We start from the raw sequence: 57,671 nt of genomic DNA on the forward strand, positions 1-57,671 counted from the left end.
CCAGAACTATATTCTGAGCCATAAAAACGAACAGTACAACTTCCTCCTTCAACATCTATTTCTAAAGAATTACCATCTTGAAAAGCAACACCATAATTACTACTATGCCAGAAACTAGTTGCTGCTTGTGTTCTTAATTTACCATCAGAACTTGTTGTAGAGGTTACAGGATCCCATTGAACTCCTGTATTTGAGAAAGTTGATTCATCGCCCAAATTATAGGTAATAGTTGTTTGCCCATTTGCCATAAATCGAAAAAATAGCAAGGCAAACATTGCGAAAAAGGAAAGTTTTTTCATAGTTTGTGTTTACTTAAAGTTTATATATAGTCTTGTAATCGTTAACTAAAGCAACGTAGGTTATACTGTTTTGGGAGGTCTTTTTTAATAAAAACAACCAATTACAAAATTGAATTAATTAAATACCAAATAATGTAATCGATTATATAAGTTTATAAAATTAAAAGGCATAAATAAAAACGAAGGTTAATATTATGTTTAGTAATCAATTATTTAACAGGAAATATGTGAAAATTTTCATAGTTACTTTAAATTTATTGATATTCAAAAAGTTTCAAATTATTTTTTAATTATCTTAAAGGTCTTAGTGTTGTTTTTAATTTGAAGCTGAACAAAATAAATGCCTTTAGTATATTGACTTAAATCTATAACTGTTTTATTATTCGGTGTGTTTTGTGTTGATATTGATTTATTCATTATGTTTTTTCCATAAACGGTGTACAACGAAAACTTAGCTTCATAATAGTTTTCTAATGAAAATTCAATGCTTAATGCATCTTTTACTATAGTTGGATAATATTTAACCTTTGAGAAAATTGCATCTTCTATTCCAAGATTGTCACAACTAGAAGACATTTCACCAGAGCTTGTAACTTGTAATGTGGCTCCAGCACCACAATTTACATTTGGAATATTTGTAGAGACATCACTAACAGGAATTACACTATAAGTATATGTAGGTTGAGGGACTGTACCAATATTAGATACTCCATTGCTACAATTATCAAATTCTAAAGTAACTGTGCCACCATAACTTTGATACACTGTGCCAATGTTTGCAAAATCTGAATTTTCAACATAGCATGATAAATTGTTTAATCCACCACTAAATCCAAGAGCTCTCGAACTAGAAACATTCGTATTGTAATAACAGTTCAGTATATGAAGTTGAGAATTACGTGCTCTTGGCATTCTTTCTTTACAACCTTCGGCCCAATAACAGTTTTGAAAAGTAACACTATAATGTCCGTCTGCTGGAGCTTGAGAGTCGCTTGAGCCCACCAAATTTGAGAACCTATGATCATTTGAGCCACCCGGACCACCTGGAACAGCCGGTTTTAGATAAGTGAACTTACACCATGAAACTGTGATATTATCTGAATTTCCTTTTATATCGAAATTACCATCTACTCCATCTTGGAATTCACAATGATCTACCCATAGGTTAGTGCAACCATCGGCTGTTAAATTATCGCGACCGTCAACATCATAGGCCCCAGCTCCTTCGAAAATTAAGTTTCTTATGATGACATTATTAGATCCGTTCTTTAAATTTAAAATACCAGAACCCGATTGTGTTTGTGAATTGTTTACGAGTCTGGCACCTGGTAACCCTATTATAGTTTTATTTGTAACTACCTCACTAATATTTTGACCTGATGCAATATTTATTGTACCTGAGACTAAAATGACCTGAGGGGTAGATAGTTTAATTTTAGCCTTGAAATCTGAATAGGTACTAACTGTAACTGGAGTAACGTTTCCACCACCTGTAGTTGCTTGACCATAACCCTCAGGAGTAGATAGATAATAATTTTGACCATAATTTATGGAAGTAAAAAATAGGGCGAGAATTAATAGGATTGATTTTTTCATTAGAATCATTTTAATATCAGATAAATCATAAACCTTGGGTAATGTAATCGATTACAAATATATGTAAAAATGTATTAACTGCTAATAAATTCACAAAAGGTGAAAACTTTTTGCGTTTGAATTATAATCATTTTAATGTTAAATTTTTCACTAAATAAAAAAAATATTAACAAAAATTTGTGTATTTAAAAATTTACGATAAATTTGTGCAATCGATTACATTTTAAATAATTTATAAACTAACTCTATAATTCATGTGTAATAATCTAACTGGTTTTTTGTTTTTCCATTCAATTGAACGGAAAACAAATGGATTTTCATCCATAAAATCTATGTCGTTAATGCTGTTTTCGTTATTTGTTTTTGGTAGTACAATTTCATTTGCTCAGAACAACACTATAAGTGGTACGGTAACTGCGGAAGATATGGGTTCACCTATTCCTGGTGTGTCTGTATTTGTAAAAGGAACTTCCATCGGTACTTCTACTGATTTTGATGGTAACTATTCATTAAATATTTCCGGACCGAATGTTGTTTTGACATTTTCATATATTGGATATGCAACTCAAGAAATAAAAGTTGATGGTAAATCAAGACTAAACGTTGTGCTAATACCAAGCACAGAATCGTTGGAAGAAGTGGTTGTTATTGGTTATGGAACATCACGTAAATCTGATTTAACAGGCTCCGTAGTTTCTATAGGTGGTGAGAATTTAAAAGAACAAGGTATTTCTAATGTAGCTGAAACATTAACAGGGCGTTTGGCTGGTGTTCAAGTATTATCTAGTGAAGGCTCACCCGACTCCGATATTCAAATTAGAGTACGTGGTTCAGGATCTTTAACGCAAGATAGCTCACCACTAATTATTGTTGATGGTTTTCCTGTTAATAGCTTAAGTGATATCTCCCCTACAGATATAGAAAGTCTTACCGTTTTAAAAGATGCTTCATCAACTGCGATTTATGGTTCTCGAGGAGCAAATGGGGTTGTTATTGTTACTACAAAAAGTGGTAAGGAAGGAAAAATTTCAGTCAATTTTAATACCTTCTATGGTGTGAAACAAATTGCTAATACTATAGATGTTCTTAGTCCTCAGGATTATGTTAAATGGCAATACGAATACGCTCTACTTGACGAACAGCCACAAAGTTACGAACAATATTTTGGACTCTATCAAGATTATGATCAGTATGTTGGTATGAAAGGAAATAACTGGCAAAAGCAAATCTACGGTAGAACAGGTGAGGTAAATAGTCGAGACTTAGCTATAAGAGGTGGTTCTGAAAAAATTAATTTTAATTTTAACTATGCGCTTTATGATGAAAAAGCCATTATGATTGGTTCAGACTTTAAGAGAAGTAATCTATCATTGGCACTCAAAAGTAAAGTCAGCGATAAAATAGATTTATCATTTACAATCCGTTATTCCGATACTGAAGTGAATGGAGGTGGTGCTAATGAACAAGATGAAGTTTCATCTGCAGATGCTCGACTTAGACATAGTGTTGGTTATTCTCCGATACCACTTCCGGGATTAACAACAACAAACACAGATGAAGCGCTTTCGAGTTATTTAGTAAATCCGTTTGTTGCTGTAGACGATAATCAACGAAAAAAATTAGGTGAAAACTTTAATATGTTAGGAAGTTTTTCTTGGAAAATAGTGGATAATCTTCAGTTTAAAACTGATTTAGGATTAAATAAAAGGAATGACTTAGATTATCGCTTTTATGGAAGATCTACTTACTACGCAAACAACAGGCCAGCAGCCGAAAACCAAGGTTTGCCAGCACTACTTATTAAAGACAGAAAAAGAGAAAGTTTTAGAAACGCTAATACGCTGAACTATGATTTTAAAAACATTATGGGTGAAGACCATGGTCTTAAACTTTTATTAGGACAAGAAATTATTGTTTCGAAAGACAATAGAATTACAAGCGAAATCCAAGGTTTTCCAAGAGATTTTGCTTTTGGCACCACCATTAATCTGACGACTCAAGGTGTACCTTTATCTGTCGACAATTTTTACAGTCCAGAAGATAAATTGTTATCGTTTTTTGGTCGCGTTAACTACGATTATAAAAATCGCTATTTATTTACTGCAACGTATCGTATTGATGGCTCTAGTAAATTCTTAGGAGATAATCGTTGGGGCTATTTTCCTTCTGCCGCTGCGGCATGGAAAATATCAGAAGAAGAATTTCTTGCTGATACAAATTGGTTAAATTTATTGAAGTTGAGATTAAGTTATGGTCAAGCAGGTAATAATAATATTCCCGCAGGGCAGACGGTTCAAAACTTTGAATCATCAACGACTTCCTATTTAAATGATATTGATAACTATTGGTCTGCTGCAAATATTTTGGCTAATCCCGATTTAAAGTGGGAAACAACAGTTTCTCAAAACCTTGGTTTAGATTATAGTTTATTCGGTGGGAGTGTAAGCGGGGCTTTTGATGTATATAAGAATGTTACCCAAGATTTATTAATTAGATTTCCAACACCAGGAACGGGTTATGATAGTCAATATAGAAACATGGGGGAAATTCAAAATACTGGTTTTGAGGCTTCTTTAAATATTGGGGCAATAGAAAAGGAGAATTATGGATTAAATATCTCTTTCAATATAGGTGTTAATAAAAATCGTATTAATTCACTTGGTGTAATGGAGGATTTTGGAACAAACACAAATTGGGCATCTACTCAAATAGGAAATGATTATTTTATTAAAGTCGGACAGCCAATTGGTTTAATGTACGGATACCAAAGTAATGGACGATATGAAGTGTCTGATTTTAATTATGATTCAAACACTGGAGAATATACTTTAATAGATGGTGTCGCAGACAACAGTGCCGTTATCGGTAACGTGATGCCGGGCTCTATGAAATTAAGAGATATTAGCGGTCCTGAAGGAGTACCTGACGGTATTGTAGATGTAAATGACCAAAAAGTAATCGGTAATGCAAATCCCAAGCATACAGGAGGTATGGTTTTGAGTGCCCGTGCTTATGGTTTTGATCTTTCTGCTGCATTTAACTGGAGTGTTGGAAATGATATCTACAATGCTAATAAAATTGAGTTTAATACGTCAAACCAAAACGGACAGTACAGAAATCTAAGTACTGATATGAGTGATGGTACAAGATGGACAAATTTAGATCCTTCTACTGGACAGCTGGTTACGGATCCTGCACAGTTAGAAGCACTCAATGCTAATACGACAACATGGTCTCCTTTTATGCAGAACTTTGTCTTTAGTGATTGGGCAGTTGAAGATGGTTCTTTTTTGAGATTAAATACACTAACTCTTGGCTACTCTCTTCCTGATTCAGCTCTATCTGATTTCGGTATTTCTAAATTAAGATTATATGTAACAGCGAATAATGTTTTCATTATTACTAATTATTCCGGATTAGACCCAGAGGTTTCTACAAGAAGAAAAACGCCTCTTACTCCAGGTGTGGATTATTCTCCATACCCAAGAAGTAGACAAGTCATTTTTGGATTAAACCTAAATTTTTAAATTAAACATTTTTTAAAAGATGAAAAAAATAATAATAATTTCAGGAATTATAATAGCTGGAATATTAAACTCATGTCAAGAGTTTGAGGAAGATTTTTTAGACGCGCCAGCACAGTCAACTCTAGATGAGTCAATTATATTTTCCACACCGGGCTTAGCTAAAGGAGCCGTTGATGGTATAATGGAACCGTTTGGTCAAACCAATTCTTATAGAGGACGTTTTATTCCTTTCTATGGATTTAATTCGGATACAGAATGGAACTACAGTTCTGATGAACCTGGTAGTTCTCAAGGTGAACTTATGATTTATGATGCTAAGCCAAATAATTCTCAAATGAATTCATCAAATAATGCTTGGGCAATGATGTTTCTAGGTGTTGAACGTGCAAATATTTGTATTAGAGGATTACGGAATTTTGGAAATCCACTACCTGGTACCGAACTTGGACAATTATTAGGGGAAGCACTAACTTTAAGAGCTATTTACTATGCAGACTTAATGAAAGCTTGGGGTGATGTTCCTGCTCGTTTTGAGCCTATAAATTCAGAAACTATATATATCGAAAAATCTAATAGAGATATAATTTATAAACAAATCATTGCAGATTTGGGAGAAGCATCGACGTTAGTGGCATGGCCAAATGAAACTTCTGCTACAAATTCTGTGGAACGCATTAACAAAGCTTTTGTGAAAAGTCTCAGAGCGCGTTTAGCTATGGTTGCTAGTGGTTTTCAACAATATCCTGATGGTGTTAGAAGAAGTACTGATCCCGAACTTTCAGTTCAAAACATGTACACTTTAGCATTAAATGAAGCTACAGATGTCATTGGAAGTGGTAGTGCTTCATTAGAACCTTCATTTGAAATGTTTTGGAAAAACTATAATAAAGAGGTCTTAGCAGCAGGTAAAGAGTCTCTATGGGAAATTCCTTTTTCGGCTGGTCGTGGTAGAGTGTTATTCTCTTTTGCTGTAAGACATCGTGGAGTAGATCAGCATACGGGTCAGGCTAGAGGAGGTATTGCTGGTCCCTTGCCAACGGTGTTTTATGATTTTGATGAAGAGGATAGTCGTAGAGATGTGTCTTGTGTTCCTTATCAATGGGGTAATCCAATTGAAGGTGTTGCGAAGCAAGAATTAGTAAACTTAGACACTTGGTATTTTGGGAAATATCGTTATGAATGGATGGATCGTTATGTAACCTCAACCAACGATGATGGTGTAAATAAGATTTATATGCGCTATGCAGAGGTGCTTTTAATAGCTGCCGAAGCTGCAAATGAATTACAAGGGGCAGGTGCTGCTGCACCATATCTAAAACAAATTCGTATGAGAGCTTTTCCTTCTGAACTTCATACAGAAAAGGTAGATAATTATGTAAATGCTTTAACTAGTACAGAAGATATGTTCGATGCAATTGTAGATGAGTACTTATATGAATTTACTGGTGAGATGATACGTAAACAAAACTTAATTCGATGGAACTTACTTGGTGCTAATCTTGAAGAAGCTAAGGTTAAGATGTTTAATTTAAAGAATCGTACGGGTGAATATGCCAATGTACCTTCAACTTTATATTATAAATATGAAGATGATGGAGAAACTCTTGAGGTATATGGATTAAATAGGAATGAAGACGTAGATCAAGGAGCAGAATATTCAGCCTTTGGTTGGGATAATTTAGAAGATGATATAATAAATTCTCTATATAAGCAAGGTGTAAATCCAGACAATAGACAATTTTGGCCAATATGGCAAGTCTTTATTGATGGAAGTAACGGTCTATTGGTGAACGATTACGGTTATTAAAAAATAATTAATTAGAAATAAATTATTATGAAAACAAAACATATTCTAAAATCTATAATCATGGTCTTACTAATTACATTTACAGGATGTGAAGGTAAAGATGAGCTTATAGAAGAACTTCAGATCTCTAGAGAATTTGCTCCCGTTGAGCTTACTTCAATCATTAGAAATCAAACTATTGTTGAATTAAATTGGACTAAAGACAACAATGTGGATGCTTATTTGGTAGAGGTTAGCCAAGACGTAAATTTTTCTAGCATTGAAGAGTCGTTAAGCGTAGCATCCAATCAACTACCTGTACAAATACAGTTAATTGGTGAAACCTTGTATTACATAAGAGTACAAGCTATTAGTTCTCGAGGTTTAGAAAATTCTACATATGCAACTACAACTGCAAATACTTTAACAGAACAGTTGTTTTTATCCATAGAACCAGGTGATATTTTGGCTACAGAAGCTACATTAAGATGGGTGCCTAATAGTGAAGTGACTCAGCTTATTGTTAATCCTGGGAATATAGTTCAAGATATAACTGCACAAGAAGCAACAGATGGTATTGCTATAGTAACTGGATTAACAGGAGAAACAGAATACACAGCACAGTTGTTGAACAATTCCAACATAAGAGGTGTTCAAGTTTTTACAACAGGTATTGATATAGGTGATGGTATTTTAGTAACTCCAACTGATGATTTATTTCAAATGGTTGCGGACGCTAGTCCAAATGATATTTTGGTTCTAGATGCTGGTGATTACACCTCACAGACTAATGATGTAAATGGAGGTGTATTGGTTATAGATAAACCGTTAACGATTAGAGGGCTGTATAGTTTTGATAAACCCATCTTAAAGGTTGGCTTTTCAATTGTTGATGGAGCTACGGATGTTAGCCTTATAGATTTAGACCTTACAGGTGATATTCCTTTAGATTTGACAGATACCGTCAGATATTCTGCTGCTGGTAATTATAACTCATTATTATTAAGTGGCTGTAATGTTCATGACTATAACAGGTCTTTTATTGCAGGAAATGAAACAGATGCCATTGTACAGTCCGTAACTGTTGAAAATTGTGTAGTTACAAATATTCTTACAAGTGGAGGTGACTTTTTTGACTTTAGAAATTCAGATGTATTAAGTGTTAATTTTAGAACAAGCACATTTAATAATTGCGCGCCTGGTCGAGATTTTTTTAGAATAGATGCTGCGGGTACTTCAAATAGTACTGGGTTAACAACTAATATACTGTTAGAGAATTGCACATTATATGCGTGTTCTAATTCATCGAGTAGAAGATTGTTTTATGTAAGATTTGATGCTAATGATATTATAGCTCGGAATAATTTAATCACGGATACTACAATCGAAGGTTATTCAGATAACAGTGCTACCGATGAAACGATTACATTTCAAAATAATAATTATTTTAATGCACCAACACTTTTTGATTCAACGGTTTCGAGATATGACAATTCAACAAGTTATACAACTTTAGATCCTGAATTTTCTAATGCAGAAGGTGGGGATTTTACAGTTTTAAATCAATCATTAATAGATAATAATGTTGGTGACCCACGTTGGTTGCAGTAGTATATAAAACAGGTTAGTCTTTGTGAAGGAGTTATGTTTGAAGGAGCATTTCTCCTTTTCAATTTTAAATTAAATAGGGCAATAAAATATGATTAAGGAAACGTATTTAATATTCTTATTAAGCGTACTATTTTGCAGTTTAAGTTTTGCACAACAATTAGCTTTTCCGACCGCTGAAGGTTTTGGGAAATTTACAACTGGTGGTAGAGGTGGTTTTATTTATAAAGTCACCAATTTAAATGACGAAGGTGATGGAAGTTTAAGAAAAGGTATACTAAAAAAAGGACCTAGAATTATAGTTTTTGAAATATCTGGGACAATAGAACTCAAATCAAAATTAGATATTAATAGAGGTGATTTGAGCATCTTAGGACAAACGGCTCCTAATGATGGTATTACTATAAAGGGGTATCCTGTAACTATAAAATCAGACAACGTTATTTTACGTTACCTAAGATTTAGAATGGGTGACATTAATAATATAGAAGGTGATGCGTTAGGCTGCCGAAATACCGAAAATGTGATTATAGATCACTGTTCAATAAGCTGGGGTACAGATGAAAATGCGTCTTTTTATGATAATAAAAACTTTACTTTACAATGGTGTATCATATCTGAAGCGTTAAATAGGTCTGTTCATAAAAAAGGTGCACATGGTTATGGTGGTATTTGGGGAGGGGTTAGAGCTTCTTTTCATCATAATTTACTTGTAAGTAACAATAGTAGAAATCCAAGGTTTAGTGGCTCTAAAACAACAGAAAATTCTGTAAATGAGTTCGTGGATTTTAGAAATAATGTAATTTATAATTGGGGTGAAAATAGTATCTATGGTGGCGAAAAAGGGGTATATAATTTAATTAATAACTATTTTAAATCAGGACCAGCAACCACATCATCAAAACTTAATAGAATTGTTAGTCCATCAGAACCTTACGGCAAATTTTATGTGGATGGTAATTTTGTTTATAATGATAAAGACGTTACTCAAAATAACTGGAATGGTGGTGTACAGTGTGAAAACCCAGAATTTACTAAACTGAATCAACCTATTAATATTTCTGATAATATCAATACTTCAAGTGCTAATGAAGCGTATCTCGCAGTTTTAAACCACGTGGGGTTAAGTATAAAAAGAGATGCTGTTGATAAAAGGGTTTTAAAATCGGTTGTAGAGGGCAGTGTTACTTATAAACAAGGTATTATAGATTCACAGGAAAATGTCGGCGGATGGCCTATCTTGAGGACTAAAAAGGCAGGGAAGGATACTGATAATGATGGTATTCCTAACAAATGGGAAAGAAAACTTAAATTAGATTGCAAAGTAAAAGATGCTCATTTAAGTACGTTGGATAAAAATTATTCAAATATTGAGATATATGCTAATTTATTAATAGAGTCTAAATAATAAATTTTTTAAATTTTTAAAGTATATTAATTGGCCTATAATTAACAAAATCTTGTAATTTAGCACTGTTTTTATCAAAAACTTACTATCGAAAATGAGGGTGATTTATAAATTAAATAAGTAGTTTTACGAGTTTCCTTATTGTACTTATTACTAATGAAAAAAAAGACAACTATTTATGACATTGCTGAAAAACTGGAATTAACAGCAGCAACTGTCTCAAGAGCATTAAATAATAATCCTAAAATAAGCGAAAAAACACGCAAACTGGTTCAAGAGACTGCTATTGAAATGAACTACGAGCAAAACACATTAGCTCGTGCACTTAAAAGCGGAAAAAGTTTCAATGTTGGTGTTATTGTTCCTCGTATGGATAGTAATTTTTTTGCTTCTGTTATTCGAGGTATAGAAGAAGAATTGTATCCAAAGGGTTATCATGTTATAGTTTGCCAAACACATGACCAAGAAAATTTGGAAACAGGAAATATTGTTTCTTTATTAAATGCTCAAGTAGATGGTATTTTAATGTCTATTTCAAATTCAAAAACTAAAAATAAAGTCTTCAATAAATTATCCGAGAAAAGAGTTCCACTGATATTCTTTGACCGAAAAAGAGATATTCCGGATGTAAGTTCGGTTACCATAGATGATTTTAACGGATCTTATCAAGCTACTAAGCATTTAATAGAGCAAGGGTGTAAGCGTATTGCACATTTATCAAATGATCGTTCGTTAGAGATTTTTAAAAATCGTTATTTAGGTTATAAGCAGGCAATAATTGATAGCGGTTTAGAATTCGATGAAAGCTTAGTTGTTGAGACCATTAGTAAAGTAGATGAAGGAAGAAGAGTGGCCAAACAACTATTAGATATGGAAACACCACCAGATGCCATATTTTCTTCTAGTGATTTCACAGCACTAGGGGCTATTCAAGAAATTAAAGAACAGGGGCTTGCAATCCCTGAAGACATTAGTGTCGTTGGTTTCAGTAATGAGCCGTTTACGAGGTTTATGGAGCTCTCTATTACGTCTGTAGATCAGTCTCCAATAGAAATGGGTAGAAAGGCTGCAAAAGTATTCTTACAAGAGGTAAATAGTAAGTCAAAAACTAAACAGCCACAACGAATCATATTACAACCAGAATTGATTATTCGTAAATCTTCATCAAAACGAATAAAATAAAAGTGGTTTAAATTTTATCATTTGATTTAAAGTGAAACACCGCGTTTCCAAGGAATAAAATCGTCTTGGTTTAATAAGCTTGCCTTAGATTTTATGGTACCACTAGCTACATTTATAATATAGCTAAGCATGACTTCTGCCATTTCTTCAATAGTTTTTTCTCCATTAATAATATCACCTGTATCCACATCAATTATATCGTTCATTTTTGCAGCTAGCTCAGAGTTTGAAGAGACTTTGATTACAGGTGTTATTGGGTTTCCTGTAGGTGTGCCCAAACCTGTTGTGAATAATACAATGTTGGCTCCAGAACCTACCATAGCTGTTGTGCTTTCTACATCATTTCCTGGTGTGCATAATAAGTTTAAGCCTGGTTTAGTGACATACTCACCATAATCCAAAACATCCACAATAGGAGAAGTACCGCCTTTTTTAGCTGCGCCAGCGGATTTCATGGCATCTGTAATTAATCCGTCTTTTATATTCCCAGGTGAAGGATTCATATCAAAACCAGAGCCAGCATCTACTACAGATTTTTCAAAAGCCTGCATTAATTCTAAAAAACGTTTTGCAGACGTTTCGTTTACACAACGATTAACTAATTCCTGCTCTACACCGCATAACTCTGGAAATTCTGATAAAATGGCGGTGCCACCCAGAGCCACTAACATATCAGAGGTGTAACCTAATGTTGGATTGGCAGAAATACCCGAAAATCCATCAGAGCCTCCACATTCTAAACCAACTTTAAGCTTTGATAAAGGCGCTGGTAGTCGTTCTATTTTGTTAGCTTCTCTAATCGCTTCAAATGAATTTTTAATAATTGCTGTTAGCATCTCATCAACAGTTCCCATTTGTTGCTGTTCGTACATCAAGATAGGCTTTTTGTTATTGGGACTTATGGCCTTTAAGGCATTATTAAAAATATCAATTTGTAAATTCTGACAGCCTAAACTCAAGACTGTCGCTCCAGCTACATTTGGGTTTTTTACATAACCAGCTAATAATTTTGCTAAACTTTCTGAGTCTTGACGAATACCTCCACAACCTCCAGGATGTGTAATGAATTTAACGTCTATGTTTTCAAATACCTTAGTGGATTGTTCTTGTTGTATTGCTACGTCAAATCCATTATTCACCAATGAACGTAATAGCATTTGATGACTGTTAACTTTTTGAGTTAATAGTTCCTTTTCAAAAATCTCTTTCAAGGTTTCAATATTCCTGTTTTCACAGAATACTAAAGGGAAAAATAACCACACATTTGCTGTGCCAACTTGCCCATCTTGTCTGTGATAACCCATAAAGGTTTTGTCTTTCCATTTTTCTACATTAGGAACCGTCCAACCAATAGTTTCGGTTTTATGACTGACTTTTGCACTTTGATGTTTTACATTTTCTGTGGTTAAAACCCCACCCGTAGGAATAATTAAGCTAGCTTTTCCTACTAAAACCCCATACATGATGATTTTATCGTCAATTTTAAATGTGTTTAGAGCAATTTTATGCTTTGCTTTAACTTCTGACACAATTGTGATATCTTGATTTTCAAACGAAATAATTTCACCAATTTTTAAGTTAACTAAAGCAACTGCGACATTATCTGAAGGATGTACTTTTATTATTTTTTTTTGCATACTAATAATTAGTTGTTAGTTAAAAAGAGATATTTAATACTTTTTACTAAAGTTTTCAAAACCGTATTCAATACCATTTGTGTCTATTTCTGCTAGAGCAAAGGCTATTGCAGTAGATAAGTTTTTAATCCTAGTTAGGTCATCATCCCAATAGTCTTGGTTTGCTAAAACAAGATTAGCTATGACGTTGTAATCCTCATTTTGCCATATATTACTAAAGTTAGTCACTATATCGTCATTATCTTTAATTGGTAAATCTTTACCGTTCCATGTACCTTTGTAAAATCGAATTAAACATGCAAATGAAAAGGTTAAATTAGTAGGTAATTTTCCGTTTTTTGCTTCAAATTCTAATAAACTTGGTAGTACACGTACTTTAAATTTTGAAATAGAATTTAATGCTATATCTGCTAATTTATGCTTGATAAACGGATTTCTAAAACGGTCTAAGATTTCTTCAGCAAAACTATCTAATTCGCTTCTGTTCATTGGAAGAACCTCATTAATCTCTTCAAATATTGTCTTATTTACAAAAGCTCCTGTAAAGGCATTATCGATTGTTTCTTTAACAGTTTCATTTCCATAAAGGAATGAAAATGGTACCATAGAGGTATGTGCTCCATTCAAAATTCGTACTTTTCTAGTACGATATGGTTGCATATCATCAACAATTTTAACGTCTAAATTGGTTTTATGGAATGGTAATTTTTTCTTTAAATCTTCACCTCCTTCTATGACCCAAAGTAGAAACACTTCAGCAGCCACAATTAAATTATCTTTATAATCTAATTGGGCGTTATAAGTTTCAATATCGTCTCTTGGATAACCTGGCACAATTCTATCTACTAAGGTACTGTGGAAAGAACAACTTGTATTTAACCATTCGGTAAATGCGCTGTCTAGTTTCCAAAGGGTTACATACTTTAGAATAGTTTCCTTTAAGGTTTCAGAATTATGATTAATTAATTCACACGGAATTATTGTTAAACCTTTATTTAGAGCTCCATTAAAATGAATAAAACGCTTATGTAATAACAGGGTTAATTTAGCAGGAAATGAACTTGGTGGTTGCATATCCATAGTGTCACTTTCAACGTAAGCAATGCCGGCTTCTGTTGTATTAGATATTATGAATTGTAGTTCTTCCTCTTTTGCTAAATGTAAGTATTGCTGAAAATCTGAATAAGGATTAATACCTTTTACAATGTTGGTAATTAATTCTGTTTTCTGTATTTCTTCACCTTTTTGAATACCTTTTAAAAACAGAGTGTACAATCCATCTTGATCATTCAACATCTTTATCATACCTTTATCAATAGGTTGTACAACAGCAATGCCAGCATTAAAATCTGCTGATTTATTTAATTGCTGAATGGTGTAGTCTACAAAAGCTCTCAAGAAATTTCCTTCTCCAAACTGCACCACCTTAATTGGTAGTGTTTTTTCAAGACCTAAATTTTTTCTATTTAAAGCTAGTTTCGTTTTTCTCAATTCTGTCATGTTATTTTATAATTATAAACCAAAAAGTCTTGGTAAGAACATTGAAATTTCTGGTATAAAAGATATTAGCATTAATACGGCTACCATAATGGCCAAAAAGGGCAACAACGATCTTATAACTTTTGTAACTGAAACGTTGGCGACACCACTACCTACAAATAGTAGAGTCCCTACTGGAGGTGTACAAATACCAATACAAAGGTTAAGTACAATTACGATTCCAAAATGAACAGGGTCCATTCCTAATGTTGTTACAACAGGTAAGAATATTGGTGTAAATATTAAAACTGCTGGAGTCATATCCATGAAGGTTCCGACTATTAATAGGATTATGTTAATAGCTAAAAAGATGGCAAACTTGTTGCTTAGTGAATCTAATAAAAATGAGCTTATCATTTCTGGAATACCTTCAAAAGAAAACAACCAAGACATTGCCATAGATGTACAGATTAAAAACATTACTACAGCTGTAGTTTTTGCACTAGTTAGTAATATTTTAGGCATATCTTTTATTTTCATATCACCATAGATTAATGATAATATTGCTGCATATAAAACAGCAATTACAGACGCTTCTGTTGCTGTAAATATGCCAGCTACAATTCCACCAACAACAATTATAAGTAAGGATAAACTGAAAAATGCTTTTCTGAAATACGTCCAAATTTCAAAAAGAGTTGCACGTTGTCCTCTTGCATAACCTTTATTAATAGCAATAAATGCGACATATCCCATAATTGCCAAACCTAAAAGTATTCCTGGTAAATAACCAGCAATAAATAAAGCTGCTACAGAGGCGGTTCCTCCACTAGCTAAAGCATAAACTATTAAAATGTTACTTGGCGGAATTAATAAGCCCGTTGTTGATGAAGTAATGTTTACAGAGGCACTTAAAGCTCTAGGATAGCCTTCTTCTTCCATTCTGTCGGTCATAATTGAACCAATTGCAGAAGCAGCAGCAACGGCAGAACCAGAAATTGCACCAAAAAGCATGGATGCTAAAACATTTACATAAGCCAATCCGCCAGGAAGACTTGCTACTAAGGATTTCGCGAAATTAATAAGTCGATTTGCAATGCCTCCTTGTTTCATAATTTCACCTGCTAGCACAAAAAATGGAATTGCTAATAAGGCAAAACTGTCAATACCAGTCGTCATGCGCTGCGCAATTGTTGTTAATCCTGGCATTTTATCAATATTCAACAACAAGCTTATTGTTGTTGAAATTCCGATGCTATATGCAACAGGTACTTTTAATAACAAAAGCGTAAAGAAACTGACAAATAAAACGATTATACTAATAATTTCTAAACTCATAATTGACTATTACTTTTATTAGAACAAACACCAGATATGTGATAAATAGAAAAGCAGATAATTAGAAAACCACTAAAAGGCAATACGGCATAAACATAGCCTAGAGGAATTCTTAAAGTACCAGATAATTGTTCTAAGTGCAATGTGGTGTAAACCAAATTAGCCCCACCAATAACCATGACGATAAGTGCAAAAAGAAAGATGCATACTTCTATGAATATTGACGTTTTTCTTTTATTGGAAATAGACATTTTTTCGTATAAAAAGTCCATTGATAAATGTTCTTTTTTAGCGTTGAGATAGGCAGCACCTATAATGGTCATCCAGATTAAAGAAAATCGTGCAAATTCTTCGGTCCATGTAAAAGATCTACCTAAAAGATATCTGGAAAACACTTGAAACAAAACATCTAAGACTAGCAATGCAAAAATGATAATCAAAAACCATTCAAGGATTTTGTTAACCTTATTAAAAATAAATTCAGATTTACTCATATTTAGTTATTCTTAATATCGTTAACAATATTCGCCATTTCGGGATATTTTTCTACAAATTTTTCAACTACAGATTTTGATTTTTCTGCAAATAGTGATTTTTCTGGAATTATTATTTCAACACCCCAATCTTTAGCAACTTTCATAGATTCTTCAACAGATTCTCGCCAGAACTTTTTTTGTGCTTGCGCAGATTCGTCTGCGGCTTCTTGAACCCAAACTCTTTGTTCTACAGATAATTTGTCCCAATATTTAGTTCCTATTAAAAGCACATCTGGAACAGAAGAATGCTCATCTAACGTATAGTACTTACTAATTTCATAGTGGTTGGATGAGACAAAAGAAGGTGGGTTATTTTCTGCTCCATCTACAACGCCTTGTTGAATAGCTGTATATAGTTCCCCATACGCCAAAGGGGTGGCATCTCCTCCCATAGTATTGACCATGTTAATTGCCATTTGATTGTTTTGCACCCTAATTTTTAGACCTTTTAAATCTTGTGGTGTTCTTATGGCCTTTTTACTAGTATAGAAACTTCTACTCCCTGCATCATAATAACATAATCCTCGAAGCCAAAATTTAGAGCCTTTCTCTAAAATTGATTTTCCTATTGAACCTTCTAAAACACTAAATTGATGTTCTTTATTTCTGAATAAATAGGGTATGCCCATAACATTGTATTCAGGGACAAAATTAGATAGAGTGGCTGCACTCACCTTTGTTGCAGCTACACTTCCGATTTGCAATAATTCTAATAATTCTCTTTCTGATCCTAATTGTCCATCAGGAAAAATCTTAACCTTTAAAGAACCACTAGACTTTTTTTCTAAAGCCTTTTGAAACTCTAACATACCCTTATGTACAGGATGTGTTTGCGGCAAAGTATGTCCTAAATAGAGCACTTCAGGTCCCTCAATTTTTTCGCAAGAGACTAATGAGGTGAAAAGAATTACTAAAAGAATTATTTTAAGTCGCATAGCTCATCTTTTTATTATATAAAATTAAAATAGTTTTTAGCGTTGTTGTAACTAATATCTGCTACCATTTTACCAATCCATTCTATTTCTTCTTTTGGTAGTTCTCCTCTTTTTACTTCGTCTCCTAAAAGATTACATAAAACGCGTCTAAAATATTCGTGACGTGGAAATGATAAAAAACTACGAGAATCGGTCAGCATACCAATAAAACAGCTAATTAAACCCATGTTCGACAACGCATTTAATTGTTTGGTCATGCCATCTTTTTGATCTAAAAACCACCAACCAGAACCGAACTGAACCTTACCTTTTATGCTTCCATCATTAAAGTTCCCAATCATGGTAGCCATAACTTCATTATCTGCTGGGTTGAGGTTGTAAATAATGGTTTTGGTTAATTTATCTTTACTATCTAATTTATTTAAAAACGCTGAAAGTTTTTCTGCCTGCGAATAATCTCCTATTGAATCCCAACCTGTATCAGGACCTAATATGGTATGCATACGTTTATTATTATTTCGTAATGCACCTAAATGAAATTGTTGTACCCAACCAAATTCGTGATACGTCTCAGATAGAAATAGTAGGATTGATGTTTCAAATTTTAGAATTTCTAGATTTGATAATGTTTCGTAATTTCTTTTCTTTTTGAAAATAGACTCAACATCACTTTCAGTAAATGCAACGAATGAAATTTGGTTTAATCCATGATCGCAAAGTCTGCATCCATTTTTATGGAAGTAGTCTATTCTGCTTCGTAATGCGTCTTTTAAATCTCTATAGGTTTCAATGTTAATATCTGCCGCTTTACCTAAACTATTGATGTAATCATTATAGTTTTCATTTACAATTAAAATAGCGTTATCTGGCCTAAACGCGGTACTAACTTTTACTTCAAAATCACTTTTTGCTAAAGCTTGGTGATGCTCTAGACTATCAATAGGATCTTCAGTTGTACAGACCAATTCTGCGTTAACTTTGCGCAATAAATTTCTACAGCTATACTCAGTACTGCTTAGCTTTTCGGCCGTAGAATCATATATTTTTTTAGCTGATTTTTCATTCAATAAGCTATTAACGTCGAAATAGCGCGCTAATTCTAGATGTGTCCAGTGATACAATGGATTCCGCATAGTATAAGGTACCGTTTTTGCCCATTGGATAAACTTTTCTTTATCTGATGCGTCTCCTGTAATAAATCGTTCATTGATGCCTAAAGTACGCATAGCTCGCCATTTGTAATGATCACCGTTAATCCAAACCTTGGTTAAGTTATTATAAACCTTGTCTTCAAGAATTTCTTGAGGTGGTAAATGATTATGATAATCTATTATAGGCTGTTGTTTTGAATAGTTATGATATAACTCTTCAGCGTATTTATTTTCAAGTAGAAAATTATCGTTAATAAAATTTTTACTCATTAGTTTTTACATTAATCCTCGTTAGAAGGTTTTCCTATGGTAGCTAAAATACCACCATCTACATATACTATTTGGCCACTCACAAAATTACTGGCTTTTGAAGCTAAGAATATAGCTGTCCCTTGCAAATCTTCTGGATTTCCCCAACGACCTGCAGGAGTTCTACTGATTATAAAGTCATTAAAAGGATGGCCATCGACTCGTATTGGCTCCGTTTGCGTTGTAGCAAAATAACCTGGACCGATACCATTAACTTGTATATTATGTTTAGACCATTCCGTTGCCATATTTTTGGTTAACATTTTTAGGCCTCCTTTGGCAGCAGCATATGCTCCTACAGTATTTCTTCCCAGTTCACTCATCATGGAGCAAATGTTTATAATTTTCCCTTCTTTTCTGCTTATCATACCTTTTACGATATGTTTAGACATTATAAATGGGCTTACCAAATCTACTTTTAAAACCTGCTCAAAATCTTTAACTTCCATATCTTCGAGAGGCGTTCTTTTGATGATTCCAGCATTATTAACTAGAATATCAATGTGCCCAACTTCATTTTCAATTTTCTTGATGTTATCAATCACTTGAGTTTCATCTGTTACATCAAATAAATAACCAAAGACTTTCAGTCCTTCTGCTTTATACTCAGTAACTGCTTTATTTAGTTTTTCCTTAGAAGATGCGCCGTTAATAATTAAAGTAGCACCAGCTTTCCCTAAACCCATTGCCATAGACATTCCTAAGCCATGCGTTCCTCCCGTAATCAAGGCTACTTTACCTGATAAATCAAACAAATTTATTGACATAATTGTTTATCTTAATTCGTTTATTTTACAAACATCCATATCTCCATAATCTAAATTTTCGCCTGCCATTCCCCAAATAAATGAATAGTTAGAAGTTCCTGAACCTGAATGAATTGACCATGGTGGTGAAATTACTGCTTCTCCATTAGCCATCCAAATATGACGTGTTTCTTGAGGTTGTCCCATAAAATGACAAACGGCTTGGTCTTCTGGTACTTCAAAATAAAAATAAACTTCCATACGTCTGTCGTGCACGTGTGCTGGCATCGTGTTCCAGCTACTACCTGTTTTAATGGTCGTCATACCCATTTGTAATTGGCAAACATCCACGACGCTGTTAACGATGTATTTTCTTAATGTTCTAGCATTTGCCGTTTCTGGTGCACCTAATTCAATTACCTCTACATCATTACTTCCGATTTTTTTGGTTGGAAATGCTTTATGCGCAGGTGTTGAATTTAAGTAAAATTGTGCTGGATTATTACTGCTTTTACTTGAAAAAATAACTACTTGGTTGCCTAGACCGACGTAAAGTGCTTCTTTGTGGTCTAATTCGTAAATTGAACCATCGACGGTTACGGTTCCTTTTCCTCCAATATTTATAATCCCTAATTCTCTTCTAGCGAGAAAAAAATCGGCTTTAAGGGGATCAATTGTCTCTAATGCTATAGACTTTTTAACAGGAACTACTCCTGCTACCATAAATCTATCATAATGAGAGTAAGTCCAAATTAGTTCATCTGTTTTCATAACGTTTTGAATTAGAAATTCATCACGTAATTCTTGAGTGTTCAATGTTTTTACTGAAGTAGGACTAGAAGCGTATCTTGTATTAAATTTTGACATAAAAATTGTTTATTGTAATCGATTACACAAATATATATAATTTATTTTAAAATGAGATAATTAAAAACAGATGATTTTTTCTTATGAATAAAAAGGGCTTCGTAGTTCCTAGTTGTTATATACTATCGTAATTGATTTACTTTTCTATGAAAAGATCTAAATTATTATCACTTTATGAGAATTGCTAAGATTTTAGGCTCTTGTAAAAACAATATATAGTAAAATATGGAGCTATTCTGAAACGAAGAAAAATGGGGGTCTGGTTAAAAGCAGTACGGAATTGATATATAAGGTATACCATAGAGAAGATATGTACTATGGTATAAAATGTAAAGGAGAGGACTTATATATACCGAAAAACCTAAAGAATCCGAGATTATTGAAGAAGTCGATAGAGCTAGACTTAGGATCTAGTGCCGCGAGGTGTGAGAGTTCGAGTCTCTCCGCCTGTACAAAAGAAGAAAGCTAACTTTTACGAGTTAGCTTTTTTTATTTTAATTCTACCTTCAAAATATTAATCCTTAATGGTTTATGGTTGCAGTATCTGATCCATTACCCAAGCTGTATGTGCAGCTGTCTCTCCAGTTGAAGGATGTGTCGCTTGGTTTAATAATTGTTTTTTAATGTTCTCTACATGGTATAATTGAATATTTTCAGGATTTTCAATAATCATGCTTTCTGTATTGCCATTAGATTCTAAAACGATGGGCTGGTCTGCAAAGACAGAAAATTCTATTTTGCCTTTGCTTCCATAAATTTTAACCTGGTCTTCTCTGTTTTCTGTTCCAAAATTCCAACTGCCAGAACCTGTTATTCCTGAATTATGAAGCCAATTCCCAGTAACAGCGTCCATTGCAGAATAAAGACCTTGTTGGTTTATGGCAATACCATTTGCTTGTGATATATCTCCCAATAAAAAGGTGAATAAATCTAAACCATGTGATGCTAAATCATCAAAGTATCCTGCAGGAGCAATTTTAGCATCTGTTCTCCAATTATAGGTTTTAGATAAGTCAATGTTATTCGCTGGTTTGCTGAGATGCCAATTGATATGTCTAATATTTCCAATTTTATTAGCATCGATCCAAGATTTAACTTTGGTAAATCTTGGTAATGATCGTCTGTAATAAGCAACAAACAAAGGCAGTTTTTTATTTTGAAAAGCCTTGTTTATAGAAGCACAAGCTTGATAAGTAGGTGCCATAGGTTTTTCTATACAACAAATTTTTCCTGCTTCAGCTACTTTTAAAGCGTAGTACTCGTGAGAATCTGGAGGTGTTGCTATATAAATGGCATCAATTTCAGAATCATTAATAAGTTCATCTGCATTTCCATAGAATTTTGAAATATGGTGTCTTTTTGCATAATCTTCTGCTTTCGAAATATCTCTTCGCATTACAGCAGTTAATTCAAATCCTTCTGTTTTCTGGTAAGCAGGACCGCTTTTTAGTTCTGTTACATTACCACAGCCAATAATTCCCCAATTATATGTTTTCATGTTAAATAGCTATATGAATTAGTAGGTTTATTTTTTAGATGTACCTCTCATTTTATGTCCCCAAATAGCGAAAAATAAAATCAAAGCATAGCAGGGAATTAGAATCCAATAACTTTCTGTAGATGCTGTTGCTAAAGCTTCGGCTTCATTGATTCCTGAAGCTATTAATTCGTGTTTACTACTATCCACTATTCTTCCATATAGTGGAGGAATAATAGCACCACCTGAAATGGCCATAATTAATAACGCTGATGCCGTTTTTGTATGCTTGCCTAGTCCATCTAAAGTTAATGGCCAAATAGCAGGCCAAACCAGTGCGTTAGCTATTCCTAAAGCAGCAACAAATAAGACAGATGTAAATCCGGATGTTGATAGAATGAGCATGCTAAATATAATTCCTAATACAGCACTAATAACTAATGCCGTTTTTTGTTTGACATACTTAGGAATTAAAAATACGCCTAAGGCATAGGTCGCTACCATTGCTAATAATGTGTAAGTGGTAAAATATTTGGCTTCTTCTCCCGTAAAACCTAATGATATACCATACGCTATAATAGTATCACCAGCGATAACTTCTGCACCTACATAAACAAACAAAGCTAAAACTCCCAGCCATAAATGTGGAAATTGAAAAATAGTTTTATTAGATGATCCATTTGCAGTTGAAGTTTCATCTTCAATAGGTTCAACGTGAGGTAAAGGTGCTTTTCTAATTAAAATTGCTAAAATAAATAAGACTGCAGCCATTATTACATAAGGAGTAAAAACACTATCAGCCATAGTATCTAAGAGTACTGCTTTTTCTGAATCAGAAGCTGTAGCAACTTGCTCTTTTACAGCATCAATGCCAGAAAGTAAAATGGCACCAAAAATCACAGATCCTAAAGCTCCAGCGACTTTATTAGCAATTCCCATAATTGCAATACGCTTTGCTCCACTTTCAATTGGTCCTAAAATAGTAATGTAAGGGTTGGCTGCTGTTTGTAAAATGGTCATACCAAGACCTTGTATAAAAATCCCTGTTAAGAACACCCAATAGGTTCTTGCTTCTGCAGCTGGTATAAATACTAATGCACCAATAGCCATAATAAATAAACCCAAAGACATCCCTTTTCTGTAACCAATCTTATTCAGAATATATGATGCAGGTAATGCCATAACCACAAAAGAAATATAGGATGCAGAAGCTACAAAATAAGATTGTGCATCAGTAAGTTCATTGATGGTTTTCATAAATGGAATTAACGCTCCATTAATCCATGTTACAAAACCGAAAATAAAGAAGAGTCCAGCAATTACAACTATTGGGACTAGGTTGTTTTGGCTTTTTGTGCTTATACTCATAAGTTAGTAATTAGTTAGTGTTGTTTAATAGGTTTGCTTTATTTTTCAGAAAGGCTTACTAACAAATATATTAACTTTAGTGTTCTGAATACTTATCTGTTGTAATAAATACAATATTGATGTTTGTGTGATGATATATAATTGTCAATTTTATTGCGATAAAATCTTGAAAACAAAAAAGAGTTTCTAATTAAAGAAACTCTTTTTTAATATTAGTAAACACTAAGGATTTAGATTTTAATCAACTTAGTTGTTAATGTTTGGTTATCGTTGTTTTGTACTTTAACCATGTAGATACCTGAATTTAATGTTGAAATATCAAAGGTGTCCGTCCTTGTAAAATCACCTTTAAATGATTTTACTAATTTTCCTGTTAAATCGTAAACTTCAATATTAGAAACATTCACATTTACACTAAAAGATGTATGTGATGGATTAGGATAAATACTGAAACCAAATAATGCTTCTTCATCTACGCTTAATACATTAGTAGGTTTATTACCTAAAATTCTAAACTGACCTGCAGGAATAGATATTGATGCAGCAGAATTACTAACAGTTGTATTTCCAGTAGCATCCATTAAATCGTACCAAGTATCAGTTACACTTGTAGGGAAATTTGTATTTACAGTTTGTGAAACAACATCAAAATTAGCAAGAATGATAACATTTTTCAATTCAGAAGAAGGTATTGAATTATCAAACACATCAATCCTAGGGGTTAAATTCCCAGAAGTGATAGCGTAATCACCTTCAAATACTGGTTCTTCAATTTTTAACTTGTGTAACTTAGACCAATCTTCATAAATCTGACTTCTTAAAGCATCAGTTAACCAATTCTCAGCCCATTGAGGTTGTGGTTTAGTTGATAATTTGCAGCCATCATTATCATAGCTACCATCAGGACAAGTAAAAATAGAATTTTCCATACCTAATTCTCCAAAATGCCAAATCATTTTTGGTCCAGGTACCATAACTGTAACTGCTCCTAATGCTGACATTCTAGATAATGCGGTATTTAAATCTTGAACATTATGACTTCCGTTACTCGTGTTTCCAAAAGCAACATTTTTATACATTAAACGCTCTTCATCATGACTTTCTGCATAACCAACTACTCTTGGTCCATTAAAACCAGAGTGCGCTGTATGACCCATTCTGCTGATATTTTTATCACCACTTTGGGCCATTGTTAATTCACCGTATGGAGAGTTCATAATTCCCCACATCATTACTCCTTTTCCTTCATCTAATCTATAATTAGCCCATTCTTTTTCTTCATTATCAGAGCCTAAATGTTCAAATATTACGTAGTGATCTGGATCTATTGACCAAGAGTGATCAGCATATTCTTTTAAAACATCTACACGGTCTTGTTGGTAATTACCTGTACATCCTTCATTACCATCGTATGTGCCATTTCCACAGTTTTGTGTGAAACCTTTAGTTAAATCCCAACGGAAACCATCAATTTTATATTCATCTATCCAATATCCAACAACTTGTTTTACATAATCTCTAGTGTAAGTTGAACTGTGATCGAAATCATTACCAACACTATATGAATGTGTAGGGAAAACATTGAAATAAGGATTGTCTGTAGAAGGTCCTCCCCAACCATCACCATCCGGATCATCCATCCACATTCTAACCATTGGGTTTCTACCAAAGGCATGGTTAAATGCAATATCTAAAATAACAGCAATACCGTTTTGGTGACAAATGTCTACAAGCGTTTTAAATTTTTCTTGAGTTCCATAAAATTTATCAATTGCCATATGAAAAGCGGTGTTGTATCCCCAACTTTCGTTGCCTTCATATTCCATAATCGGCATTAATTCTATGGCATTAATATTTAACGTTTTAAAATAATCAATTCTATCTATAATATTCTGAAAATTTCTTTCGGCATCAAAATCCCTAATTAAAACCTCATATATAATTAAATCTTCCTCATTTGGTTTTGTAAAGTTTGCAACTTGCCAGTTGTATGGTGTTTGATCTGTTTGTAAAACAGTAACTTCTCGCTCTTGTCCTGCAGGATAAGTTGGCATATTTGGATATGTTGATGCAGGAATATATGGGTCATCAAAAGGTGATAACACTAATGGCGAATATGGGTCTGCTGTTTTTACCAATGAAGGAGAGTTTGCAATAGGTGATACATCTCCAACCCAATATTGAAAGGTTTCAATTTGTTGAGAAGTTAAACCCGTAAGTTCTAGCCAAAATTGATCCGTTGAGTTGTTTTTCTTCATCGCATAAGCACTAGTAGGGTTCCAGTTATTAAAACTACCTGCTACATACACAAAATCTTTATTTGGTGCATTTAAGACTAAAGTAGCTTTAGTAGGATCTGTTGTATTATAATTGATACCATCTTTTAAACCTGAAGGTAGTGCTTCAGTTATAGTGTTATTTACAATTATAGAAAATGATTTTGTAATACTTGTTCCGCTTTGGGTAATTACTAATTCGCATGATTGATTTTCTGTTAAATTTGAAAATAAATAGCCATTATAAAACGTTGTATTATTTTGCGTATGAACACTAGTACCATTAGCAAATAGTTCGTAATTAGCAGGACCTCCCGTATTTTGAGCTAAAATTTGAGTACTACCACCACTATTCACTACAATTATTCCATTTCCACTTGGAGAAGGATTAATCATGTTTACTTGAAATGCTCCAATGTTAAAAATAAAATTGGTACAACCCGTTGCTTTTAGTTCTTGGGTACCATCAATATTTCTAAACACCATTCCCATTTTTGTAACAGTACTTTCTTCTGCACTAGTTAAGCTAAAATACGTGTTAGGTGTAAAAGTGATACTCCATGTACCATCTCCATTATTGGTCATTTCACCTATGCCATCATCTTGTCCCCAGTTTCCAACTACAGCTATTCCGTATTCGTCAGAATCGTTTCCAACTCCTAAGTGGGCATAAACCTTTGTTGGATTACTAATACCATTACAATCCGTATCACTACTATTTAAATCTACTGTTATTGTTACAGATTCATCGATAAGTATTGGACTTGGGTTGGTAGTAACTTGTGCTATTCCAATAAATGGCAATAGCAATAAAAAATTAAGTAATATTTTTTTCATGATTTTATAAATTTAAGGAATAAAGCAAAAGGTTATGATCCATGATCATAACCTTTTGTTCTATAATTACATCACTTTTTTTAATAATAAAATTATTCTAAAGTGATTGTTAAAGCAACAGTGTCTATGGTTATAAAGTAAGAGCCTGTTGTTCCGTTAAATGCAAAATTACTATCGTCATCTAAAGCATTTTCAAGATTACTGCTCATAGTATAGCCAGCATCTGCATAGTAAGGGAAGTTTTGACCAGAACCCCAATCTCCTTCTACTGTAAAAAATCTAAAGTTGTTATCTGCACCACCAATATTTTGAAGGTTAATACTACCTGAGTAGATACCTTCACCAGTACAAACTAATTGTACAGGAGATGTCCATCCCCAACCTGCATCTACAGCACCAGCACCTACAACCCATAATTGGTCGTATTCACAATTTCCAGTAGCTTGCGGATTACCTAATGTAATAGTTTTATCAACGGTATTAACCATTAAGTTATAATAACCAGTAGTTCCTAGGAATCTAAAGTTGTTGTCATCATCTAATGCGTCTTCAAAATTAGAATCGATAGTATAACCTTCTCCAATAAAGTAAGGGAAATTTTGACCAGAACCCCAATCTCCTTCAGAAGTAAAGAATCTAAAAGCTTCAGCGTTTAATAAGTTTACATTCCAAGAATAAATACCATTGCCAGTACATGGAAGGCTTACAGGTGTATCCCATCCCCAACCTGCATCTGGTAATCCAGCACCTACAGCCCAAAGTTGATCTAACTCACATACAGGACCTTCGTTACCTGTACTTTCAGGAAGTACTAATACTAAAGCTTGTGTTTCAGACATTAATTCAACAGAAGAGTCTGTACCAACAGAAGCTCTTAGTCTAAAATATACATTTCCTGTATTAGGAATGTCTGCAGTAGAAGCGTCATTATCTAATCCAGCTTCAGCAGCATATTGCAGCATGTCTCCAATAGTTATAGCATAAGCATTTTGATTTGTGCTACCTACAAGTTCCATATCTGTAAAATCTCCAGTTATAGATTTTTGTAGTTCATAATTAATTTCAGTTTCAACATCAAAATCTGCATCATTCCATGTGAAACGTTCACCCAAGTTTCCAGAGGCTGCAGGTGTTAGAATGTATTCTGATAGAAAAGAGTTGCTGAAAGCAAGTTCGCCGTTCGGCTGTGCTGTATATGTTAAGCTATCATCACTTTCACAAGCATTAAAGCCAATTACAGTTATAAGCAATAAAGCTAGAAATTTTATTGTTTTCATAGTTATGATTTTTTTATTAATATCCTTCATTTTGAATTAAATTAGGGTTAGTTGAGATTGTATTAGTTGGAATTGGAAATATATTTCTAAATGAACTAACAGATGAACCATTTGCTTGGTTTCCTTTAAATGGCCATAAGTAAGTGTTAGTTGTAAAATAGTTGTAACGAATTAAATCGGTACGTCTCTGACCTTCCCAGTATAATTCTCTAGAGCGCTCATCAAGTATAAAATCTAAAGTTAAATCTCCACTAGAGATGTTTCCAGACGCTCCACTATAAGCTCTCATTCTTAACTCATTTATTTTGTCAACAGCTGTTGCTATACTACCTCCACCACCTCTTAGGTTGGCTTCTGCATAGTTTAAATATATTTCAGCTAAACGAATAATAGGTAAGTCTGTGTCAACAAAATCTCCACCAGAATCGCTACCTTGATTACCATTAGAATCTATATTTTTAAATTTAGTCACTGCATATCCTTGATTAAAAGGAGGAATACTTCCAATTTCTAAGCTTTGACCATCTGTATAAAACATGCCTCTCTTATCTCCTTCGGCAACAACTTCAGTAAGGTCATAAGTTAAATTGTCTAGATCAAAAGTGACTAAGTACGTACCTGCGGTTACTTCAATATTTGCGCCACCAGCTTCTAATGTACCATCATTACTATCATCCCCATAATTAACTCCCCAATCTTCGTTAAATCTGAATTTGAATAATCCATCAGTCAATTGAGCGTACAATTTAAATTGGTTTGTTGCAGTTTCGTACATTTCCATATCTGGACCATCCCATGCATTTTCAGTTGCATCTCCAACTAAGCCCCAATCTGAAAGTGTGCCACCAAGACTACTATTTAGTGATACAAGGTCAATTTCACCTGTTTCAAATTTTTCAACCAACGCTTTAGTTGTTCTATAGCCTCCCCAGCCACCATTGATTCCTAAACTTAAGGGATCCATGCTGCCACCTGTTGCTGCATGAACTAAAAATGTTGAGCCACCATACGTTTGAGATTGAATACCATCAAAATTTAATGCAAAAATAAATTCATTTTGCGCTCCATTGGTATCATTATCAGCTAAAAATAGTTCATCATAAGCAGAACCATTTCCGTTAGCATCTGTAGTATTTAGTATGTAAGAAGAGTTCATTACATTTTCAGAATAAATTACACAATCTGTATAACGAGGTGTACCTGTCCATACTTCTGCATTTAAATATAATTTAGAAAGTAATGCCCATGCAGCCACTTTATCTACGCGTCCATACTCGTTTGCGTCTAATAAAAGATCTTGTATTTCTAATAATTCAGACTCTACAAAATCAAATAGTTCAGTTCTAGAACTTTGAGATGGTAAATCAGTAGTAATTTGTGTTACTAAAGGAACATTAGCATATAAGTCAATCAGATTATAGTAGGCGAATGCTCTTAAGAAACGAGCTTCTGCAATAAAACTTTGTGATTCTTCACCAGGTAGTGCAGATGCATTTTTAATAAAAGCATTAGTAAAAGATACTTCTTGTGCTAAACGAAGGTACATTGCTCCTGTAAAATCGTTACCAGCAGACCAATATAAACCGTGCAAATCTGGTAGACCAGGATCTCCCCAACCTACTACAGCATGATCTGTTGTTAACTCATTTAAGTTAAATAACATACGTGTGTACTGAGAAAAACCTTCATCAATTTCTGAGATATCTGGTTGTCCTGCAGGACCTTGTTGTCCTGTTAGTGTTAAACTAGCATATAGTTTAGCTAATGCACTTTTGGCTTCGGCTGTATTTGCAAAAACATCTTGTTCTGTAAAACTATCTGGATCAATAGGATCTTGATCTAAATCATCATGACATGCCGTCATAAAAAATGAGATAGCTGCGATAAAAATAATTTGTTTCATTTTATTTTTCATAATTCATTTTTTTAAAAATCTACATTAACTCCAAAAACAAATGATCTAGGTCTAGGATAAAAGTTACTATCAATACCACCAGTAATTTCAGGATCTAAACCTTTGTAATCTGTGATAGTTGCAACATTTTGCACAGAACCATAAAGTCTTAATGATACATCTTTAATAGCGTTATCTAATGTGTAACCTAGTGTTATGTTATCAATTTTGAAGAATGAAGCTTCTTCTATGTAATGGCTACTTAAGAAAGTTTTTTCATTAGATTGATTTACGAATTCATTTTCTAAATAGCTTGAATGTAAATTTGATAAGAAGTTATTTGTAGTTGGAATAACACCATTTAAATAAGAATTACTTGCAGCTACATCATTATAAGCATAGTTACCTATGTTTGCTCTGGTTACAACTGCTAAATCCCATTTTTTATAACTTAAGTTCGTATTTAATCCCATGATAATATCAGCATAAGGATCTTTATATAAGTATTTATCCGAATCATTAATAACGTTATCTCCATTTCTATCTACAAAAGCTCCTTCTATAGGTTTTCCATTAGTATCATAAACTTGTTGGTATACGTAAAAACTATAAGGTGCTTCACCTTCAGTATGCAATTGTACATTGTTTCCAACACCTGCGCTAATACCACCAGTTTCTTGATTAAATGGCAATCTTGTAATTTCATTGTCGTTAAACGCTATATTGTAATTAATAGACCATTCAAAATCATCTGTTCTAACTGGTATTAAGTTCAATGAAAATTCAATACCTCGGTTTTCCATATCACCAATGTTTTTTTCAATTCTAGATCCAAAATTTGTAAATGGATCAACAGAAGAAGAGGCGATTAAATCTTTTGTCTGCTTCTTATATAAGTTAATAGAACCTGACACTCTTCTATTGAAAAGGCTATAGTCTATACCTACATTTAATGTGTTTCCAATTTCCCATCTTAAATCTGGATTTACAGGGTCTGGTCTATAGGTTTGATAAAATGTGTTTCCAAATTGGTAATTTGCGGTAGATTGACTTCCTGTATATCGAGTTAAAAATAAATAATCACCTAAACCATTCACATTACCTACTTCACCATAACCAACACGTAATTTCAACTCATTTAAACTGTTATTGTCGTTTAAAAAGCTCTCTTTATGAATATTCCAAGCTAATGCTACAGATGGGAAATAACCCCAACGATCATCAGGATTTAATTTTGAAGAGGCATCTGCTCTTAATGTTGCAGTTACTAAATATTTTCCGTTATAATCATAGTTCAATCTACCAAAATAAGATAACAAAACATTTTTAGATTTATTTATAAACTCAAAATCGTTTCCATCTTCTTCAGCTTCACTATCGTAACTAAAGTTGTCATATTCAAAAGATTGATATGAGTAACCCGCAACAGCAGTAATATTATGTATGTCGTTTAAAGATTTCTTATAAGTTAAATAGGCATCAAACAATTTGTTTGTAGATGTATTGGTGTAAGAGCTTCTTGATCCGTTCCATGTAAGGTCTGATGTTGGAATTAAATCAGAAACAATTGTTCTACCATGACTATTAGATTTATCAATACCAGTACTTATAGTAGCTGTTATGTCTGGAAAGAAATGTAATTTATAATCGGCTTTAGCGTTTAAGATATATCTTCTAACTTCAGAACTGTCATCTCTTAAATTTAATAAAGCTACAGGGTTAGTACCTGCTAAACTTGGTTGTTCACCGGTTGAAGCATCAATCCAAGAAAAATAACCTGCATAAGGAGAACTTGAATCATATATTGGTTGCGTAGGGTCAAAACTATTAGCATTACCAATAGCTCCTCTATCAGCAAAGAAATTTTCAGTATAATTTCCTCTCGCAGAAATATCAAGTTTTAAATGGTCATCAAAGAATTTTGGTGATAAATTAATTGAGGCTGTAGTTCTTTGAAAATTATCTCCTATTAAGTTTCCATCATGATCTGAGTGACCTAATGATGCTCTCATTGGTACACCAAATAAACTACCTAATGCGCTAAAAGAGTGGTCTTGACCAAAAGCAGTTTGATATATTTCATCTTGCCAATCAGTGTTTGAGTTTCCTAATAATCCTATTGTAGTAGCATTTGCATCTGGATGATTTGTAACAATTTGTCTAAACTGATTTGCGCTTAGTACATCAACTCTATCGACTGATGTATGCACCGTCGTAGAGGTTGTTGCATTAAATCTAAATTCAGAGTCTTTACCTTTTTTTGTTGTTATCATAATAACACCATTAGCTGCCCTAGAACCGTAAATAGAGGTAGCAGAAGCATCTTTTAATACGGTCATGCTTTCAATATCATTAGGGTTAACTAGGTTAAGAGGGTTTCTCGATCCTCCCACACCGCCTTGGTCTAAAGGTATACCGTCTAATACGATAAGTGGGTTGCTTGATAATGATAAGGATCCATTACCTCTAATAACAATGTTTTGACCATCACCAGGAGATCCACTTGCAGAAGTCACTGAGACACCTGCTATTTTTCCTGAAATTAATTGCTGTGCAGATACAAGTGGCCCTTGATTAAAATCATCAGCTTTCAATAAATCTGCAGCTCCTGTTAAATCTTCCTTTTTCACAGAACCATAGCCAATTAGTAAAACTTCGTCTAATTGAGCAGAATCTTCTTCAATAATGACGTCAATACTAGCTTGACCAGTAAACTCTATTTCTTGTGTGGTATAACCAACGTAAGAGAATACTAGAATTTCACCTTTACTTAATTCTAATGAATATTTGCCATCGAAATCTGTAACGGTTCCTCTGGCTGTGCCCTTTATAATGACATTTACGCCTGGCATAGGCATGGCATTTGCTTTATCTGTAACAGTACCTTTGGCTGTAGTTTGTGCTATCAAAGTTGCTGGTAGCATAATGAGACAGAATAGTAAAGCATTTAAAACTGTTTTCATACAATGTTTTTAAGTTAATTGCTTATTTAATTTAGATTTATATTTTCACTTCTCGGGTTAAATCTAGGTAAATTTAATGTGTTTAGGGTGTTAAATTATATGACGAAAGTCACGAAAACGTTTGCGTGTTAAAAACTTTTAAATAAAAATCATATTATTAAGAAAATAATGAAAAAAATAGAGAATTTATACTTTTTAGTTTTAAAATTGGGATATCAATAATATGTAGTTTTAGTTTTTGAACTATATTCGTTCCTAATTAAGAGCCAATAATGAAAAGAAAAATAACCCTTAAACAAATTGCTAGAGAATTAGATGTTTCTATTTCTACAGTATCTAAAGCATTAAAAAATAGCAAGGAAATAAGTGCCGATACTATTCAAAAAGTTCAGGCATTCGCTAAATTGTATAATTATAGGCCAAATAATATTGCGCTCAGTCTTAAGAATAGGAAAACCAATACTATTGGAATCATTATTCCTGAAATAGTGCATCACTTTTTCTCAAAAGTGATTAGAGGTGTAGAGTTGGTAGCCAACAAAAGAGGCTATAATGTTATTATTGGACTGTCTAATGAGTCTTTTTCTAAGGAGGTTATAAACATGGAAATGCTTGCTAATGGTAGTATTGATGGCTTTATTCTTTCAATGTCTAAAGAAACATTGCTTCAGCAAGATTATCATCATTATAATGAAACAATGAATCAAGGTATGCCTATTGTGATGTTTGATCGTGTGGTTTCTGATATTAAATGTGATAAAGTAATAGTAGACGATTTTAATGGTGCTAAAAATGCAGTGCAAAAATTAATTTCTAACCAATGTAATCATATTGCATTAATCACAACTAAAGATTATGTTAGTGTTGGAAGATTGAGAACTCAAGGTTATTTAGAAGCATTAGAGGAGAATAAAATTACACCTCAAGCCGAATTAATATTAAAAATGGACGACACATTAGATTATGAAGTTCATTTAGAAGCTCTAGAGGCAGAGATTGAGCAACTTTTTAAGGCTCATAAAAATATAGATGGTGTATTTGCTGTTAATGAATTATATGCATTATCTGCAATGAAAGTAGCTAGAAGATTGGGTTTAAATGTGCCAGATGACATACAGGTTATTGGCTTTACCGATGGCGTGCTTTCTAAACATTCAACGCCAAGTTTAACTACTGTAAGTCAACATGCACAGTTAATGGGAGAGCGTGCTGCAGATTTATTAATAGATAAAATCGAAACTGATTTTGATACTGAAGAAGAACAGTTTCAGACCGTAGTAATTAACACCGAATTAGTAGAGCGAGAATCTACCAAATAGAAATTTATCATTGTCATATTAAAATCTTTTATATCTTTGACGAATAATCAAAACTTATATTTTCACTTCTCATAATAAGTTTTGATGAGCTAAGCTTGTCAGAATAGTATCAATTTAAATATACTATTTCATGAAAAAGCGTATTCTCGGATTCTGGGAAATTTGGAACATGAGTTTCGGGTTTTTAGGAATTCAATTCGGTTTTGCTTTACAAGGTGGCTTCATGTCACGAATTTTTCAAACACTTGGTGCAGATAAGCATGATATTCCACTTTTATGGATAGCAGCGCCTTTGACAGGTTTACTTGTACAACCTATTATTGGTTATATGAGTGACCGAACTTGGAGTCCAAAATGGGGAAGGCGACGACCTTATTTTTTAGTTGGCGCCATTTTAAGTTCAATAGCCTTATTTTTTGTGCCTTATTCGCCAGCCTTATGGATTGCTGCTGGTTTTCTGTGGATTCTTGATGCGTCTATTAATGTATCAATGGAGCCATTTAGAGCTTTAGTTGCAGACAAATTAGATGAGTCTCAAAGAACTTACGGTTTTGTAATGCAGACTTTAATTATTGGAATCGGTACTTGGGTAGCCAGTAATTTACCTTGGTTAGTTTCAGAAATGGGAGTGAGCGATGCTGCAGATTTAGGTGTTGTACCAGATTCTGTAAAAATTGCATTTGCCATAGGCGCATTTGTATTCTTAATTAGTATTCTTTATACCGTTTTTACTACAACTGAATATCCACCAGAGGATATGGAAGAATTCGAAAGAGAGAAAGCTAAAAAAAATAGGTTTATTTCAGATATTACTAATAATATAGGAAATATGCCTTCTACAATGAAGAAATTAGGTGTTATCCAATTCTTTAGTTGGTTTGCCTTTTTTACCATGTGGAGCATGGCTAATCCAGCTTTAACAGAGCATGTTTATAATACACCAGCACCAATTGAAGCTAACTTTGATATGACAAATTCTGCAGATCAAGAAGCATTTAAAATTGAAAATACAGCTTTTCAAAAAGCATCAAATTCAGTAGGTTCTGCGATGGGAGTTTATGGCTTGTCTTCAATGGCTTTTGCGTTATTGTTTGTGTTTTACACTTCAAAGAAAAACGTTAATAGAAAATATGTGCACATGTTATCTCTAATAATAGGTGGAGCAGGATTTCTATTAATGATGGTCGTTTCACCAGAGCAACTCAAATATTGTTTTATGTTAATAGGTATTGCTTGGGGAAGTATTCTTTCCATGCCATATGCTATGTTATCTAGCTCAGTAGACCCAAAGAAAATGGGCATGTTTATGGGGATTTTCAATATGTTTATTGTAATCCCACAAATTATTGCTGCACTTGGAGGTATTAATTTTGTTTCCGGACTTTTAGGAGACGATGCCATTAATGCTATGACTATTGCAGGCTTAAGTTTAATTATCGCTGGTTTATGTAATTTCTTAATCACTGAAAAAGCAGCAATCTCATATCAACCTACAGAATAAAATAAAAAAATGAACAAAAAAGGATTCATATTCGATTTAGATGGTGTCATTGTAGATACTGCGAAATATCACTTTTTAGCTTGGCAAAAACTAGCTAAGGGTTTAGATATTGATTTTACTGAAGAAGAAAACGAGCAGCTTAAAGGCGTTAGTCGTGTTCGTTCTTTAGAAAAAATATTGGCTTGGGGAAATAAAACGATTTCTCAAGAATTGTTCAATGACCTTATGGGCAAAAAGAACGAAGAGTATTTAAATTATATCGCAGAAATGGATGAGAACGAAATCTTACCAGATGTGCCAAGAGTATTAAATACTTTAAAAGAAAACAAGCAACCTATCTCATTAGGTTCTGCAAGTAAAAATGCGCGAACAATTTTAGAGCGTGTCAACCTCATGTCAAATTTCGATGCTATTGTAGATGGCAATGATGTTACTAAGGCAAAGCCAGATCCAGAAGTGTTTTTGATAGCTGCTAAGGAATTAAATATAAAGCCAGAAGACTGTATTGTTTTTGAAGATTCGGTAGCTGGTGTTACAGCTGCAAATACAGCTAATATGATTTCTATTGGCATCGGAAGTAAGGATGTTCTAGGTCATGCAGATTATATATTCAATGATTTTACAGAAATCTCAGATGATTTTATAAAATCCCTTATAGAGAATTAAATAGAAGTAAAACGTTTCAAAAAGAGACTTTTAAATAAAATTAGAATGAACCTAGATTATATCATACCTAACAATTGGTCAGTTATCGAAGAAGGATTTGACCCAAATCAGGTTAAGGCCTCAGAAAGTTTATTTAGTATCGGAAATGGTGCTATGGGACAACGTGCCAATTTTGAAGAAAAATATTCAGGCCCAACATTTCAAGGGAGTTACATTGCAGGTGTTTATTATCCAGATAAAACCAGAGTAGGTTGGTGGAAAAACGGTTACCCAGAATACTTTGCTAAAGTATTAAATGCACCAAATTGGATTGGAATTAACGTCATAGTTAATGGTGAACAACTCGATTTATTCGCTTGTAAAGACATAAAAAACTTTAGAAGAGAATTGAACATGAAAGAAGGTTGGCTCTCAAGAAGTTTCGTTGCAACACTTCAAAATGATATTGAGGTTGAGGTTAAAACAACACGTTTTTTAAGTTTAGATTTAGATGAAGTTGGTGCAATTAATTTCAACATCAAGCCACTAAATTCAAAAGCTGAAATTACTTTTGAACCTTATTTAGATTCAGGTATTACTAATGAAGATACCAATTGGGATGATAAGTTTTGGGATACTTTAAACGTAAGTCACGAGAATAATCAAGCTTTTATTCAGGCAAAAACCATGAAAACAGATTTTTACACCTGTACTTTCATGGAATCTCAAGTTTATATTGATGGTAAATCGGTATTAACTGAACCAAATTTTACGGCAGATTCAAATTTAGCGTCTTTCAGTTATACTTATAATGTTGAGCAAGGAGAAACGTATTCTATTCATAAATTTGGTGGTTATACTGTAGATCGTGACCATAATAAAAATGAGTTGCTTACTGCTGCAAAGTCGTCTTTAAGCAAAGCTACAACGGCTGGTTTCACTAAATTACTAGAAGACCAGAAGCAAGCTTGGGCTCAGATTTGGGATATGGCAGACATCACTATAGAAGGTGATGTAAAAGCACAACAAGGTATACGTTTTAATATTTTTCATCTTAACCAAACGTATTCAGGTACAGATGCAACTTTAAATATAGGACCAAAAGGATTCACAGGAGAAAAGTATGGAGGAAGTACCTATTGGGATACTGAAGCTTACTGTATTCCATTTTACATGGCAACTAAAGATCAAGAGGTTGCTCGAAATCTTTTAACCTATAGATATAAACATCTAGATAAAGCCATTGAAAATGCTGAGAAATTAGGATTTAAAAACGGAGCTGCATTATATCCTATGGTTACTATGAATGGTGAAGAATGCCATAACGAATGGGAAATTACTTTTGAAGAAATTCATAGAAATGGCGCCATTGCGTTTGCCATTTTTAACTATTACAGATATACTGGCGATTTTAGTTATATACCAGAAATGGGACTCGAAGTTTTAATCGGTATTGCACGTTTTTGGCATCAAAGAGCTAACTTCTCTACCAATAAAAACAAATATGTTATTCTTGGTGTAACTGGTCCTAATGAGTACGAAAACAATGTAAATAACAATTGGTACACTAACTATATAGCAAAATGGTGTATCGATTATACATTAGAAACAATTGAAAAAGTAAAAGAAGGTCATAGTAACGATTTTGAAAGAATCTCTGGTAAAACAAAGATTTCACATGAAGAGTTAGCACTTTGGAAAAAAGTAGCAGATAACATGTATTTTCCTTATTCTGAAGAAGAAAATGTATATCTTCAACAAGATGGTTTTTTAGATAAAGAATTAATTACAGTTGCAGATTTAGACCAATCACAACGACCAATTAATCAAAAATGGTCTTGGGATAGAATTTTACGTTCACCATATATTAAGCAAGCAGATTTATTGCAAGGGATGTATTTCTTTGAAGATAAATTTACGACTAAAGAATTAGAACGTCATTTTGATTTTTACGAACCATTCACGGTTCATGAAAGTTCATTGTCACCATGTGTACACAGTATTCAAGCTGCAAAATTAGACAGAATGGACCAAGCGTATACGTTTTATTTAAGAACATCGCGTTTAGATTTAGATGATTATAATCACGAGGTTCACGAAGGTTTACACATTACCTCAATGGCCGGTACTTGGATGAGTATTGTTGAAGGTTTTGGTGGTATGCGTGTTAAAAATGATACCTTATCTTTTGAGCCTAAAATACCTAATCAATGGGAAGGCTATTCGTTTAAAGTGAACTTTAGACATCAAATTATCACTGTAAGTGTTAGCCAAAACGAAACACAATTTATATTAGAAGGTGATAAAGATTTAATCATTTATGTAGATGGAAAAGAAGTTTCAATTAGTCCTAATAATAGGGTTACTGTATAATTTAGAAGACCTTGCAGGTTTTTAAAACCTAGTAGGTCTAGAATATGAATTAAATATCCTGCAAGGTTTTAAAAACCTTGTAGGTATTTGTTAAAGATTACTACCAACTTGTTTCATTTTTAAAATAAATTACAATGAAAACACTAAAACTAATTCTAATAACGCTTCTAGTTGCAACTGTGTTTTCATGCCAGGAAACCACATCTGAGGAAAGCGTAGTTTCAGAACCTGTAGCTGAAATCCAAAACGATATTGAAAAAGTTGAGCCACCACATTGGTGGACAGGTTTTAAAAATCAAAAATTACAATTACTGGTAAAGCATCCAAATATTGGCAGTGCAATACCAAAAATTAATTATTCAGGAGTTAGTATAGTGGAAGTTCATAAGGCTGATAGTCCTAATTATTTGTTCTTAGATTTAGAGATTTCAGAACTAGCAAAATCAGGACAATTCAATATTAGATTTCAGCTTGAAGATGCTTCAGAATTAATTCAAACTTACGAGTTAAAATCACGAGAAAAACCAGCTGAAGATTACATTGGTTTTGATAGCTCTGATGCTATTTATCTTATTACACCAGACCGTTTTGCAAATGCGAATCCAAAAAATGATGAAGTAGAAGGATTACTTCAACAAGGCATCGATAGAACTGATGGTTATGCCAGACATGGCGGAGATTTAGAAGGCATAACTAACCATTTAGATTATATTGAAAATCTTGGATTTACGGCTGTTTGGCCATGCCCTGTTTTAATAAATGACATGCCAAGTGGCTCGTATCATGGTTATGCCATGACAGATTTCTACAAAGTAGACCCTCGTTTTGGTACCTTAAAAGATTATAAAGAATTAGCCAATAATCTAAGAACTAGAGACATGAAATTGATTATGGACCAAGTTGCTAATCATTGTGGTTTAGAACATTGGTGGATGAAAGATTTACCGTTTAAAGATTGGGTAAACTACCAAGAGCTTTACGAAGAAAATAAAGACAATTGGGATTGGAAAACAACAAAAACGTCTAACCATAGAAGAACGACAAACCAAGACCCTTACGCGTCTAAAAACGATTACTTAGAAATGGCAGATGGTTGGTTTGTTTCTAGTATGCCAGATTTAAATCAGCGTAATCCTTTTATGGCAAATTATATTACGCAGAATAGTATTTGGTGGATTGAAACTTTAGGATTAGGTGGTATTAGACAAGATACATATCCATATCCAGACAAGGCTTTTATGAGTAATTGGGCAGGAGCCATTATGAGCGAGTATCCAAACTTTTCAATAGTAGGAGAAGAGTGGAGTTACAATCCGTTGTTAATTGGGTATTGGCAAGAAGGCCATGAAAACATTGATAAATACGATTCTAATTTAAAATCGAGTATGGATTTTGCCATGCAAAAAAACATTAGTGATGCATTAAATGAAGAGGAATCTTGGGATAAAGGTTTGGTTAAAATGTACGAAGGTTTAGCAAACGACTTCGCGTATACATCACCAAAAGATATTATGGCGTTTACAGATAACCATGATATGAGTCGCGTTTTTACACAACTAAAAGGTGATGTTGTAAATACTAAAATGGCAATGAGCTATTTATTAATAATGCCTAGAATACCTCAAATATATTATGGTACAGAAATTTTAATGGACGATTTTGATAATCCTGGAGACCATGGTTTAATAAGAACAGATTTCCCTGGAGGTTGGCAAGGTGATAGTGTTAATGCATTTACAGGAGAAGGCCTTTCTGATAATCAAAAAGACATGCAGAAGTTTTTAACTAAGATGTTGAACTACAGAAAAACGAGCGACGCCATTCACGATGGAAAAACCATGCATTTTGCGCCACAAGATGGTGTTTATGTAATGGCGAGAATTTCGGATAATGAAACTGTTGTTCATATCATTAATAAAAATGAAGAAGAACAAGAATTAGAATTATCAAGATTTGAAGAGTTAGGTTTAAGTGGTAAAACACTAACTAATATTATTTCAAAGGAAACGCTTATTTGGAATACTAGTATGACTTTAGATGAAAAAGGAAGTACAATTTTAACTACAAAAACGCAATAATATGAGAACTATTTTACTGGTATTATGTGTTAGTTTATTTATGTTTTCTTGTAAAAATGAATCGAAAACAGAAGAACTAAATACGGATGAAACAGAAACAAATGTTGCGCCAATAAACTTTCAACATTTAAAAAGTGCAACACTCTTCAAAGGAGAAATTCATAGGATTGATAGTTTTCCATCCAACTATATTGCACCAAGACCAGTCGATGTTTGGTTACCAGAAAGCTATATAGAAAGCAAAAAATACAATGTATTATATATGCATGATGGCCAAATGTTATTCGATTCATTAACTACTTGGAACAAACAAGAATGGAAAGTAGATGAATGGGCAAGCCAATTAATGGAAGAAGGAAAAACTGAAGACTTTATAGTTGTTGCAGTTCATAATATAGCAGAACTTCGTTGGCAAGATTTATTCCCTCAAAAAGCATTTAATTATATAAACGAAGTAACTAAAGATAGCTTAAAAGACCTTTCAGGTTCAAAGGATTTTAAACTGAATGGTGATAATTATTTAAAATTCATCGTCGAGGAATTAAAGCCAGTAATAGATAAAAAGTATTCCGTTTATACAGACAAGAAAAATACGTTTGTCATGGGCTCAAGTATGGGAGGCTTAATGTCTATGTATGCCATTTCTGAGTATCCAGAAGTGTTTGGAGGTGCAGCTTGTTTATCAACACATTGGCCAGGGGCAATGCCAATGGAAAATAACCCTTATCCCATTGGGATTTTTAAATACATGGATGCTAATTTACCAAAAGCTGGTGAGCATAAATTGTATTTTGATTATGGTAATAAAACGTTAGACCAATATTATCCGCAATATGCACCAAGAGTAGATGAGATTTTAAAAGCTAAAGGTTATACAAGTTCTGATTCTAAAAACTTATTTTTTGAAGGGACTAACCATTCAGAAAACTCTTGGAACAAAAGATTAGACCAGCCATTAGTATTTTTATTAAAAGATAGTAAGCATCGAAACAACAAGCCTAATGTAGGATTTTAATAACCAATTAGACTTCAAAAATTTAAAAATGAAAAACATTAAATTATTTATAGCAGTCCTCTTTTCATTTGCGTTTTTATCTGCCCAAAACTCTAACCGTGTTTTTAAGAGCGCAGTAAAACAAGGCTTAGATTTAAAAGTTGAAGTCAACGATGGCTATTATATTATCAAACCCTATTCTTCAAACATTATAGAAACGACTTTTGTGCCTAAAGGCGAATACTTAAAAGCACAATCTCATGCTGTGGTTGCAAAGCCTTACAATTCGTATTTTGAAATGACAGACAGAGGCAATGATGTTGTATTAAAAACCAAAGGTTTATACGTTGCCATTACTAAAAGCCCTTTTCAAATTTCATATTATTATAAAGACAAATTTATTGTTTCAGAAAAGGAAGGTTATGTAAAAAATGACAGTTTAGAAACTATAAATTTTAATCTTACAAAAGATGAATTTTTATATGGAGGAGGAGCAAGAGCATTAGGAATGAATCGTCGTGGCAATCGTTTGCAATTATACAATAGAGCACATTATGGTTACGAAACACATAGCGAACTAATGAATTACACCATGCCAATTGTAGTGTCTTCCAAACAGTACATGTTGCATTTTGATAATGCACCAATTGGTTTTTTAGATTTAGACAGTAAAGGCGATAATTCATTAAAATATGAAACCATTTCAGGCCGAAAAACCTACCAAGTCATTGTTGGTGATTCTTGGTTAGATATGATGGATGTTTATACCGATTTAACAGGAAAACAACCAATGCTGCCGCGTTGGGCTTTAGGTAATTTTTCTAGCCGTTTTGGGTATCATTCTCAGCAAGAAGTTGAAGAAACCATAGCTAAATTTAATGATGAAAAAATTCCGGTTGATGCTATAATTCTAGATTTATATTGGTTCGGAAAAGAACTAAAAGGAACCATGGGAAATTTAGAAGTCTTTAGAGATTCTTTTCCAGATTTTGAAGGTATGGTAAAACGTCTTAATGATAAAGGTGTAAAAACGATTACCATTACCGAGCCTTTTATCTTAACGACATCTAAGAAATGGTATGAAGCGGTTGATAAAAAGATTCTGGCAAAAGACTCTGTTGGGAATCCGGCGAAATACGACTTCTACTTTGGCAACACAGGACTCATAGATATATACAATCCTGATGGCGAAAAATGGTTTTGGAACATCTATAAAGATTTAGCGAATAAAGGTGTTGCAGGTATTTGGGGAGATTTAGGAGAACCAGAAGTACATCCAGATTGGGTACAGCATAAAACAGGTAGCGCAAATGAAGTTCATAATATATATGGACATGATTGGGCACGATTGATTTTTGAAGGCTACGAGCGCGATTTCCCAAATACAAGACCCTTTATTTTAATGCGTGCTGGTTACTCTGGCTCGCAACGTTATGGTATGATTCCATGGTCTGGAGATGTAAACAGAACTTGGGGAGGATTGCAAAGTCAACCAGAGATTGCATTACAAATGGGAATTCAAGGATTAGCATACATGCATAGTGATTTAGGTGGTTTTGCAGGTGCAAATTTAGATGATGAATTATATGTGAGATGGTTGCAATATGGCGTTTTTAATCCAATCTATAGACCTCATGCACAAGAAGACGTGCCAAGTGAACCCATTTTTAGAAGCGAAAAAGCGAAAGCATTAGCCAAACAAGCTATTGAATTACGTTATAAATTATTGCCATATAATTACAATTTGGTTTATGAAAACAACCAATTTGGAAAGCCGTTAATGCGACCATTGTTTTTTGAAGAATCGGATAATGCAGATTTGTTCAATTACTCAAAAACCTATTTATGGGGAAATGACATTTTGGTATCACCAGTTTTAGAAGCTGAAATAACAGAACAAGATGTTTACTTTCCAAAAGACAATGTTTGGTTCGATTTCTATACCGATGATAAGATAAAAGGAGGACAAACAAAAACGGTAAAATTGAATGAAAGTTCAATTCCTACTTATATAAGAGCTGGTGCATTTATTCCAAATGTAAATGTGGTTCAAACTACTGAAAAATATGACGAAACTGTTTATAAGGTTGATTATTATCATGACGCATCTGTTTTAACATCAAACAGGGAAATTTATAGTGATGATGGTAAATCTGCAAAAGCCATAATAGATAAAAATTTTGAAATATTAAATTTTGAAATGAACACAAAAGGTTCTGTGTTAGAGTTTAAAATCACAGACAAAACAGGAAAGAATTTTAGTTCTAAATCCCGTACCATTTATTTAACAATACATGGTTTAGATAAGAAGCCCAAACGAATTACGGTAGGAAGACACACAGCGTTTGATTGGTCCGATACTTTAAAAACAGCTCGGATTCCTATTGAGAGAACTTCAGGTGAAACCTCTGTTATTACCATTAAATTAAAGAAATAATCCAAATGAAAAAGATTAAAAGCATTACAATACTATTAGTTATCTTAAGTTTTTTTGGATGTAAAAACGAGACTAAAGATGTCAACACTGAGACTAGTCGTAGTGACAATGAAATAAAAGAAAATATGAAGAAAAAAGAAGTTGTATATCAGGTGTTTACAAGACTCTTCGGAAATACAAATACTACCAATAAACCTTGGGGAACACTTGAAGAAAATGGTGTTGGGAAATTTAATGATTTCACGGATTTAGCTTTAAATGAAATTAAGGATTTAGGCGTAACGCACATTTGGTATACAGGAGTTCCGCATCACGATGTGATTACGGATTATACTAAATATGGTATTTCTAATGACGATCCAGATATTGTAAAAGGAAGAGCTGGTTCACCATATGCTGTGAAGGATTATTATAATGTTAATCCGGATTTAGCCATGAATGTCGACAACAGGTTAGAAGAATTTGAAGCGTTAATTGAGCGTTCTCATAAAGCAGGTTTAAAAGTAATAATAGATATCGTTCCCAATCACGTGGCTCGTAATTACCAGAGTTTGTCAAATCCAAAAGGAGCTTCAGATTTTGGAGCAGAAGATGATAAAACAAAAACCTACGACGTTAACAATAGCTTTTATTACAATCCTGGTGAGGCTTTTAAAGTGCCAGAATGGAAGAACGGCTACCAACCTCTAGGAGGAGAAAAAACAGATTTAGTAGATAGTAAGTTTGAAGAAATTCCTGCAAAATGGACAGGAAACGGTTCTAGAGCATCGCAACCAGATGTTAATGATTGGTACGAAACCGTAAAAGTAAATTATGGCATTAGTCCTGATGGAAGAAAAGATTTTGATGAGTTACCAGATGGTTTTGAGAATGAAGATTATAAAAAACACTTTGAGTTTTGGAGTGATAAAACGGTGCCAAGTTCTTGGATAAAATTTAAGGATATCGCTTTGTATTGGACAGCAAAAGGCGTTGATGGTTTCCGTTATGATATGGCAGAAATGGTACCTGTTGAATTCTGGAGTTATATGAATTCGCACATCAAAATGAAAAATCCAGATGCTTTTTTATTAGCTGAGGTTTATAACCCAAGTTTATATAGAGATTATATTAAACGAGGAAAAATGGATTATTTATATGATAAAGTTCAACTTTATGATACACTTAAACACGTCATGCAAGGTCACGGAAGTACAGATAACATTCCACCAATTTTAAGTGATTTAGGCGATATTGAGCATCACATGCTTCACTTTTTAGAAAACCATGATGAGCAACGTATTGCGAGTCCGGAATTTGCTGGTAGTGCAGAAAAAGGAAAACCAGCAATGGTGGTTTCTGCAACATCATCAACAGCACCAACCATGATTTATTTTGGTCAAGAATTTGGTGAGCTTGGAGCAGAAGATTTAGGTTTTGGAGACCCAAGCCGAACCTCTATTTTCGATTATGGGTCAGTGCCAAGTATGGTGCGTTGGGTAAATGACAAAAAGTTTGATGGAGGACAATCCACAAAACAAGAAGATAAGCTTCGTGATTTCTATAAGCGCTTGCTGAACTTCACAATCAATAGTTCGGCTTTAATGGGAGACTATCAAGATATTCAGCATTATAACCATTACAACACCGAGTGGTATAATGATAAAGTGTTATCATTTGTCCGTTGGAGTGAAGACGAGCAATTAATTATCATTTCAAATTTCAATGCAGATAATACGTATGGTTTTGAGTTGCAATTACCAGAAGATTTAGTTCAGAAATTAGAACTTAAAGATGGTGAATACGAAGTAAAAGACCAATTGTATAAAACATATACTTCAACTTTAAAAGTTGAAAATGGTAAAGCACAAGTAAGAATTGACATTAAACCATTAGAATCATTTATACTTAAAATTAAGTAAACGTTATGAAAAAAATAAGCCTGTTAATTTGTATAAGCTTAATGATATTGAACTGTAAAAATCAATCAAATTCGGAAGAAACAAACGGTAAAGAACTATCTTCTGATAAGATTGAAACACCCTTTGTTTGGGAAGCTGCGAATCTTTATTTCTTACTAACAGATCGTTTCAATAACGGTGATACTTCTAATGATGTCAATTTTGATAGAACTCTAGAAACAGGAAAACTTAGAGGTTTTAAAGGTGGAGATATAAAAGGAATTACTCAAAAAGTTAAAGAAGGGTATTTTACCGATTTAGGAATTAATGCCATTTGGATGACACCTATTGTAGAGCAAATTCATGGAGGAACCGATGAAGGAACAGGAGTCTCTTATGGTTTTCATGGCTATTGGGCAAAAGACTGGACAAAAATTGATCCTAATTTTGGTACCAAAGAAGATTTGCATGAGTTAGTAAAAGAAGCACATGCTAGAGGCATAAGAATTGTATTAGATGCTGTAATTAACCACACAGGTCCTGTAACTGAAAAAGATCCAGTTTGGCCAGAAGAGTGGGTGAGAACAGATAAGCAATGTTCTTATGAAGATTATGAAAACACTATAAGTTGCACTTTAGTAGCTAATCTACCAGATATTAGAACTGAGAGCAACGAAAATGTAGAATTACCACCACAATTAGTAGAAAAGTGGAAGGCTGAAGGGCGCTATGAGCAAGAAGTAAAAGAACTCGATGCCTTTTTTGAGCGCACAGGCCATCCAAGAGCACCACGTTTTTATATTATAAAGTGGTTAACAGATTATATCACAGAATTTGGTGTAGATGGTTACAGAGCAGATACTGTAAAACATACCGAGGAATACGTTTGGGAAGAATTTAAGGCAGAATGTGATTTTGCATTTTCAGCGTATAAGAAGAACAATTTAGATAAGGTTTTAGATGATAATAATTTTTATCTCGTTGGCGAAGTCTATAATTATGGAGTAAGTTCTGGTCAGGAGTTTGATTTTGGAGACCGAAAAGTGAATTATTTTAATCCACCAAGTTTTCAAAGTCTTATAAATTTTGAATTCAAGTACAATGCTAAAGACAAAGATTACCAAGATTTATTTGCACATTATGATGATATTTTACATAATGAGTTAAAAGGCTTCGGAACACTTAACTATCTAAGCTCACATGATGATGGTCAGCCATTTGATGCGGTAAGAAAAAAACCTTTTGAAGCGGCTAATAAACTATTGTTATCACCAGGAACTTCTCAGGTGTATTATGGTGATGAATCTTCACGCTCGCTTATAATTCCAGATACGGAAGGTGATGCAACGTTGCGCTCAATGATGAATTGGGATTCTATTGCTAAAAGAAAACATACAAAAGAAGTTTTAGCGCATTGGCAGAAATTAGGGCAATTTAGAGCTAAACATCCAGCTATTGGCGCTGGGACTCATCAGATGATTACAGCTTCACCATATTATTTTTATAGAAGCTATCAAAAAGGAAATTATAAGGATTTGGTCGTTGTTGGATTGAAACTTGAAAAAGGAAAAAAAGTGATCGATGTTTCTAAAGTTTTTGAAGATGATGATGTTTTATACGATGCGTATTCAGATCAAACTTCTAAAGTTGAAAAAGGAAGAGTTACTATAACATCACAATTTGATATCGTCTTGTTGGAGAGAAAATAAGATAAATATTGTGCATTAAAAGGTTTGAAACTATTATTATGAAAGCATTTTTACTAAATATAACATTGGCATTACTCCTGTTTTCTTGTAGTACAAAAGATGAACGCGTCACAGAAATTGCCTCACCAAACGAGAAAGTAGTTGTTGATTTTAATATCAATAAACAAGGTCGTCCATTTTATTTGGTAAAATTTAATAACCAGACTGTTGTTGATACGTCTTATTTAGGATTCGAATTTAAGGATGTACCAGCATTTCATAAGAATTTCATTATTAAAAATACAAGTACTTCAACTTTTAATGAAACTTGGCAGATGCCTTGGGGAGAACAGCTAGATGTGGTTAATAATTACAATGAATTAAGGATTGAGCTTCAAGAGAAAACCACACCAGAGCGTTTTCTAAATATTGTATTTAAAGTTTACGATGATGGTATTGGATTTAGATACGAATTTCCAGAACAAGCAAGATTAAGAGGTGAGGTTTTCATCACAGAAGAACATACTGAATTCAACCTAACAGAAGATTATAAAACCTTTTGGATTCCTGGAGATTGGGATATTTACGAACATTTATATAACACAACAAACCTTTCTGAAATTGATGCTTTGCAGTATGCTAATCATAAAAATTTAGCACAAACTTATATACCAGAAAATGCGGTGAATACACCTGTAACTATGGTTGGTAAAGATGGAATACATCTTAGTTTTCATGAAGCTGCTTTGGTTGATTATTCAGGTATGACTTTAAAAGTAGATACTGAAAATTTAAACTTAAAAAGTAATCTTGTAGGTTCAAAAAACACAGATTACAAAGTAAAACGAAGTATGCCTTTTAATACACCATGGAGAACCATTCAAATTACAGATAATGCCCCAGATTTAATTGAGTCTAAGCTTATTGTTAATCTAAATGAACCAAATAAACTTGGTGATGTATCTTGGTTTAAGCCAATGAAATATACAGGTGTTTGGTGGGAAATGCATTTAGGTAAATCGTCTTGGGATTATGGAATGACGCAAGATATGAGCACATGGACAGATGGCGGGAAATCTCATGGAAGACATGGAGCAACGACAGAAAACGTTAAGAAGTTTATTGATTTTTCAGCAAAAAATAATATTGGAGGTGTTTTAGTTGAAGGCTGGAATACAGGTTGGGAACATTGGATTGGTTTTGAAGATAGAGAAGGCGTTTTCGATTTTGTAACACCTTATCCAGATTATGATATTGATGAAGTTGTGAGTTATGGAAAAGAAAAAGGAGTGAGTATTATTATGCATCATGAAACTTCTGCTGCAACGGAAACTTATACTAAACAACAAGATACGGCTTATGCTTTAATGCAGAAATATGGCATGCATGCTGTAAAATCTGGCTATGTTGGTAAAATATTACCAGAAGGCGAATATCATCATGGGCAATATATGGTGAATCATTATAATAATGCTGCCATTAAAGCGGCAAAATATGAAGTTGCGGTTAATGCGCATGAGCCAATAAAAGCTACAGGATTACGTAGAACGTATCCTAATATTATATCGAGAGAAGGTTTACGAGGACAAGAATTTAATGCTTGGTCTAGTGATGGTGGTAATCCTCCAGAGCATTTACCAATCGTCGCTTTTACCAGAATGTTATCTGGACCAATAGATTTTACGCCAGGCATTTTCAATATAAAATTCGATGAATATAAAAAGGATAATCAAGTCAATACAACCATTGCTCAGCAGTTAGCTTTGTATGTGGTGATTTATAGTCCTGTGCAAATGGCAGCAGATTTAGTAGAACATTATGAAGCTAACCCTAAACCTTTGCAGTTTATCAGAGATGTTGGTGTAGATTGGGATAAATCAGTAGTTTTAAATGGTGAAGTCGGTGATTATGTGACTATTGCTAGAAAAGAAAGAGAGACTGGGAATTGGTTTGTAGGAGGTATTACAGATGAAAATGCAAGATCTTTAAAATTAGATTTTAGTTTTTTAGACGAAGATCAATCCTATGAAGCTATCATTTATAAAGATGGAGAAAATGCTCATTGGAATAACAATCCACTAGATATAGAAATAGAAAAAACTGAATTTGATAAAACCTCTCAATTAACTTTAAAATTAGCTGAAGGTGGAGGATTTGCTATCAGTTTAAAAAAGAAATAATATTAATGTAATTTTTTATCCCTTATGAAAAATATACTTCTAATAATAGCATTGACACTATGTTTTAATAGTGTTAATGCTCAAGTAGGCATCGGGACAGCAGACCCAAAAAGCACATTAGATATTAATGGTAATTTATCTGTTAAAGTTGTAAGTTTAAATGGTGGGCCTAGTGGTTCTGCCACACCTATTGATGATGGAGTTTATATAAATTTAACACCAACGGTATTTAATGAAGAATTTATCTTACCTGATGCTACAGCTGTTCCTGGAAGAATATATGTGCTTAGAAATATAGCAGACTCAATAGAAGCGGATATCTATACTTTTGGAGCTGGAGTAGAGTTCTTTGCGGGAGATAGTACTTCTGGGACAAATGTTGTAAATATGACAACAGCTGTAGGAGGTGGAAATGCAAATAAAACACTTATTTTTATTAGTGATGGTTCTAATTGGACCTATGGTAAATTAGGATTTTAATAAGTTTACAACAGGTCATAAAAAGAGCAGCATAATGTTTATGGCTTGTGTAATACCTTCAACAATTTTTATAAGCGCATAGACACCTTACTTAAATATCAATTCTAGTATATTTAGTAAAAATGTATAGGTGTTTATTTTTAATTTTAGAATTAAAAGCCATTGATACGATATCAATTACAATCTTCTTTATTACAGTTAAATATTCAAATTAAATTAACGTTTCTTAGACCTTAATTATCATACTTAATATTAATTGAGTATAATTTTAATGTTTGAGTCGTGAAGAAATACATTTATAAAATCTTTAATTCATTAGAAAAGTTAGAAAGTAATATTGCTTTTTATCCTTCTATCATCAGTCTATTTGGATTGTTATTTGCTTTTTTAATGATTTATCTAGAAAGCATAGGGATTTCTAAATATCTGGTAAAACACTATCCGGTTTTAGTTGTAAATAACACTGAAACCGCAAGAAATTTATTAACCACATTTATTGCAGGATTAATATCTATTATGGTGTTTAGTTTTTCATTAGTAATGATTCTTCTCAACCAAGCATCTAGTAATTTTTCACCAAGAGTACTACCAGGATTGATATCTAACAGACGACACCAAATTATTCTTGGAACATATAATGCTGCATTACTCTATTGTATTTTCACTTTAGTGTCTATTACACCAAATGGAGACAAATATCAAATGCCAGGTTTTTCGGTCTTATTAAGTATTGTTTTTATGACCTTAAGTTTAGGCGCTTTTATCTATTTTATCCATTCTATTTCTCAAGAAATCCAAGTAAATACGATTATGGATAAGATTTTTATAAAATCAAAATTACGTTTAGAGAAGTTAGTTGAAGCAGAAAAACATATCGATGCCGGTTTTGAAGATACATCAGATTGGAAGAATATTATGGCGAATTCTACGGGATACATGCAAGATGTCAGTTTGAAAGCATTGGCAGATTTAGCCGAATCTCATGACTTAATGATAGAAGTTGTCCCTATAAAAGGAGCTTATATTCTTAAAGGAATTCCGGTTATAAAGTACAAAGGAGAAGCGAGTGATCACATGGAAGACAATGAAGACTTAGAGTCTAAACTTTTAGACTCCATAACCTTTTCTAACAGTGAACTTATAGAAGATAATTATGTGCTTGCCTTTAAACAAATTACAGAAATTGCTGTAAAAGCTATGTCGCCAGGAATAAACGACCCAGGAACCTGTATTAATGCCATAGATTATCTTACTGAGCTATTTGCATTACGAATGACAAAAAAAGATCATAGTTATTACTTTAATGACGATGAGAAAGCACTAATCCACATCAATACTGTAAGCTTCGAGGAATTGCTATATAACGTTATGGTAGCCCTAAGAACCTACTGTAAGCATGATGTTATTGTGGTTCAGAAGTTATTTGTTATGTTTCAGTATTTACTTCAACAGAATAATGTATTAGACGAAAATTACAAAGAAGTGATTATCAAGGAAATTGTTAATCTTAAAAAAGATGCTTTAGATAATTATAACAACGATAGAGATATTGAACTGATAAAATCATATATTACCAAACTTCAAAATATTAATCCATCAGAATATAAATTTTGAAGCGTAGTAAAGGTTCAACAAAATTATCAATACCAATCAATGTCTAATCACAAAGATATCATTATCATAGGAGGAGGAGCTGCAGGTTTTTTTGCTGCTATTAACATTGCAGAACAACATCCAGACTTGTCTGTTGCCATATTAGAACGTGGTAAAGAAGGTTTGCAAAAAGTAAAAATTTCAGGAGGTGGGCGATGCAATGTGACGCATGCCGAATTTATTCCATCTGAATTGGTCTTAAATTATCCAAGAGGAGAAAAAGAACTTTTAGGCCCTTTTCATAGGTTTATGACAGGAGATACTATTGCTTGGCTTGAAGAACGTGGAGTGGAGTTAAAGATTGAAGAAGACGGCAGAATGTTTCCGGTTTCAAATTCTTCACAAACCATTATAGATTGTTTTTTAAACGAAGCAGAAAAGCATCGTGTTGAGGTATTGTATAATCATGCTGTAAAATCTATTGATACTTTAGCAGATGGTTTTAAAATTGAAACATCGCAAGGAATTTTTCAATCAAAAAAGGTATTAATGGCTACAGGAAGTAATCCTAAAATCTGGAATTTACTCGAAGATTTAGGGCACACCATTATACAACCAGTACCATCGCTATTCACTTTTGATATTAAAGATAAACGTATTAAAGATATTCCTGGTGTTGTAGCAAAACAGGTAGAAGTTAAAGTTGTTGGTACAGATTTAGAGTCTAATGGACCATTACTAATTACACATGTTGGTATGAGTGCGCCAGCGATTTTAAAGCTGTCTGCGTTTGGTGCTGTGGAATTAGCAAAGCGGAATTACAACTTTCAAATCGAGGTTAATTTTATAAGCTTGGATACTGAGAGCTGTTTAGACGAACTCAAAAATTGCAAACAAGAATATGCCAAAAAGACTCTTATTAATTCAACACAATTTGATTTGCCAAAACGCCTTTGGAAACAGTTAATTCTGGCAGCCAATATTGGAGAAAATGAACGTTGGGCAGATATCAATAAACAGCAATTAGAAGATTTAGCAGAGCAATTAACAAAAGCGATTTTTCAGGTTACAGGAAAAAGCACGTTTAAAGAAGAGTTTGTAACAGCTGGAGGAGTAGATTTAAAAGAAGTAAATTTTAAAACTTTTGAAAGTAAACTAATTCCTAACCTTTACTTTGCAGGTGAAATTATTAATGTAGATGCCGTTACAGGTGGTTTTAATTTTCAAAATGCATGGACAGGAGCTTATATTGCTTCTGCATCTATAATGTTGCATTGATTATACATTGTGCGATAAGATAGAATTATAGCTTTAAAATCTTCAAAAATATAAGGTTTCGTAATAATTTGGTTTATTCCTGAAGTTTCAGCTTTTGCAGAAATTTCGGAAGAATTTAAAGCCGTAAGTGCTAAAATAGGAATATAAGGATTAAACATTCTTATGTGCTTTGTTACTTCATAACCATCCATGTCTGGCATGTTTATATCCATCAATATTAAATCAAAATCCTTCTCTTTTACAAGAGATATGGCTTCTCTACCATTAGAGATTATCTGACAACTGTAACCTTCAATTTTTTCGATATTCTTTTTTGTGATTAATAGATTGATTTTATTATCATCAACAATTAAAACATGCATATCTCTTTGCACTAAAAGGGTAGGTGCACTTTTGTTTTCTTCTGACATGGATAACTGAAACGTTATCTCAAAGAAAAAACAAGTTCCTTGATTTGGTGTTGATACAAAATCGATATCAGAATTATGGCTTTTTAGTAAGGTCTTTACAATATATAATCCCAAACCAGACCCACTACTATTTTTATTTAAAAACGTTTTGTTTTCAAAAGCACTAAAAACAACAGATCTGTGTTCTTCTTTAATACCAATGCCAGTATCTTTAACTTCGAAACGTAAAGTGATATTATTACCATTTCTGCTTTTTTCTATAACATTGATTGTAACAGAGCCCTTTTTAGTGTAACGGATAGCATTATAAGCCAAATTGATTAATATTTGACTAAAAGCTACTTTATCGACCAAAATATTCTCATTCTCGTCTGATTTGTCAATATTAACAATCAATTCTAAATCTTTATTTTTAGCCGCTATTGCAATTGTGCTCATAACATGGCTAACAATTTTTTCGATTTTATCTGGTTTTAATCGAAGAGTTTTATTGTCAAATTTAAGTCTATTAGCTTGTAAAATATTATCGATTAAAGTGGATAAGTAATTGCTAGATGATTTTAATGAATCTAAATACGATTGCCTTTTAACACTGTCATTTTCTTGGTCAATAAGTGTTGCTAAACCACTAATGCCATATATTGGTGTGCGTAATTCGTGGCTTAGAATAGAGAAAAATTCTAGTCGATCTTTGTCAATTTCAATAAGCTTAGAATTAGAATTTTTTAATGCTTTATTAATCTTAACAATATTTTTTCTGGCTTTAAAATAGAAGTAAAAAATAGTTAATATTATAGCTAATACAATACTCATTATTATAGTACTAACTAAAAATATTTTTGAGTTAAGTGCTTCTTCTTTCCGAATTTCATTTGCTAAAGCAAGCTTTTGCTCAGCGTTTATAATTTTGTAGACTAACTCACCGTTTCTAGTGTTCTGCAGCTCTAAATTATTTAGTGCTCTATATTTGTAAGTATCAGATTTTAGTAAGTATTTATTAGCAGAATCTAAGTTTTTATTACTGTGAGTGTAATAAAGATATTTGTAATAATTAAAAGAGGCTAGTTTTTTATAAGGATCTAAATCTGCAGAAGCAGAGGCTTTTAGTTCGTCTTCATTAATAGAAAACAAAGGTTTAAAATCTTCTTCTTTATATTCTGATGTTTTTATGTTTGCTATAGCATTATAATACTTATAAGATTGATATAAATTCTGTTTCAGATGTTTTGTTCGGTAATTTTTCGAATAGTTTAAGCTATCAAAATTGATGTGTTTTAAAGCATTTAATCCAACTTCACTGGATGTTAACATACTCATGTTGTCTAGACTGAAATAATCTTTTCTTATCTTGTATTCAAGATTTACAAAATAGATTTCGCTATTAAGCTTTGTAGATACCTCTTGGGCTTTTGGATAAAGACTATCAAATTTTGAATAGTCTTTTTCTAAAACATATGCATTAAGTAAACCCGAATAAGAGAGGTCTAAGCCTTTTTTTTCACCAAGTGAATCATATATTTTTAATGCCTTCTCATAGTAATTTTCAGCTTTCTTAAAATTTGACATTCTAGTCAATACTTCACCTAAAGCATTATAGGATTTTGCCTCAGTTTTTTTAAGGTTGTATTTTTTAGAAAAACTTATGGCTTCATTCAGAAGAATTGTAGCCTTATAAAGACTATCGTTTTTAACGAGTAAATCTAGCTTGTAACTGTTAAAAGTACAAGAACTGCTATCTGCGCTTATAAGTGATTCTTGTGCTTGTGCAAAGAAAATATTAGTTATTAGGCTTATAAACAAGATAATAGCAGTGTTCAATTTGGGGAAACACATGTAATTAGACTGTTAAGGTTGTTGTAAAACTACACTTTTTTGTCAAATAAGGTGTATTTAAACGGTTTTAATTGCGTTTTGTCTTTTGTGTTGAGGTTTGGAAATATAAAACTATATTTAAATTGTAGCCCTTTATTATTCTATATAATGGTGTAAAAGATGTAGTTATGGTATTACATTTGTTTATTTAATATCAACAATTTTAATTTATGCAAACTTTCATAGCGCTACTAAGAGGAATTAACGTAGGTGGACACAAAAAAGTGCCAATGGTTCAGCTAAGAGAATTGTTAAGTAATTCAGGATTATTAAATGTAAAAACTTACATTCAGAGTGGTAATGTTATTTTTCAATCTATTAATGAGGGTTCAAAAGAATTAGAAAAAACTATTCAGAACTCAATCTTAGACCATTTTGGATTTAAAGTTCCTGTTTTGGTGAGAACTAGAACGGAATTATCTACTATTTTCAATAATTGCCCTTTTTCAGATGAGAAAAAATCAGAAAGTTATTTTGTAATGTTAAGTGATGTTCCTGATGAGATGTTAGTTAATGAGGCCTCTCAAAAAACATATCCAGATGATGACTATGTAATTCTTAACGACTGTATTTATCTGTTTTGTGCTAAAGGTTATGGTCGTGCAAAATTCAATCTTAGTTATTTTGAAAAAAAGTTGAATATCCATGCTACTGCCAGAAATTATAAAACTATGGTGAAACTATTAGCATTGTCAGAAGAATAAAGTAAGAACCTATAGAAATTACTTATTTTTGCAAATAATAATTACAAGCAATTGAAAAGGCTGCCTCAAGGCAATCTTGGTCAGATATTTAGTGTACAATGACAGAACAAGACTTTATTCTTAAAACCTACAATTCAACAATAGAAAGTGGTTCCGTAAAATGGGCTTCACCAAGTAATATTGCTTTGGTAAAATATTGGGGAAAAAAGAAACATCAAATTCCAGAAAACCCATCTATAAGTTTTACACTTTCAGACTGTAAAACTATTACTGAAATCACGTATACTAAGAAGCAAGAGAAAGGTTTTAGTTTCGATATTTATTTTGAAGGTGAAAAAAACGAAGCTTTCAAACCAAAAATTCAAACCTTTTTTGAGCGTATTGAAATTTATATGCCTTTTTTAAAGGATTATCATTTTAAAATAGAAACATCAAATACATTTCCGCATAGTTCTGGGATTGCATCTTCTGCATCTGGCATGAGTGCGATAGCACTTTGTTTAATGAGTATTGAACATGAACTTAAAGCTGATGTCATTTCGACAGAGCGAAGTATGAGTGACGAGAAACGTAAGTTCAGCGAAGCTAAATCTCACTTTAACCAAAAAGCATCATTCTTAGCAAGGTTAGGTTCTGGTAGCGCTTGCAGAAGTATAGAAGGCGAACTTGTAGTTTGGGGAAAAAATGAGAGTATAGCGGAAAGTTCTGATTTATATGGTGTAAAATTTGAAGGTGATGTGCATTCAAATTTTAGCAACTATCAAGACACCATTTTATTAGTCGATAAAGGTGAAAAGCAAGTGAGCAGTACCGTTGGTCATCAATTAATGTATGGTCATCCATTTGCAAAAGAACGTTTTGACCAAGCCCATGTTAATTTAGCAAAATTGAAAGCTATTTTAGCTTCTGGTGACTTAAACGAATTTATAAAAATTGTTGAAAGTGAAGCATTAACGTTACATGCCATGATGATGACGAGTATGCCGTATTTCATATTAATGAAACCAAATACGCTAGAAATCATTAATAAAATTTGGGCATTTAGAGAAAAAACAGATTCTAAGGTTTGTTTTACGTTAGATGCTGGTGCAAATGTTCATGTCCTTTATCCGGAAAGTGAAAAAGAAAATGTCCTTGAATTTATTAAGGATGAATTGGTTAGCTTTTGCCAAAATGGTCATTACATTTGCGACCAAATCGGACAAGGCGCAAACCAAATACAATTTTAATACGTATATTTGTTAAAGTAATTGCACACTATATATGAAGGGACCATTATTTTACTCTAAGATTTTATTGTTCGGCGAATATGGAATTATAAAAGATTCTAAAGGCTTATCTATTCCTTATAATTTTTATAATGGTGCTTTAAAAGTAGATAAAAATCCTAATCAAGATGCTATAAAATCTAACGAAAGTTTAGTGCGTTATGTAGCTTATTTGAGAAATCTTGATAAAGAATTAGTAGCTTTTGATATTGATACATTGCAAAATGATGTTGACAAAGGCATGTACTTTGATTCTTCAATTCCTCAAGGTTATGGTGTAGGAAGTAGTGGAGCTTTAGTTGCTGCTATTTACGATAAATATGCTTCTGATAAGATTACGGTTTTAGAAAATCTTACACGCGAAAAGCTTTTAAAATTAAAAACGATATTCTCTGAAATGGAATCTTTTTTCCACGGAAAATCGTCTGGTTTAGACCCATTAAATAGTTATTTAAGCCTTCCTATTTTAATTAAC

Annotated in this window: 38 protein-coding genes (1 of these 38 only partly in view); 21 read left to right on the forward strand and 17 right to left on the reverse strand. The window is 33.1% G+C overall.

Annotation, left to right across the window (positions count from 1 at the left end; translation table 11 throughout):
- Both DFQ10_RS18500 and DFQ10_RS02695 read right to left on the reverse strand, forming a co-directional pair.
- The coding region (locus tag DFQ10_RS18500) for a hypothetical protein (protein ID WP_181897560.1) at nt 1-299 on the reverse strand (299 nt) is incomplete at its 3' end.
- A 279-nt stretch (nt 300-578) separates the two neighbouring features.
- Entirely contained in the window at nt 579-1,895 is a 1,317-nt protein-coding gene (locus DFQ10_RS02695; protein WP_115815880.1) for a pectate lyase family protein, read from the reverse strand.
- Nucleotides 1,896-2,149: 254 nt separating this feature from the next.
- On the opposite strand from DFQ10_RS02695, the gene DFQ10_RS02700 reads away from it, so the two are divergent.
- From DFQ10_RS02700 to DFQ10_RS02720, 5 genes are all read left to right on the forward strand, one after another.
- Entirely contained in the window at nt 2,150-5,422 is a 3,273-nt protein-coding gene (locus DFQ10_RS02700) for a SusC/RagA family TonB-linked outer membrane protein (protein WP_245940600.1), read from the forward strand.
- A gap of 19 nt (nt 5,423-5,441) precedes the next feature.
- Complete coding sequence (locus DFQ10_RS02705) at nt 5,442-7,229, forward strand: RagB/SusD family nutrient uptake outer membrane protein (RefSeq protein WP_115815882.1); 1,788 nt, start codon at nt 5,442-5,444, stop codon at nt 7,227-7,229.
- 27 nt (nt 7,230-7,256) lie between these two features.
- Nucleotides 7,257-8,819, forward strand: a complete 1,563-nt coding sequence (locus tag DFQ10_RS02710; RefSeq protein WP_245940601.1) for a DUF5123 domain-containing protein — start codon at nt 7,257-7,259, stop codon at nt 8,817-8,819.
- Between the two features lie 88 nt (nt 8,820-8,907).
- The gene (locus DFQ10_RS02715; protein WP_220352394.1) at nt 8,908-10,224 is read left to right on the forward strand and encodes a pectate lyase family protein; all 1,317 of its coding nucleotides are present in this window, start codon (nt 8,908-8,910) and stop codon (nt 10,222-10,224) included.
- Between the two features lie 156 nt (nt 10,225-10,380).
- Nucleotides 10,381-11,406 (forward strand): LacI family DNA-binding transcriptional regulator, encoded by a 1,026-nt coding sequence (locus DFQ10_RS02720; protein ID WP_115815884.1) that lies wholly within the window; start codon nt 10,381-10,383, stop codon nt 11,404-11,406.
- A gap of 26 nt (nt 11,407-11,432) precedes the next feature.
- Here DFQ10_RS02720 and DFQ10_RS02725 read toward each other — a convergent pair whose 3' ends face one another.
- The 14 genes from DFQ10_RS02725 to DFQ10_RS02790 form a co-directional block, all read right to left on the reverse strand.
- Nucleotides 11,433-13,043: a UxaA family hydrolase gene (locus DFQ10_RS02725; protein ID WP_115815885.1), complete on the reverse strand. Its 1,611-nt coding sequence runs from the start codon at nt 13,041-13,043 to the stop codon at nt 11,433-11,435.
- Nucleotides 13,044-13,076: 33 nt separating this feature from the next.
- Nucleotides 13,077-14,543 (reverse strand): tagaturonate reductase, encoded by a 1,467-nt coding sequence (locus tag DFQ10_RS02730; protein WP_115815886.1) that lies wholly within the window; start codon nt 14,541-14,543, stop codon nt 13,077-13,079.
- 12 nt (nt 14,544-14,555) lie between these two features.
- Nucleotides 14,556-15,860 carry a TRAP transporter large permease gene (locus DFQ10_RS02735; protein WP_092466425.1) on the reverse strand — a complete coding sequence of 435 codons (1,305 nt, stop codon included), beginning with the start codon at nt 15,858-15,860 and terminating at the stop codon, nt 14,556-14,558.
- Nucleotides 15,857-16,354 carry a TRAP transporter small permease gene (locus DFQ10_RS02740; RefSeq protein ID WP_092466426.1) on the reverse strand — a complete coding sequence of 166 codons (498 nt, stop codon included), beginning with the start codon at nt 16,352-16,354 and terminating at the stop codon, nt 15,857-15,859. Before DFQ10_RS02740 ends, DFQ10_RS02735 begins: the two co-directional genes overlap by 4 nt.
- Nucleotides 16,355-16,356: 2 nt before the next feature.
- Nucleotides 16,357-17,331 (reverse strand): TRAP transporter substrate-binding protein, encoded by a 975-nt coding sequence (locus DFQ10_RS02745; protein WP_092466427.1) that lies wholly within the window; start codon nt 17,329-17,331, stop codon nt 16,357-16,359.
- A gap of 14 nt (nt 17,332-17,345) precedes the next feature.
- A complete protein-coding gene (uxaC, locus tag DFQ10_RS02750) occupies nt 17,346-18,752 on the reverse strand; it encodes a glucuronate isomerase (protein ID WP_115815887.1) in 1,407 nt (468 codons plus the stop codon).
- An 11-nt stretch (nt 18,753-18,763) separates the two neighbouring features.
- Nucleotides 18,764-19,558, reverse strand: a complete 795-nt coding sequence (locus DFQ10_RS02755; RefSeq protein ID WP_115815888.1) for a gluconate 5-dehydrogenase — start codon at nt 19,556-19,558, stop codon at nt 18,764-18,766.
- Between the two features lie 6 nt (nt 19,559-19,564).
- The gene (kduI, locus tag DFQ10_RS02760; RefSeq protein ID WP_092466430.1) at nt 19,565-20,404 is read right to left on the reverse strand and encodes a 5-dehydro-4-deoxy-D-glucuronate isomerase; all 840 of its coding nucleotides are present in this window, start codon (nt 20,402-20,404) and stop codon (nt 19,565-19,567) included.
- A gap of 529 nt (nt 20,405-20,933) precedes the next feature.
- A complete protein-coding gene (locus DFQ10_RS02765; RefSeq protein ID WP_115815889.1) occupies nt 20,934-21,902 on the reverse strand; it encodes a Gfo/Idh/MocA family protein in 969 nt (322 codons plus the stop codon).
- Between the two features lie 27 nt (nt 21,903-21,929).
- Complete coding sequence (locus tag DFQ10_RS02770) at nt 21,930-23,249, reverse strand: sugar MFS transporter (RefSeq protein ID WP_115815890.1); 1,320 nt, start codon at nt 23,247-23,249, stop codon at nt 21,930-21,932.
- A 230-nt stretch (nt 23,250-23,479) separates the two neighbouring features.
- Nucleotides 23,480-26,362, reverse strand: a complete 2,883-nt coding sequence (locus tag DFQ10_RS02775) for an alpha-amylase family glycosyl hydrolase (protein ID WP_115815891.1) — start codon at nt 26,360-26,362, stop codon at nt 23,480-23,482.
- 92 nt (nt 26,363-26,454) lie between these two features.
- The gene (locus DFQ10_RS02780; protein ID WP_181897561.1) at nt 26,455-27,639 is read right to left on the reverse strand and encodes a SusE domain-containing protein; all 1,185 of its coding nucleotides are present in this window, start codon (nt 27,637-27,639) and stop codon (nt 26,455-26,457) included.
- 16 nt (nt 27,640-27,655) lie between these two features.
- The gene (locus tag DFQ10_RS02785) at nt 27,656-29,554 is read right to left on the reverse strand and encodes a RagB/SusD family nutrient uptake outer membrane protein (protein WP_115815893.1); all 1,899 of its coding nucleotides are present in this window, start codon (nt 29,552-29,554) and stop codon (nt 27,656-27,658) included.
- A gap of 11 nt (nt 29,555-29,565) precedes the next feature.
- Nucleotides 29,566-32,496, reverse strand: coding sequence for a SusC/RagA family TonB-linked outer membrane protein (locus DFQ10_RS02790; RefSeq protein WP_115815894.1), 2,931 nt, complete (start codon nt 32,494-32,496; stop codon nt 29,566-29,568).
- Between the two features lie 272 nt (nt 32,497-32,768).
- On the opposite strand from DFQ10_RS02790, the gene DFQ10_RS02795 reads away from it, so the two are divergent.
- The 13 genes from DFQ10_RS02795 (at nt 32,769) to DFQ10_RS02855 (ending at nt 52,942) form a co-directional block, all read left to right on the forward strand.
- Complete coding sequence (locus tag DFQ10_RS02795; protein ID WP_115815895.1) at nt 32,769-33,815, forward strand: LacI family DNA-binding transcriptional regulator; 1,047 nt, start codon at nt 32,769-32,771, stop codon at nt 33,813-33,815.
- A 130-nt stretch (nt 33,816-33,945) separates the two neighbouring features.
- Nucleotides 33,946-35,316 (forward strand): MFS transporter, encoded by a 1,371-nt coding sequence (locus DFQ10_RS02800; RefSeq protein ID WP_115815896.1) that lies wholly within the window; start codon nt 33,946-33,948, stop codon nt 35,314-35,316.
- Between the two features lie 9 nt (nt 35,317-35,325).
- Nucleotides 35,326-35,982 (forward strand): beta-phosphoglucomutase, encoded by a 657-nt coding sequence (gene pgmB / locus DFQ10_RS02805; protein WP_115815897.1) that lies wholly within the window; start codon nt 35,326-35,328, stop codon nt 35,980-35,982.
- Between the two features lie 45 nt (nt 35,983-36,027).
- The gene (locus DFQ10_RS02810; protein WP_115815898.1) at nt 36,028-38,334 is read left to right on the forward strand and encodes a glycoside hydrolase family 65 protein; all 2,307 of its coding nucleotides are present in this window, start codon (nt 36,028-36,030) and stop codon (nt 38,332-38,334) included.
- A 134-nt stretch (nt 38,335-38,468) separates the two neighbouring features.
- Nucleotides 38,469-40,412: a glycoside hydrolase family 13 protein gene (locus DFQ10_RS02815; RefSeq protein ID WP_115815899.1), complete on the forward strand. Its 1,944-nt coding sequence runs from the start codon at nt 38,469-38,471 to the stop codon at nt 40,410-40,412.
- 1 nt (nt 40,413) lies between these two features.
- Nucleotides 40,414-41,427 carry an alpha/beta hydrolase gene (locus tag DFQ10_RS02820; protein ID WP_115815900.1) on the forward strand — a complete coding sequence of 338 codons (1,014 nt, stop codon included), beginning with the start codon at nt 40,414-40,416 and terminating at the stop codon, nt 41,425-41,427.
- Nucleotides 41,428-41,455: 28 nt separating this feature from the next.
- Nucleotides 41,456-43,843, forward strand: a complete 2,388-nt coding sequence (locus tag DFQ10_RS02825) for a TIM-barrel domain-containing protein (RefSeq protein WP_115815901.1) — start codon at nt 41,456-41,458, stop codon at nt 43,841-43,843.
- A gap of 5 nt (nt 43,844-43,848) precedes the next feature.
- Complete coding sequence (locus DFQ10_RS02830; RefSeq protein WP_115815902.1) at nt 43,849-45,744, forward strand: alpha-amylase family protein; 1,896 nt, start codon at nt 43,849-43,851, stop codon at nt 45,742-45,744.
- Between the two features lie 5 nt (nt 45,745-45,749).
- Complete coding sequence (locus DFQ10_RS02835) at nt 45,750-47,432, forward strand: alpha-amylase family glycosyl hydrolase (RefSeq protein ID WP_115815903.1); 1,683 nt, start codon at nt 45,750-45,752, stop codon at nt 47,430-47,432.
- Between the two features lie 38 nt (nt 47,433-47,470).
- A complete protein-coding gene (locus DFQ10_RS02840; RefSeq protein ID WP_115815904.1) occupies nt 47,471-49,591 on the forward strand; it encodes a glycoside hydrolase family 97 protein in 2,121 nt (706 codons plus the stop codon).
- A gap of 24 nt (nt 49,592-49,615) precedes the next feature.
- Nucleotides 49,616-50,071, forward strand: a complete 456-nt coding sequence (locus DFQ10_RS02845; protein ID WP_147299165.1) for a hypothetical protein — start codon at nt 49,616-49,618, stop codon at nt 50,069-50,071.
- Between the two features lie 282 nt (nt 50,072-50,353).
- Complete coding sequence (locus tag DFQ10_RS02850) at nt 50,354-51,685, forward strand: DUF2254 domain-containing protein (RefSeq protein ID WP_115815906.1); 1,332 nt, start codon at nt 50,354-50,356, stop codon at nt 51,683-51,685.
- A 39-nt stretch (nt 51,686-51,724) separates the two neighbouring features.
- Nucleotides 51,725-52,942 carry a BaiN/RdsA family NAD(P)/FAD-dependent oxidoreductase gene (locus DFQ10_RS02855; RefSeq protein WP_115815907.1) on the forward strand — a complete coding sequence of 406 codons (1,218 nt, stop codon included), beginning with the start codon at nt 51,725-51,727 and terminating at the stop codon, nt 52,940-52,942.
- Here DFQ10_RS02855 and DFQ10_RS02860 read toward each other — a convergent pair.
- Nucleotides 52,909-55,152, reverse strand: coding sequence for a response regulator (locus DFQ10_RS02860; protein ID WP_181897562.1), 2,244 nt, complete (start codon nt 55,150-55,152; stop codon nt 52,909-52,911). The genes DFQ10_RS02855 and DFQ10_RS02860 overlap by 34 nt on opposite strands.
- A 242-nt stretch (nt 55,153-55,394) precedes the next feature.
- Between DFQ10_RS02860 and DFQ10_RS02865 the strand changes: the two genes are divergently transcribed.
- From DFQ10_RS02865 to DFQ10_RS02875, 3 genes are all read left to right on the forward strand, one after another.
- Nucleotides 55,395-55,928: a DUF1697 domain-containing protein gene (locus DFQ10_RS02865; protein WP_115815909.1), complete on the forward strand. Its 534-nt coding sequence runs from the start codon at nt 55,395-55,397 to the stop codon at nt 55,926-55,928.
- Between the two features lie 98 nt (nt 55,929-56,026).
- Entirely contained in the window at nt 56,027-57,157 is a 1,131-nt protein-coding gene (locus DFQ10_RS02870) for a diphosphomevalonate/mevalonate 3,5-bisphosphate decarboxylase family protein (protein WP_115815910.1), read from the forward strand.
- 34 nt (nt 57,158-57,191) lie between these two features.
- On the forward strand, nt 57,192-57,671 hold the 5' portion of the coding sequence (locus DFQ10_RS02875; protein ID WP_115815911.1) for a mevalonate kinase family protein. 450 nt of this gene lie beyond the right edge of the window; 480 of the gene's 930 nt are visible here — the first part of the coding sequence; the start codon lies at nt 57,192-57,194; its stop codon lies beyond the right edge, outside the window.

The organism is Winogradskyella eximia, assembly GCF_003386165.1.
GTDB classification, from domain to species: domain Bacteria; phylum Bacteroidota; class Bacteroidia; order Flavobacteriales; family Flavobacteriaceae; genus Winogradskyella; species Winogradskyella eximia.

Coding starts and splice junctions, on each gene's coding strand:
- DFQ10_RS02745 (WP_092466427.1), bottom strand. CDS start 17,331: ATGCGACTTAAAATAATTCTTTTAGTAATTCTTTTCACCTCATTAGTC.
- DFQ10_RS02720 (WP_115815884.1), top strand. CDS start 10,381: ATGAAAAAAAAGACAACTATTTATGACATTGCTGAAAAACTGGAATTA.
- DFQ10_RS02840 (WP_115815904.1), top strand. CDS start 47,471: ATGAAAGCATTTTTACTAAATATAACATTGGCATTACTCCTGTTTTCT.
- DFQ10_RS02795 (WP_115815895.1), top strand. CDS start 32,769: ATGAAAAGAAAAATAACCCTTAAACAAATTGCTAGAGAATTAGATGTT.
- kduI (WP_092466430.1), bottom strand. CDS start 20,404: ATGTCAAAATTTAATACAAGATACGCTTCTAGTCCTACTTCAGTAAAA.
- DFQ10_RS02815 (WP_115815899.1), top strand. CDS start 38,469: ATGAAAACACTAAAACTAATTCTAATAACGCTTCTAGTTGCAACTGTG.
- DFQ10_RS02775 (WP_115815891.1), bottom strand. CDS start 26,362: ATGAAAAAAATATTACTTAATTTTTTATTGCTATTGCCATTTATTGGA.
- DFQ10_RS02705 (WP_115815882.1), top strand. CDS start 5,442: ATGAAAAAAATAATAATAATTTCAGGAATTATAATAGCTGGAATATTA.
- DFQ10_RS02715 (WP_220352394.1), top strand. CDS start 8,908: ATGATTAAGGAAACGTATTTAATATTCTTATTAAGCGTACTATTTTGC.
- DFQ10_RS02785 (WP_115815893.1), bottom strand. CDS start 29,554: ATGAAAAATAAAATGAAACAAATTATTTTTATCGCAGCTATCTCATTT.
- DFQ10_RS02870 (WP_115815910.1), top strand. CDS start 56,027: ATGACAGAACAAGACTTTATTCTTAAAACCTACAATTCAACAATAGAA.
- DFQ10_RS02735 (WP_092466425.1), bottom strand. CDS start 15,860: ATGAGTTTAGAAATTATTAGTATAATCGTTTTATTTGTCAGTTTCTTT.
- DFQ10_RS02770 (WP_115815890.1), bottom strand. CDS start 23,249: ATGAGTATAAGCACAAAAAGCCAAAACAACCTAGTCCCAATAGTTGTA.
- DFQ10_RS02865 (WP_115815909.1), top strand. CDS start 55,395: ATGCAAACTTTCATAGCGCTACTAAGAGGAATTAACGTAGGTGGACAC.
- DFQ10_RS02725 (WP_115815885.1), bottom strand. CDS start 13,043: ATGCAAAAAAAAATAATAAAAGTACATCCTTCAGATAATGTCGCAGTT.
- DFQ10_RS02700 (WP_245940600.1), top strand. CDS start 2,150: ATGTGTAATAATCTAACTGGTTTTTTGTTTTTCCATTCAATTGAACGG.
- DFQ10_RS02835 (WP_115815903.1), top strand. CDS start 45,750: ATGAAAAAAATAAGCCTGTTAATTTGTATAAGCTTAATGATATTGAAC.
- DFQ10_RS02695 (WP_115815880.1), bottom strand. CDS start 1,895: ATGAAAAAATCAATCCTATTAATTCTCGCCCTATTTTTTACTTCCATA.
- DFQ10_RS02845 (WP_147299165.1), top strand. CDS start 49,616: ATGAAAAATATACTTCTAATAATAGCATTGACACTATGTTTTAATAGT.
- DFQ10_RS02820 (WP_115815900.1), top strand. CDS start 40,414: ATGAGAACTATTTTACTGGTATTATGTGTTAGTTTATTTATGTTTTCT.
- DFQ10_RS02830 (WP_115815902.1), top strand. CDS start 43,849: ATGAAAAAGATTAAAAGCATTACAATACTATTAGTTATCTTAAGTTTT.
- uxaC (WP_115815887.1), bottom strand. CDS start 18,752: ATGAGTAAAAATTTTATTAACGATAATTTTCTACTTGAAAATAAATAC.
- DFQ10_RS02765 (WP_115815889.1), bottom strand. CDS start 21,902: ATGAAAACATATAATTGGGGAATTATTGGCTGTGGTAATGTAACAGAA.
- DFQ10_RS02780 (WP_181897561.1), bottom strand. CDS start 27,639: ATGAAAACAATAAAATTTCTAGCTTTATTGCTTATAACTGTAATTGGC.
- pgmB (WP_115815897.1), top strand. CDS start 35,326: ATGAACAAAAAAGGATTCATATTCGATTTAGATGGTGTCATTGTAGAT.
- DFQ10_RS02755 (WP_115815888.1), bottom strand. CDS start 19,558: ATGTCAATAAATTTGTTTGATTTATCAGGTAAAGTAGCCTTGATTACG.
- DFQ10_RS02730 (WP_115815886.1), bottom strand. CDS start 14,543: ATGACAGAATTGAGAAAAACGAAACTAGCTTTAAATAGAAAAAATTTA.
- DFQ10_RS02710 (WP_245940601.1), top strand. CDS start 7,257: ATGAAAACAAAACATATTCTAAAATCTATAATCATGGTCTTACTAATT.
- DFQ10_RS02855 (WP_115815907.1), top strand. CDS start 51,725: ATGTCTAATCACAAAGATATCATTATCATAGGAGGAGGAGCTGCAGGT.
- DFQ10_RS02740 (WP_092466426.1), bottom strand. CDS start 16,354: ATGAGTAAATCTGAATTTATTTTTAATAAGGTTAACAAAATCCTTGAA.
- DFQ10_RS02810 (WP_115815898.1), top strand. CDS start 36,028: ATGAACCTAGATTATATCATACCTAACAATTGGTCAGTTATCGAAGAA.
- DFQ10_RS02825 (WP_115815901.1), top strand. CDS start 41,456: ATGAAAAACATTAAATTATTTATAGCAGTCCTCTTTTCATTTGCGTTT.
- DFQ10_RS02790 (WP_115815894.1), bottom strand. CDS start 32,496: ATGAAAACAGTTTTAAATGCTTTACTATTCTGTCTCATTATGCTACCA.
- DFQ10_RS02800 (WP_115815896.1), top strand. CDS start 33,946: ATGAAAAAGCGTATTCTCGGATTCTGGGAAATTTGGAACATGAGTTTC.